We start from the raw sequence: 57,538 nt of genomic DNA on the forward strand, positions 1-57,538 counted from the left end.
GCTCTTGAACCTGTCCTGAATCATGACACTTTGGAGGTAACCTCCAAGGATAGATCATGCCCTACGCCCAGACAGATTCTTCTGAAGCTCCCGCCGTCATGGGAAATCCCGCGCCTGATGTGCGCAGCCGCCCCAAACTTGAGGGCGGTAAAGCCTTTGTGTTGTCAACGGAGTTTGACCCCGCCGGAGACCAACCGTCAGCAATCGCGGAACTAAGCGAAGGGGTTACCTCTGGAGAGCGTAATCAGGTCCTGCTGGGCGCAACGGGCACCGGTAAAACATTCACCATCGCCAAGGTCATAGAGGAAACCCAACGCCCCGCGATTGTTCTGGCACCAAACAAGACGCTGGCCGCGCAATTGTATGGTGAATTCAAGGGGTTCTTTCCCGATAACGCGGTCGAATATTTCGTCAGCTTTTATGACTATTACCAGCCCGAAGCCTATGTGGCGCGCTCCGATACCTATATCGAGAAAGAAAGCCAGATCAATGAACAGATCGACCGCATGCGCCACTCCGCGACGCGCGCGCTGCTGGAACGCGACGATGTGATCATCGTGGCTTCTGTGTCCTGCATCTATGGGATCGGATCGGTCGAAACTTATGGCGCCATGACGCAAGACCTGAAAGTCGGATCAAATTACGATCAGCGTCAGGTGATGGCGGATCTGGTGGCACAGCAATACAAACGCAACGATCAAGCATTTCAGCGCGGTTCCTTTCGCGTCCGCGGCGATTCTCTGGAAATCTTCCCCGCGCACCTGGAAGACCGCGCCTGGCGCTTGTCTTTTTTCGGCGAAGAATTGGAATCTATCACCGAATTTGACCCTCTGACCGGTGAAAAAACCGATAAATTCGAGCAAATTCGCGTTTATGCTAACAGCCACTATGTGACGCCAAAACCCACCATGCAGCAAGCCTTGATCGGGATCAAAAAAGAGTTGAAAATCCGGCTGGACCAACTGGTTAACGATGGCAAGCTTCTCGAAGCCCAAAGGTTAGAGCAGCGCACCAACTTCGATCTGGAAATGCTTGAAGCCACTGGTGTTTGCAACGGAATTGAGAATTATTCCCGGTATCTGACCGGGCGTGCCCCCGGCGAGCCACCCCCCACCCTGTTTGAGTTCATTCCTGATCATGCCATCGTTTTTGCCGATGAATCCCATGTTTCGGTTCCGCAAATTGGCGGTATGTACAAAGGTGACTATCGGCGTAAATTCACGCTGGCCGAACATGGTTTTCGCCTGCCATCCTGTATGGATAACAGGCCACTCAAGTTTGAGGAATGGGATGCGATGCGCCCGCAATCGGTGTTTGTTTCGGCCACACCGGCCAATTGGGAGATAGAGCAAACCGGCGGTGTTTTCACGGAACAGATTATCCGCCCGACCGGCCTGATCGACCCACAGGTCGAAATCCGCCCGGTTGAGATGCAGGTCGATGATCTGTTGGACGAGGTACGCAAGGTCGCCGAGGATGGGTACCGAACGCTCTGCACGACCTTGACCAAACGCATGGCTGAGGATCTGACAGAGTACATGCACGAACAGGGCATCCGCGTGCGCTACATGCACAGCGACATTGACACGATCGAACGTATCGAAATTCTGCGCGACCTGCGGTTAGGCGCTTTTGACGTTTTGATCGGAATTAACCTGTTGCGCGAAGGGCTCGACATCCCCGAATGCGGTCTGGTCGCGATTTTGGACGCTGATAAGGAAGGTTTCTTGCGCTCGGAAACCTCATTGATCCAGACCATTGGTCGCGCGGCGCGCAACGCTGACGGGCGTGTCATCATGTACGCGGATCGCATCACCGGGTCGATGGAGCGGGCCATTGGCGAGACGGATCGGCGGCGGGCCAAACAACTGGCCTACAACGAAGAGCATGGGATCACGCCAACAACGGTGAAGAAAAACGTCGAGGATATCCTGGCCGGGCTCTACAAAGGAGATACAGATCAATCCCGCGTCACGGCCAAGATCGAGAACCCGTTGGCAGGTGGCAATTTGCAAGCCGTGCTGGATGGGCTACGAACGGACATGCGCAAAGCGGCCGAGAATCTGGAATTCGAAGAAGCCGCCCGGTTGCGGGATGAAGTCAAGCGGCTTGAAGCCGTCGACCTGGCCATTGCAGACGATCCAATGGCGCGCCAATATGCGGTGGAAAAAGCCGTAGTTGATGCGCAAAAAGCATCTGGCCGTAGCACATTGGGCCGCGGTGGGATGCGCGGCGGCGTCAAGCGGAAACGAGGGCGTTGAGCGATACACTTTACATCGAATTCGATGAGTTTATCGACGTTGAGGCATCCCTCGCTAATGTAGATATCTGTTTGGACGCCCTCAGCAGCAATCCGTTGCTTTGGAATCAAATCATTGTTGGCTGCCACGCAGCACTTACTAGCGCTTGCGTGGCGATCTTGACCCGTACTGATGGTTCTGGCGCTTTGAACAAGGGTTCTGAACGGAAACTGCGAAAACATCACAATGAGCGCTCAAGGAATGCGGAGACACAAGCGCAAAGAAAGCAGCCCGAATACATTGATCCTGTCTACCCGTGCCCATTGTTCGTGCTGAACCTAAGAGAAATGCTCAAAGCACTGCCCGGCGATCTGAGTGTAACGATACCAAAAAATTTGAAGATTGTGAAGATCAAAAAACGCGGGACCTGTTTCTTTTGCTTTCCTGGAGAAACGAATTTCTCTATTTTAAATCAACGTCTTGGATTATCGAGGTTGCTTGGTTGCAGCGGATTGTTTTGCGGTCATAGGAATTGGTGAAACGAATTGTCGCGAGTTCGGCGTACCACCGACACAAAAGGTTTTCTGAAACAAACGTTTATGAACGATTGGATACCTGCGTTTCAAAATTGGAACGGATCATGGTATAAAAACACATCCATTCCCGACCTGTGTTCCGAACAATTGGGGCTACGCGCATCTGAAGGCAAAAATCACGTATAACTCTCTACTTGCTGCTTTGACGCTATCGTATAAGTTGCAAGACCTGTAATATTTATCCCGAATGAAATGGAGATCTGCATCATGTTTAATTCAACGCGCCTTGTCGCTGCGGCATTCGTCACGACAGCACTTGCGACCACAGCCTTCGCTGATACGTTTTTGAAATACGGCGAAGTCGACGGCTGGAAAGTGTTTATCGACGAGCAAAAGCAAACCTGCCTGATTGAAGCCGTCGATGACCTTGAGAACGTCGTGCAAATGGGTCTTACCGAAGACCGCAGCGTTGGATACCTTGGCGTATTCACCAAAGGCGAAACCAAAATCAAACAGGGCGAAGAAGAGGCCGTGGCCATTCTGATCGGTGAGAATATTTATCTTGGTGAGGCGACCGGCATGCGCGGCAATATCACAAAAGGGTATTCTGGCGGATACGTTCTCAGCGACAATCCACAATTCGTAAAAGACATCGAACAGCAATTCGAGATGGTTGTTTTCCCGGAGACTGACTACGCCTTTACCATTGATCTGACCGGCACGAAAAAAGCTATTGCAATGGCCCGTGATTGCAACGTTGATCAACTCAACTAAAGCGATGTCACTTTCGATGTAGTGATATAAACGGGCCCCGTATTGTGCGGGGCCCTTGGACGTGAAGCTCGGCAAACGACCGACAGATGACGCGAAGAGACCCAACCAGAACAGGTTTGGCATTTACGAAGTATTGCTCGCCAGGTGTCCGGTAACGCCGCCCAAAAACACCCCACTGTGCTGGAAATTGGGTGCGCGTACCAACTTTGTGGAAACATTGTTTCAGAGCAATTTGACCACAAAGAGGTTTGCAAAGAAATACGGCGCGCCGGAACACAAAGGCGTTTTGAGCGCCACACTCTCAAAGTGCCGCTGTGTCAGCCTAAAAGCAATGGCATCTAACCGCGTTTAGAAGTCAAATATATCTTCCAGAAAACTGCCCCGCTTTTTCTTTTTGTACCCGCCGCGATCATCATAGCCCCGCTGCTGGGGAGGTGGGGGTGGAGCTGACGCACTACTGCGATCAATAATCTTGTCCAATTCACCCCGGTCCAACCAAACACCCCGGCATTGCGGGCAATAATCAATCTCAACCCCACTGCGATCCGCAATCACCAGTGTCGATCCATCTATCGGGCATTTCATATGCGTCTCTCCTGCAACTTAACTCCTGTCCACAACATAGGCAGGGCTTGCTCGATGTCATCCGTATAACTGCGTATGCGTATTAGTGCAGCTTTGCTGCTGGCCAACGCATTCTTGGCGTCTACCTTATCCTCATGAGATTTATTGTTTTGATCCTGATGATCCCCAACAGCGCCTATGCTTGGGAGTTCACTGCGGGCCTGCCTTGTCGTCTGACGCACCAAACGTCAGAGGTCTCCTTGGAATTGACTTATGATCCGACGCAACCACTGTACTCGATCTCCCTCACCAAGACACAGGCCTGGCCCCAGGCAGGTATTTTTGAAATGCGCTTCGATGGGCCAGCCAGTCTTGCCATTTCAACGGAACGCCATGCGCTTGGGGCAAGTGGCACACGACTTACCGTGACCGATACAGGATTTGGCAATGTACTGGACGGGCTGCAGTTTAATCATACCGCTCGTGTAATTCTTGGTAATGTGACAGTTGAAATCCCATTGATTGGTGCGGCAGATCCGGTTGATGCGTTTCGCCGTTGCGAAGTTTCGGCTGGCGCTTGATCCACCCTCAGACGTAACACTATCTTAACCACCATTAACCATGATGCCGCTCGGGAGATCGGTATGATGCGTCCGAGTATATTTGCCTTTTTTGTGGTTTTCATGGGCGCGTCTGTGGCGCAGGCTGGGCCTTGGCTGCGTGAAAAGGGCACGGGCTTTTACGCCGGGTCCGGAAATGTCACGAAGGAAAAAGACACGTCTGGCAGTGTTTATGCCGAATACGGGCTGTTTGATAATCTCACCATTGGTGCCGACATTTTTTATGGCATCGACCGAACACTCCAACAATCCGGTTCAGGTATTATTTTCGCGCGTTTTCCGCTCAGCGCACCCGATGCCACCCATAAATGGGCGATGCATTTCGGGATTGGGGCACGCTCACAAAACCTGATCATCGAACCTGCCATCGAGGCTGGATTGTCCTGGGGTCGTGGCATCAAAGTCGGCGAACGCTACGGTTGGGCGGTCATCGATAGCAGCATCAATATTCCCGGATCGGAACTGGAAACGCGGATCAAACTCGATGGCACGGTTGGTCTGGGCTTTACAAATCACCTTAAGGGCATGATGCAGATTTTCATGACATTTCAGGGAGATGAGTTGTTCACGAAGGCCGCACCATCCATTTTGATCCTTCCCGGTAAAGGCAGCTACACCTTTCAGATCGGTGCTGAAATCCCAACGCGCGGCGGTGGCGATACAGCTTTCAAGATTGGGATCTGGCGCGAGTTTTGATCAAAACGCCTGTTTGTTTGGGACAGTGTTGTGCGTTCTTGCGTTCCCGCACGATTTTGGGGACTGGAGCACTTGCCTTCCAAGCATCTTGTTCTTTTAGACGCCATCCAATCGACTTATGAGCCCGTCATACTCGAATGACTGCAAGTATCATGCACTCAGGTCAGAGCTGTCCAGAATTTGCACACCGTTTATGCGCCAGCCGTCTCCTGTTTCCAGCATTCGATAATCCAAGACATGCGCACGTCCTGATTGATCCGTGATCATCACACGCTGCCAAAACACGCCACCCTGCTCCCGCATCTCCAGATACCGCACGCTCCCTGGCCGCCAGACCATTGGATAGCCCCGCGTAACCATCTGCTCAAAGTTCTTTGGTGTTTGAAACAGTCTCTGTAGGTTGGGGCTGGCAAACTCAAAGGCAGCTGCAAAGTCATCTTGTTGAAATGCCTCCAGCTGGGCCTCGATGGTGGCCTGAATATCGGCCTCCTGCGCTTGCACCGCAGCGCCAAATCCGAGCCAGATTACGAGCCCAAATACCAAATTGCGCATGGTGCGCCTCCCTGTTCCCAGTGAATCAAACTTGTTGTGTCACCGTTTTTCCGCAAGTGACAACTCGTCGTCCTTTGATAACCTAGCTTTTCTGTGGGCTGCTTCCATCACGCGCTTAAAGAATTTATGCGCACCACGAAATTGTTCGCATCTGCTGCGGAATGAAACGCACTCATCCGAAAACTCTCGCCGGTGTCTCGGGACCCAAAACAATCCAACAGCTTCGATCATGTTCAATTCGCCGGATCGAGCAAAAAAGGGACGTTTTTGTTTCTGACCAATTTAGCGATTTGGTAAACGGGTTTTGTGCTGAGATATTGCGATTTGTCGGAAGCTCTCGAAGTCGAGCAGTCAACCAAACCGACCAGTGACCAGTTTATTACCCATGCGGTCTGACAATCTTTCACCTTTAGCGGAAAGACATTCACGCCCGATCACCCGCCGCCGCCCAACGGATGCACCCCACTTTGGGCGTGCAAGACACAATGCGACCCTACCGATCCTTTCAGTTGGTCACCCTTCCCAACGCTCTTAGCTGGTTGAGGTCAACGCGCCAGCCATCGCTTTATCAATCAATGCAATGGTCTCATCAATTCCGTAGAGCGCAATAAAACCGCCAAATCGAGGTCCCTGACTGGCGCCAAGCAAGACTTCGTACAACGCCGTGAACCACCCGCGCAGTGGATCAAACCGCTCGCGCCCACAGGCATAGACGATGGACTGCAGCGCCTCATCTTCTACCGGACCTTCGTAGGCTCTAAGTTGATTACGCAAGTCTCGCAAAGCTTCCCGTTCCAGATCACTGGGGGCGCGATATACTTTCTTTGGTTTCACGAAATCATTGTAATATCGTACGGCAAAGCCGGCAGCGGCATCCAGATCCGGATTGTTCTCCGCGTCGGTTTCAGGTGCGTAGCGCTGAATGAAACCCCAGAGCTGTGATTTGTCTTCAGCCGCGGACACGCTCGCCAGATTGAGCAGCATAGAAAACGGAACCAGCATATTCGACTTGGGCACATCGCCGCCATGAATGTGCCAAACCGGATTGTTCAACCGCTGAACGATATCCTGCGATTCATAGGCGCGTAGCTGTTGATGGTATTCGTCCACGGCTTTCGGGATGACATCAAAATACATGCGCTTCGCCGTTTTCGGCTTGAGGTACATAAAATACGACAGGCTTTCCGTACTGGCATAGCTAAGCCACTGATCAATTGAGATGCCATTGCCGGAGGATTTTGAAATCTTCTGGCCGTTTTCATCCAGAAACAGCTCATAGCTGAAGTGTTCCGGTTTTCTGCCACCCAGAATTTCGCAAATACGGTCATAAATAGCGGTATTGGTTGCATGTTCCTTGCCGTACATCTCAAAATCTACGTCCAAGGCCGCCCATCGCGCACCAAAATCAGGCTTCCATTGCAGTTTGACGTTGCCGCCTGTCACGGGCAGCGTCCACTCGCGCCCATCATCATCGTCGAAAGTCACAGTGTGATTTTGCGCGTCGACCTGCTTCATCGGTACATACAAAACGCGACCAGTTTCGGGATGAATCGGCAAAAAGATGGAATAAGTCTGCTGGCGTTCTTCACGGAGCGACTTCAACATCACCTTCATCACATCGTCATAGCGTTCAACCGCCCGGCGGAGGATGTCATCGAACTGGCCGCTTTTGTAGAATTCGCGCGCGGAATAAAATTCGTAATCAAACCCAAAGGTATCCAGAAATCGTCGCAGCATTGCATTGTTATGGTGGCCAAAGCTTTCGTGTGTGCCAAACGGGTCCGGTACCGAGGTCAAAGGCTTGTGCATATGGTCTGCCAGCATGTCCTGTTGCGGAACATTGCCGGGCACTTTTCGCATTCCATCAAGGTCATCAGAAAAGCAAACCAACCGCGTCGGAATATCCGAGATCTGCTCGAAAGCCCGGCGTACCATCGTCGTGCGCAATACCTCGCCAAAAGTTCCGATATGCGGCAAACCGCTGGGTCCGTAACCCGTCTCAAACAGCACATGCCCCTTTTGGGGTGGTCCCTTTTGATAACGCTTGAGAATTCGGCGTGCTTCTTCAAAAGGCCATGCTTTGCTTGTCATTGCGGCGTCGCGTATCTCGGACATGTCTCACCTGTGCCTCGCTCATCCTGCGCCCTATGCGCCGGGATTGACAGGTCCCTATTGCGTTGCAGCATTGGCGTCAATAATCTGCTTCCATTGCCCTTAGTGAAAGAACACCCTCGTGCCTGATGATCCCGCCCACGCGTTTTCTGCACAAGACAGCCTTGTCGCCCTTATGATCGCGGTATCCGCTTCGGACGAAGACATCCGGACGGCGGAACTTGTAAAAATACAAGCTGCCGTGCAGATGTTACCCGTTTTTGCGGGGTATGATGAGGACCGTTTGGGCGTAACAAGTCAGATCGTATTTGACCTTTTCGAACAGGAAGACGGATTAGATGCGCTCTTTGGTCTGATCCGCGAATCCCTACCGGAACGGCTTTTCGAGACCGCCTACGCGCTGGCCTGCGATGTTGCAGCTGCAGATGGCACATTGGATGAAGCCGAATTGCGTCTTTTGGAAGAAATTCGCTACGAATTGGATCTTGATCGGCTACATGCGGCAGCCATCGAACGGGGTGCACGGGCACGACATCTGACCTGACGCCGGATTGTTCAGCGTTGCTTTCTGCACTGAAAGATGAACCTTTGGTGGGAAGGGAAATGGACAAAACTTCGGATGCAACGGTCCAAATTGACACAAACTGCGCCGCGCAAACCTGATGCAGCCCATCAGTACCGTGCTATTGAAAGTTCTGGCGATCTGACACGATTGCGCGCAGCAGCCGAAGAAAGCGCCGGTTTCGCCAGGTTATCGAGGCTTCAAGGTCTGGCCGATGCGATGTCGGTGTCGGTTATTCAACGCAATCCCGGCGACCTCCCCGAATTGGCCGAGTTTTTTGACAGCATCAATACAGACCTGAAGATGACGGCAGACGAAAAAGAGGAAATCCTCGAAACAGCGTTGAGCCTTGATGATGTTCGCGAAGGCAAGGACTGGTTGTCTGGATGGGTCAGCGCCATGTTGAAACTGAAAGAGAATGACCTGTTTTTTCCAGAAGAAGAAACCGATCCTGCTGAGATGGAGCTGCCGTTTGACTTGACCGCGGACAGGAAGGAAGGGCCGACCTCAATCACCGGCGGAGCCGAAGCGCCGCAACCGGTGACTATGCCCGCGATAAGTGCCGCGCAGCTTCACGTGGAAACGGATCTCTCTCAGAAAGGGCTGTCCAAAGCAACGCTTTTGCCGGAGGAATTTGCGTTGCTGGTTGAACTGCAAGACACGATTGATCGTGCCAATGATAAGCTGGCTAGTTCAAGCATCTCAAAAACACAAAAACCGAAGCAAACCAAAATTCGAAACGGGGCACAGACCAGATATCAAGATGAGATTCTTTCGATTTCCAACAGATTGGCTTCCGAAGCTGAGCACCAAAAAGAGCAACTTGCGCAGCAGCAGATGCGCCAGAATTTCGATGCCGACAAGCTGATCCTGACCACATGGGTCGGCAATAATTGCGGTGCAGGCGCCGGCGCCGTTTTGCTGGAGGTGTTGGACGCTCACACTTTGGGAAGCGGTGCCACCGCGAGCGTCACGCAGAAATTCCCGGCAAATGATATCATGGAAGCGCACAGCCAATGGTACAGACTTTACCAAGCTACAAACAAGCAGACAAAGGTTTTCGGGAAATTTGAAAACCCGGGCAATCAGGAGGCCAAAATCTACTGGAAGAGTCGAGGGAATCAATGGGAGTGCAACAGGAACTTCATTGCCATGATTGGCTCGCACAAGAGTAACGTCCATGTCACTCCCAAAGGCGGCAATTCAAAACCCATGAGCCGGTTCAACAGCGAACCAAGTCCCATCGGTTAGCGTCAATCATGCGCCGTAGGCCGTCCCCCACCGTGCTATCAATTTGCGTTGCAAACGCCGTGCGCGCGTTGCCCAGGAGCGCGCACCTTGTGGGCGTTCGCGATTGGCGCGGGTGATGGTAGCGCGGATATCCTCATTCGCGCAGAAAATCGCAAAAACCAACTCGCGCCCCCCTGGCGCAGTGATGTATCCCGCCAGACCGGAAACATAGTTAAGCGTGCCTGTCTTGGCCACGGCCTTAACCGGGTGTTTATGGGTCGTTCGACCGTTTTTATCCAGCAGGCGCACCTGTTTCAAAAGTGGGTGCAAAACGGCATCGCTGTGCACCGCGCTCAATGCGCGGACCATATCCTTTGCGTTGACGCGGCTTGCTGAACCCAGCCCGGAATGATCCACGAACGCAGGGTTGGTCATGCGCAAATTGTCCATCGCCCAGAGGTTCATTTGACGCGCCGATGCGGCCAGTGTTTGTGGCCGGTCCGCGTGATGACGCGTCGTCGCAAGTCCTACCATCTCCGCTGTTAGATTGTTGGAATACTTCAACATTCCCTTCAGAATTTCACGAAGTGGCGGGCTCTGCACTGACGCAAGCATTTGACCCTCAGGCATGTTTTCGGCCAGTTCTGGCGCTGAAAGAACAATGCCGTGCGCGCGCGCAAGGGTCGCAAACACATCTCCCGCGTAAAGACCCGGATGCCGTACCGGTAGCCACCGCGAGCCCGCGTTCCCAAGAGCGCCTTTGGCCACGCTCCAGTGATCTGCATCACCATTGTTTTCATAGGTATAGACCGGCGCTGATCGATCCACGACCTGCATCTGCGCCATTGTGACATCTGGACGGTAAGGTGCGGCGCGCGCATCCATCGTAACTGTGTATTTCCCGGCCACACGTTTCCATTCGAAATGGACCCGATTGTAATTCAGGGCAATGCCAGACACTGCCGGGCTATACCCCAAATGATCCGGCTGACCCGGATCAATCGAGTGCAAAGGTCTGAGCATGTTTTCAAAGACCAGGAACTTGCCGCGGATTTCGCGCAATCCAGACGCTTTGAGTTGTGAAGCAAGCTCAGCCAGCGCTTTGGTATCTAGGGTTGGATCACATCCACCCACCAACAGCAAATCACCCTCCAGAACGCCATCCGCTATCTCGCCATGCGCCACAACTGTAGTTTCAAATCGGTGCGTGGGTCCCAGCACATCAAGTGCATAAAGCGCTGTTATCGATTTCGCAACGCTGGCCGGGGCAGATCCGAGGGCTTCGTTGTGGGCCTCCAGAATATCTCCGGAATTGGCATCTGCCACCGCGAAGACAATGTCGCCCGTGACCCGTGAAGCGCGCAAGAGTTCGCTGAAACCGTTGGATTGAACAAGCTTCGCGCCCCGCAGTTTTGGCCGCAGTGACACAGCTGGTGCCGCTGCCATCACGGGACTGGCCGCGCTTGCCAAAATTGCCCCCAATACAGCGCGGCGAGAGAATTGCGATGAAGAACGTCGTGTCATATCAGCGAGTAAACCTCAGTGCGCTCAGCGAAACAACCGCGACCCTCGCCGCAATTCCTGAATATTTCGTGACGTGCTTGCCTCACCCTTGCCAATGCCCCGCCGCACGAATGGCAGAAGACGATTGCGCCACCATCGGCACATTGACAAAACACCATGCGGGCGCTCTGGAACGCCCCAAAAGGTTTGAGGCCGTTCCCGCAATTCGGGAGGCTGCAAACTGTCGGGCAGCTGGGCTCATTCTTGCGGAAATCCGGTCTCCCGGGCGGGCTAGTACGCCAATTGGCACAGAGCACATGATCTGGCGCCAGTCCTGCCATTGATGCAGTTGCGCTAGGTTGTCCGCCCCCATCAGCCACACAAACCTTACGCCCGGATACATAGATTGCAAGGCTTTCAGTGTCTGCGCGGTGTATCGGGTGCCAAGGCGTGCCTCAATGTCGGTGATCCGCACGCGCGGGTCCTGCATGATCGCGCTGGCACGCTTCATGCGCTGCACCAGAGGCGCCGGTCCCTGAGTTTTGATTGGATTTGCGGGACTGACAAGCCACCATAAACGGGTCAGGCCAAATCGTTTCAGCGCTTCCTTTGAAATATGCACGTGGCCAGAATGCGCGGGATCAAAGGACCCGCCCAAAAGACCAATCACCTCACCGGTGCGGGCGATAGGAAACCCTTGTTTCACTTGAAAAGTACTCCGCAACTCTGGCACCTCTTTGAACGGGTGCGCAGCAAATTTGTCAACATGGACCGATTAGAGCGGTACCACCATGTCGCCCACGTCTAGATACCCAGGTTCAAGAACGCGCGCGCACCAACCGCCGTGACCACGCATGGCGGAATAGCCGCCGTGTCCCAGAATCTCCTCCATACGGCTGCACGGCGCACAAATCCCGGTCAATTCCAGAACGACATCGCCGATCTGCACCCGTTTGCCTTTGAGAGCGGCCAGATTGATACGCTCGATCACGAGATTGCGGCGCAAATCAGCGGCCGCGACCTCGCCGCGCCCCAGCATGGCACCAATCGCTGCCAAATGTTCGCGCTGCATCATCGTCACTGCGCGTTTTTCCGAAGCGCCATGATCTCCCGCAAGGCCATTTCGCGTGACCTCGACCCGTGACACTGGCAATACAGCAGCACGGCGCTGGGATCGCACACCGATCCAACTTACGGTGCCGTTTTGTGCGTGCCTTGCAATCAATTCATGAATATTTTGCAATATCTTAGCTTTAACGATCAATTCCAGAAACATTTTCAAGTTCGGGCAAGCGCTCCAGAGGATAGTTGGGATGCAATTGCCAAAATCCGTCCTCCCCCAATTCCAAGGGGCGCAGGGTCCCGCCGGGAAAAGCCCGCGTGCGCAGCGCCAGAACGATATCCGAAAGGACCGCCTGATTATCGCGAAAGTAGGAATGCCCACGCCCCACCACGTTCTCCACCCGGATAAAATGCACCAGTTCAGCTTTCCTCAACCGCTCAAGTTCCCCGACACTCAATGTATCTGATGTCGCCGAACCAAGACGCGGAGAGTCAGTCAGATAAGACGCTAGTCGCAGCGCCCCGTCGCCGGGATTAATGTAGACATTGATCTGTTCAAATGCCTCTGAAAACCTTTCTGCCTGAAGTCTTTGTTCCACCACACCAGTGTCCAAATCAGCCGCAGCAAGGATCAATGTCCCCGTTTTCATTGCGGTTTTGGGGGGCACACCGCGCCCTCGGTGATAAATCACCAATTCGCGCAGTGACTTGCTCATGACGTCTGTGCCCCTGGAGTGTGCCACGATGTCGATATCCTCGACTTCGTCAATTTCAGCCAACAGTCGCAAGAATTCCTTTGCGTGATAGACACTGAAATCACCGGCTTCCCGATCCCGGAAATACCCCAAAACTCCGCCATTTCCCGCAGGCCATGTGAATGCAATCGGGATGCTGTCGCGCCCTGTGAAGTGCCAAAGGTTGGCCAGCGTGTCCATCGCCCTGTCGAAGTCATTGGCCACCCCATGGGTAAATATCAAAATGCGCCTGTTGCCAGTGCGCGAAATTTCATCGCGGATGGCCTGCTGGAAGGCGCGCGCGCCCCGTTCATATTCCACCAGATCGTCAGGTTCAAAAATCAGTTTACCGTCTTCGCGCCGGGTCGGTAACGGAACGTCCTCAAAGCGAACAATTTCGGCGGTGTCCTCTACATCGAGACTGGAAATTCGCCGCCCGCCGTCCCGCGAAGTACGCGCCACCAGATCCTCCCAGTCTTGCGCACCAAATCGCACGCGCGCGGCGCCTAGTGCCATAGAATTGGACCGCGAGGAGGTGTAAGTCAGCTTACCAGCCTGATCCGTCAGAGCAGCACGATCCGTCACGTAAAATATCTGCGGTGCTACGGTCTGAAGAACAGAAGGGACCTGATCGGCGGGATAATTCTGGCTGCGCAAATAGATGTTTGGAGGCGGTGCCAGCAACACATCGCGCGGAACGCAACCGGCAAGGCAACATAATGCGAGCGCCATAATTGTGATCACCCGCGCCATGCTTGCTCCATTGGTTCATCCACTGAACACCGCTAACATGACGCAAGGACATTCCAAAATCACAATCTGACCAGCTGGTGATTGTCCGCGCACTGCGGCATTTTCGCACGTCAGTCCTGAGGGAATATCCGCAGTCTCGCCAGTTGCATTAGCGCAATGCATTGCTCTCCCCCGCCCCAATGTCTAAGACACCTGCAACTCACATGAACGAGGTTTTCCATGGCTGCCTATCAATACGTTTACCATATGTCCGGTGTTTCCAAGACTTATCCCGGCGGCAAGAAGTGCTTTGAAAACATCCATCTGAATTTCCTGCCCGGCGTAAAAATCGGCGTCGTCGGCGTCAACGGTGCCGGTAAATCCACATTGATGAAAATCATGGCCGGTTTGGACACGGAATTTTCTGGCGAGGCCTGGCATGCTGAGGGTGCGACCGTCGGATATTTGCCACAGGAACCCAAGCTCGATGACTCCCTGTCGGTGCGTGAAAACGTCATGCTCGCCGTTGCTGACAAAAAGGCAATTCTCGACCGTTACAACGAATTGGCGATGAACTATTCCGATGAGACGGCCGATGAAATGGCCGCCCTGCAGGACCAGATTGATGCGGACAACCTCTGGGATCTGGATTCACAGATTGACGTGTCCATGGAGGCTCTGCGTTGCCCCCCTGATGATGCCAAAATCTCCGATTTGTCGGGTGGGGAGGCGCGCCGTGTTGCCCTGTGCAAACTGCTGCTGGAAGCGCCGGACATGTTGTTGCTCGATGAGCCGACCAACCATTTGGACGCGGAGACCATCGCTTGGCTGCAACAGCATCTGATTGATTACAAAGGAACAATCCTGATCGTCACCCATGACCGGTATTTCCTTGATGACATCACCAGCTGGATTCTGGAATTGGACCGCGGCAAGGGCGTGCCTTGGGAAGGTAACTATTCCTCATGGCTGGAGCAGAAAGCCAAACGTCTGTCGCAGGAAGCCCGCGAGGATAAATCCCGCCAGAAAACGCTCGAGCGCGAATTGGAATGGATGCGGCAGGGCGCCAAGGCGCGACAAGCCAAATCCAAAGCGCGGATCAACGCCTATAACGAGATGGCAGAGGTCTCCGAGCGCGAAAAGCTGTCGCGCGCGCAGATCGTCATCCCCAATGGCCCACGTCTGGGCAACAAGGTGATCGAGGTTGCGGGGCTTGCCAAACACATGGGCGACAAGCAATTGGTTGAGGGGCTCGATTTCTCCCTGCCGCCGGGCGGGATCGTTGGTGTGATCGGTCCCAACGGCGCGGGTAAATCGACCCTCTTCAAAATGCTTACCGGGCAATTGGATCCGGATGCAGGCACAATTGAATACGGCGACACGGTGGATTTATCCTATGTGGATCAGAGCCGCGATGATCTGGCCGCGGATGAAAACGTCTGGCAGGCGATCAGCGGTGGGGCCGAGTTGATCCAACTGGGCGACGCCGAGGTCAATTCGCGCGCTTATTGTTCGTCCTTCAACTTCAAGGGCGGCGATCAGCAGAAAAAGGTCGGGCTGCTCTCGGGCGGGGAGCGCAACCGCGTGCACATGGCGCGGCTGCTGAAAGACGGCGGCAACGTCCTGCTGCTCGATGAGCCGACCAACGATCTGGACGTGGAAACCCTGCGCGCGTTGGAAGACGCGCTGGTCGATTTCGCCGGCTGCGCCGTGGTGATTAGCCACGACCGGTTCTTTTTGGACCGGATCTGCACGCATATTCTCGCGTTCGAAGGCGAAGCCCACGTGGAATGGTTCGAAGGCGGCTTTACCGATTACGAAGAAGACAAAAAACGCCGCTTAGGCGCGGATGCCCTCGAACCCAAACGACTGAAACACAAGAAATTCGTTAGGTGAGGAATGAACGCATTCTCAGAAAACCGTATACTTTGCTTGCGTCTGGCGCGGTTCCTCTACGCAGTGAGGCCAATGACGCTAGTGGTATCCTGTCATATGACGGACAAGTCGGGCTCGGAGGGCGAAGCTACTTGCCTGTTGCGATTAGGCGAGCGACCGCCTCCGAAGTAAGCAAATTGGCGGGATCTCGTATTTCGAAACCGATTGATTATAATAACGTACTTCACCTTTCTGTTCGCTTTTCGCGTGAAAGCTTTGGGCGTTTTACGGAAGAAGCTACCAACGAATTCATCGAAGACAAATTTGCTGGCGACGGCAATGCGATGCGTCTTCGAACAAGCTCCGAAGGTTCGGCCAGGTCCGTATTGGTTTCGAGCGCAATATCAAGGGGACTAGATCGTTTTGCATGCGTCGCCGCCTTGGCAAATCTAGTCGCAAATGGTCCATATTTTTCAACTGCAGGGCTGCAGACTTGGGCAACTAGCCGTCCCTCGTTGTATCATCGATTTGTTGCTTCTCACGAACCTCCACTACTGACAGAATCCGGCTTTCAGCTGCAGAATCTTTCACTCGCTGCTACCTTCCAATTCTTTGCTGACATGTTGTTGGCACGAAAAAGCGCGAAGTACGATCAATTCACACGCGGCATGGCATATTTTATCAACGGTTTAAAATCTGAATCTTCAAATCTGTTACAAATTGTATGGTATCTTTCTGCAATTGAAGCATTGCTTGGCGCACCAAATGAAAGACTAAATCAAGATCAGTTAATTGAGCGACTAAAAATAATTCTGAAGCCTGAGCGGCCTGACGTGATGACCGGGCTATTTCGTGAGACATACAGTTTTCGAAACAAATTCTTGCATGGAAACATTAATTCTGGCGTTTGGTTTGGAGAGACTGATTACTTTTCGCATGAGGGGAAAAACGGCAGTGCAATTGAGTTTGAAGGAGATCATGCAAGTTTTGCCAAGACAGTAGCGCACGGAATCCTTCAACGATATGTCGAAGGCAACCTAAACGAATTAAGATTTCGGTTGCGCTTGGAAGCACCGCAGCAATAACACCAGACCGTGGGTCGGAGGCCGTCTTGCAATCGCTCCAATTGAGCGATTGAGGCCGTAGAAAGCGATAGCCTCGGCGGAGACGACGTCGCCTCCCATAGGGGCGGTCGGGGGCGGCGAAAACGCGTGGCGTTTCCGCGGTGCATCATTGAAACCTTAGCACTACACGCATAACCTCCGAACCATGCGCATCATCGACATCTGGGTGAACTGCCCCTCCATCGAAACGGCCGACACCATCAGCGCGGCTCTGATCGAAAGCCGCCTTGTCGCCTGCTCAAACCGCTACCCCGCGATCCAGAGCGCCTATTTCTGGAACGGCAAGGTTGAACACGAAGAGGAACATCCGCTCTTGCTAAAAACGCGGGTCGCGTTGGGCGATGCCGTGGAGGAAGCGGTGCGCGCGCTGCACCCCTATGAGGTGCCGCCGATCATTCGCGTCAATGTGGACGGAGCGAATGCCGATTACATCGCTTGGGTCTATGAGTTGACCCGCGCCTCAGAGTGACGCGCCAACCCAAAGCCCGATGCCAAAGACAGTATGTGCCGCCAGTCCCAGCGCCCGGGCGCGCCAAGGGTTCGGCGTGCTGGAAGCGGCCACACCAAGGCCCATGCCCGGTTGCATCAGGAACCAGCCAAAACCGATGGTCGCCAGTGCAAAGATCAGCGCAGGCAGAAACGTCGGTGCAGCCAGCCAAGCAGGCCCCATGATCACAGCCAGCGCCACACCATAGGCGATCCCCACAGCGTAATGGAACGCCCAACCGATCGCGCGTTCTTGCGCAACCGGGGCTGCCGCCGCGATATCATCGTGAAACATGCGGCCCCGTGGCATATGCGCCACCCAACGCCCGGGCAGGTCCCAACTGGGGGGCGGCAAACCCAGCGTCCGATTGATCAGCACAACCCAACAATCCATCGCCAGCGTCGCGATCAACCCCATCAGGGCACCCGTCATCAACACATCATTCACCCGAATGTTCCCCCTGTGCATTTACCCGAGTAACCGTGCCATGTTGCCCCTGCTTTTGCCAGCACTGAGCGGCACAGAAAGACGATGGTGTTGACCCAAATCAAAGCCCTCATCCCCTGCCCCATGTCACAGTGAACTCTACATCACCAGAGGAGCACAATATGTCCCACACGCCGCACGAACTAGCCGATGATTTCCCCCAACACACCGCCCGTATTCACGAGTTACGCGAGAGTGACGCACATTTTCGCAAGTTGTCCGACGCCTATCACGAAGCCAATCGCGCGGTACACCGGGCTGAAACAAACATCGAGCCAACTGATTCCCTGAATGAAGCCGAATTGCGCAAGCGTCGGATGAGGATCAAAGACGAGATTTCGGCGATTTTGAACAAGGCCTAGGTTTTGTCCTTTTCAACAAAGTGATCGGATGGTCATAACAGCTAAACGTTGGCTGCCTTGAAAACAAACAATACCGCTCGAATAGCGCGTATCACGTGCGTGTTTTCGGGCTTATAGTCAGCCGAGGAGGTGTTCCATGCGTCTGGTCTTGATCCCATGGTTGCTCTTGTTGTCGGCCTGTGCAGCCCCGTACCGGGACACCAATCTGCCCATCACATCACAGGTGGATTTTGACGCAGAACGGTATCTGGGGCGTTGGTATGAAATCGCGCGCTTTCCAGTGTCTTTCCAACAAGGATGCACCGCAACAACCGCTGATTATGGTGCAATAGACGATGACACCATCAGCGTCACAAACACCTGTCGACAGAACACTCCGAAGGGTGCCCTACGTAGCATCACCGGCACGGCTGAAATTGCGGGGCCGGGACAACTCAAGGTACGTTTTGACAATATACCCTTCATAGCCGCGCCTTATTGGGTGCTCTGGGTCGATGAAGGGTATGAAACAGCGGTTGTCGGTGTACCCAACGGACGTGCCGGCTGGATATTGGCGCGCACCCGCGCAATTGATGATCAAAGGCGCGAGCGCGCCGAAGAGGTTCTGAGCAGTAATGGTTACAACACAAACCTGTTGATCGATGTGCAACAGACCCCGCAGTAAAGCGCAAAAAAACGGGCCGGTACAAGACCGGCCCGAAGGAAAACGACAAGGCAGGGGGAGAAAACTGCGTTGTCGGACTTAAAGGGCAGCCCAGTCTGTGAAACGCCATGTAGAAGGGCATTTCGGACCTGGACGAGGGTTGACTGGGCTGCGCCCGATTGCACGCCAGGAAGAGGTGCGCGGAACCGGGGAGGTTTCCGGGATAATGTCCCGGGGGTCGTCATCAAAATCAGGGTACAAAGTCACAATCGTTACTCCACTTCCGAGGAGGACAATCATCCCCGGCTCACAAGACCAATCAACACCATTGAGGCCCTTGGGTATGTGAAGAGGATCACACTCGTTAAATATTTTTTAACTTTCTCATAAGGCCTCGAGAAATCCTCCGCTCCTGCGGCCATGCCGTTGGCGCAAAACTTACCGAGCCACAATCAACTCGAAGCAAGCTGCGTGTGTGCCTCCCGGTTTGAAATCGCTGCACAAAGCTTCGCCACGCGTTTGTAGTCGGACAGACCAGTCCTTGAATGGGCTTCTCGAGCCCGATAACCGAATGAGAACCCAGTCCGTTGAAAAATTAGACCGCAACGCCTCACCCGCTTTGATAGGGTCGCGCCGCCCCAAGCGATCGGTGGAGAACAACCTGTTTCATGGTAAGAAGGGATGCGAAACTGTGCTGCGACCCTGTCAGAAACGCCTCAACCTTGGGCGCTTGGAGTGATACGATCAACCGATTAGACCTCCAAAAAAAGCCTTACCGAGGGTCGCAACACTTCCGTGCGAACGCCATAAACCGCAAACGCGATCCCTTGCGCAAAAAAATCTCCGCAATCTTGTTTCAATGATTCTTGCTTGCGAAAAGTCATCGCCCCGCCAACCTATGCGAGTATTTCTCGGAGCGGTTCCCAGGATGCGAAGTGCAAATCATGGCGGCGAACATCGGCTGATTTTAGGTGTCAACGCTACCATAGGTTAAAGCTTTTCCTTGTCAAAACAGCGGAGATCTGTCATTAACCGCCTCGCTAACGTTTTTCTTTTTCGACCTGCTGTCTCTTATGGACGGTCAGTCTTCGATCCAGACCGACCACGCCAGGCTATCGCAACGACGCGGATAGCATCTAAATAGGAGACCACGGAAATGGCCACAGGCACCGTGAAATGGTTCAACACTACAAAAGGCTTCGGCTTTATCGCACCCGATGGCGGCAGCAAAGACGTATTCGTACATATCTCTGCCGTTGAACGCGCAGGCCTCACAGGTCTGGCCGACAACCAAAAAGTGACTTTCGACATCGAAGCTGGCCGTGATGGCCGCGAAAGCGCGACAAACATCGCATTGGCATAAGCCGATTGGTAAGATGAATTAGAAAAACCGGCTCCATTGGGCCGGTTTTTTTTGATTGTCATGTTCTGCAGCTTATGAAGAATTCAGAGCAGAACACTCCAGATCAGCAAACTCGGCGCAAGCATTGCAAACAGAATGCAAAACAATTTGGCAACGTGGCTGACTTTGCCAAAAACACCTTGACCAAGTGCCCCCTCTCCGTATCCCAGAAAACTGGCCATGACGGCGTATCCACGCGCTTCCTGTCTGACCTCATCCGCACGAATAGAGGACAGCGCCTTTTCATTCACCAGTCTTTGGCGTTCTTTTTCACTCAACTGGCTGTCCAGGTTTTCCATATTGCTCATTGTCTCGTCTACTCCCATCACCAAATTCAGAAGATGGGGCGTTAAAAACCAAAGTCTAGATGTTGCCAAACAAAAAAGGCCGGTGCCGCCCACCGGCCTGATTATGTAATATTATGGGTTACCGCTCAGTTAAGCGCCTTGTCGGTAATGACATGTGTCCACGCGCCTTCTGGTGTTGCAGTGATCACCGGATCCGATCCACCGGATAAAAGCGACGCAACCGTGCGCTCATAATCAGCCGGATCAAGTGCACCGTTGCTCCCAGCAGTCAGTTTTGCGATCTCACCCATCATGCGCTGCTGGTGCTCTTCGGTTTGAGCGCCGCTGGCATCATTGTCGAGAACAATGTCTGCCGCCTCATCCGGATTCGCCTCAGCGTATTTCCAACCCTTCATCGATGCGCGTACAAAACGGACCATTCTGTCCTCAAACGCGGGATCCGCCAGATTTTCTTCCAGAACGTAAAGACCGTCCTCCAAGGTAGCCACGCCCTGGTCTTCGTATTTGAACACGGTCAGGTCCTCCGGTGTCAGACCAGCATCGATCACCTGCCAGTATTCATTGTAGGTCATGGTCGACACGCAAGCGGCCTGCCCCTGGAGCAACGGATCCACATTGAACCCTTGCTTCAAGACCGTCACCCCGGCATCGCTGCCGTCCGTCGGGATTTCCAGTTTGCTCATCCAGCTGAGAAACGGGAATTCATTACCAAAAAACCAAACGCCCAGTGTTTTGCCCGCAAAATCATCCGTGCTGGTGACACCTGCGTCCTTGCGACAGGTCAGCATCATGCCTGACGACTTGAACGGCTGCGCGATGTTCACCATCCCCAGACCTTTTTCGCGCGCCGCAAGGGCTGCCGGCATCCACTCCACGGTCACGTCCGCGCCACCGCCCGCAAGAACCTGCGTCGGTGCAATGTCAGGACCACCCGGTTTGATGGTCACATTCAGGTCTTCTTCCTCGTAAAACCCTTTGTCCAAGGCCACATAATACCCGGCGAACTGGGCTTGTGTGACCCACTTTAACTGTAGCGTTACATCATCCGCTGCCTGTGCTGCTGCCCCCCAGAGCCCCAGTGCCGCGCCCGCGGCCAGTGTTGTCAATTTACTCATCATACTCTCCTTTGGTGATGTCTTCTTTTTGTTTGTTAGTTGCGTTGAGATGGGTGCCAGAAGGTTACCGCGCGTTCGATCAGGGCCACAACGCCGTAAAATGCCGACCCCGCGATCGCAGCAACGACAATCTCCGCCCAAACCAGATCAAGCGCAAGCTGTCCCACAGACGTGGAAATCCGAAATCCCATCCCACGGATCGGCGAGCCAAAAAATTCGGCAACAATGGCCCCAATCAATGCGAGCGTACTGGCAATTTTCAGCCCGTTGAAAATGAATGGCATCGCCGCAGGCAAGCGCAGTTTGAGCAGCGTCGTCCAATAGCCAGCCGCGTACGTGCGCATCAAGTCGCGCTGCATCGCGGAACTGTCCGCCAACCCCTGCACCGTATTTACCAGCATCGGAAAGAACACCATCACCACAACAACGGCGGCTTTGGAGTGCCAGTCAAATCCGAACCACATCACCAGAATGGGTGCCATTCCGATCACCGGCAGGGCAGCAACGAAATTGCCAACAGGCAGCAACCCACGGCGCAGGAAATCAAACCTGTCGACCAGGATCGCCACCAGAAAAGCCGACCCACAGCCGATGACATAGCCGCTGAGCGCGCCCTTGATCACGGTCTGTACAAAATCTTCCCACAAGATCGCCGTGGAGGCGGCAAACCGGACTGCGATCATCGAGGGAGCAGGCAGCAAAATAGCGCTAATCTCAAACCCGCGTACAATCCCTTCCCAGACCGCGATCAGCGTCAGACCGAAAATAACTGGCACGGCCAATGCAGTTACGCGCGTACGCGGCAGCGCGGCCAGCCGCGTGTTGGCCCACCATCCAAGCGCCCAAATTCCAAAGGCAAAAAACAGCCACATCATGCCATGCCCATCCGTTTCAGCGTCACCCGCTGGATCAACCCGATGATCGCCACAAGGCTCGCCGCCAAAGCCGCCGCCATGATCAGCGCCGACCAAATCTGAATGGTTTGACCATAATAACTGCCCGCCAGCAGCCGCGCGCCAAGACCCGCAATCGCCCCGGTTGGCAATTCACCTACAATAGCCCCAACCAGTGACGCCGCCATGCCGATTTTCAGCGAGGTAAAGAGATAAGGCATCGAGGACGGCAGACGCAAGCGCCAGAAAGTCTGGGTGGGCGACGCGTTCCATGTGCGCATCTGATCCAGCTGCATGGCATCGGGGCTCCGCAATCCTTTGACCATACCGACGACGACCGGGAAGAACGATAAATACATGGAAATCATCGCCTTGGGCAACAACCCGGAAATACCGACGGCATTCAGCACGACAATGATCATTGGCGCGATGGCAAGGATGGGAATGGTCTGGCTGGCGATCACCCAGGGCATCACCGACATATCCATCGTCCGGTTGTAAACGATCCCCACCGCCAGCGCGATGCCGAGCCCGGTCCCAAGTGCAAAGCCCAAAAGCGTCGCACTCAGAGTGATCCAACTGTGGTAAATCAGCGAGCGTTTTGAGGTGATCTTTTTCTCAACCGTGGTGTCCCAGATTTCACTGGCGACCTGATGCGGCGCGGGCAGTTTGGGTTTCTTCTGGCTCCACGTGTCGGCGATCAATGTCTGCGTCGTGAGCACCTCACCTGTGCGCGTCGCCTTATCATAGGCCCAAGGCGCATTCAGCCAGATCGCCGCGCCATACCACAGCGCAAAGATAGCGCAAACAACAGTCATCACAGGCAAAACGTTTCGGGTCATAGGTGAGCTCTGTTTTCATTGTTCGCCAAATATGCATATTCAAACATGTAAACCGGGTGAAAATTTTTGCATATTTTAAGAACAATGAAAGAAACAGGTGATGTGATCATAGCACGGTACAGGCAGGCATGCCGATGACCGTGAACGATGAAAGGGGACCTCGCCTCCCCAAACAAATGGCGGATCGGACCCGGGCTGTACCCGAATGAGGGTGTAGTCTGGGCCGATTTTAAACGCTCATTCATCCAAATGCCCCGCGCGCAACCCTTCGCGTACACGATGTGCCACTTCGAGGAATTCAGGCGTGTCGCGAATATCCAGCGGGCGTTCTTTGGGGAGGGGGCTGTCGATGACATCCGTGATCCGTCCGGGGCGGGGCGACATCACCACGACCTTGGTGCTCAGATACACTGCCTCGGGGATCGAATGGGTGACAAAGGCAATTGTCTTCTCCGTACGTTCCCAAAGCTTGAGCAATTGTTCATTCAGGTGATCTCGTACGATTTCGTCAAGCGCCCCGAAAGGTTCATCCATCAGCAGGATATCTGCATCAAAAGCCAGAGCGCGAGCAATCGAGGCACGCTGCTGCATGCCGCCTGACAATTGCCAGGGAAATTTGCGCTCAAACCCGGCCAGTTCGACCAGTTCCAGCACTCTGCTTACCCGCGCATCCATATCCGATTTCGAATAGCCCATGATCTCTAGCGGCAAGCGAATGTTGCCGCCAATCGAACGCCATGGGTAAAGGCCTGCCGCCTGAAACACATAGCCATAGGCGCGCGCTTTGCGGGCCTCTTCCGCGCTGACGCCATTCACGGTAATCGCGCCGCCCGTTGGGTGTTCCAAATCCGCCATACAGCGCAAAAACGTGGTCTTGCCACAGCCAGAAGGCCCGATGAAACTGACAAACTCGCCCTTTTCGATGTCTAATGAAACGTCCTTGAGCGCATCTACAGGACCATCATTCGTCACAAATGTGAGCGATAGGTTTTGGGCAGAAATCACAGTCATTTGCGCCAATCTGCCCGGAAGAGTGCTGACAGGCCTGGCTCTGACGCCGCACGCCCGATAATTGGAAACCGCGACAAATGCGGCAAGCCGACCAAAACGCCGCCGTTGAATTCTGCCCTCGATCCGGTGACCCTGCCCCACGCAACGGGAATTCTTGTTTCAGCGCTGGCAGACAAAACCTTTCGGAGCTGAACATTGACCTCGCGGCCCATACTGACAATCAGCTTTGGTTGTGCCAGCATGAGAATGCGTGTCCAAAGCTCCCTTCCAAATGCCAATGCGCTCTTCTGATCCGGAAGATCAGCCCAGGAAGGTGAACGAAACGGCACCAAGTTGCCGGCCAAAACCTGTTCTGCCTGAACATTCAGACGCTGGAACAAACCACGCACCTGTCGTTGCAGTGCATTTTGACCGGGCGACGCATTTGCCCAGCTCTCGGTCTCATATGCACTCCCGTGTGGCGTAGCAAAACGCGGATGCCCCAACGGATCGGTGCGCCCGCCCGGATTGAGACCGATGAAGGCTACCTTTGATCCTCGCAATGTTTCGCTCGGGCTGCATAACAGACGCCACCCAATGGTGTTGGAACTCTTCGAATATGCGGTTTCGATCTCCGCCTCCGTCACCAAAGTGTGCTCATCCATCAAATCCCCGCCGGAATATTCAGCGGATCGCGTTTGATCATCTTGGGCGCGGTCAACGCCTTCCATTTGCTCAGGGCCTCAGAGGCAGATGAAAACGCAGGGCGGGGGATGAACCGGCCACGGCCCGGGTTGGGCTGTGAGTTCTGGCCCCAGGCCCAGATGATTTCGCCCCGGTTCAGCGTATAACGGCTTTGCGCTTTGACTTCGAACCCCTCAAAGACGTTGTAATCCAAAACGGAATGATGGTTTGAAGGTGAAATCGTCTTGGTGATCTTGGGGTCCCACACAACGATATCGGCATCCGCGCCCTCTACAATCGCGCCTTTGCGCGGGTAGATGTTCAGGATCTTCGCCACATTGGTCGAGGTTGCGGCGACAAACTCGTTGGGCGTCAGGCGGCCTGTCTCAACCCCTTCGGTCCAGAGCACGGCGAGGCGTTCTTCCAGCCCGTTTGACCCATTGGGGATGATCCGGAAATCATCACGGCCTGCGCGTTTTTGCTCCGTGTTAAACGCTGCATGATCCGTGGCCACTACCTGCAAGGACCCGGCCTGCAGCCCGGCCCAGAGGCTGTCCTGATGGTCCTTGGAACGAAACGGCGGCGACATCACCCGGCGGGCCGCGTGGTCCCAATCCTTGTTGAAATACTCAGACTCGTCCAGCGTCAGGAACTGGATCAACGGCTCCCCATAAACCCGCATGCCCTTTTGACGTGCGCGCCGGATCGCTTCATGCGCCTGTTCACAGGACACATGCACCACATACAAAGGCACCCCCGCCGCATCGGCAATGGTAATCGCGCGATTGGCGGCTTCGCCTTCAAATTCAGGCGGGCGCGAATAGGCGTGACCCTCTGGCCCGGTGATCCCCTGATCGAAATATTTCTGCTGCATCTCGGCGACCAGATCGCCGTTTTCAGCGTGCACCATCGGCAAAGCACCCAGTTCGGCGCAGCGCTTGAAAGAGGCGAACATTTCGTCATCCTCTATCATCAAAGCGCCCTTGTAGGCCATGAAGTGTTTGAAGCTGTTCACGCCCATGTCGACGGCGTCTTTCATCTCGTTGAAAACGGTCTCGTCCCAACCGGTGATCGCCATGTGGTAGCCGACATCCGAACAGATCTGCGGTGCGGATTTGCGGTGCCATTCGTTGATCGCATTCTTGATGCTGCCGTCTTCGCCCGGCAGGCAGAAATCCACGACCATCGTGGTGCCGCCGGCTGCCGCCGCCCAAGTGCCGGACTCGAACGTTTCCGCCGCTGTTGTCCCCATGAAGGGCATTTCCAGATGGGTATGCGGGTCAATCCCGCCGGGGATCACATAGGCCCCTTCAGCGTCGATATATTCATCGCCTTTGAGGTCTTCACCGATTTGGCTGATCGTCTCGCCTTCGATCAGCACATCCGCTTTCCATGTCCGGTCCGCCGTACAGACCATGCCGCCCTTGATTACTTTGGTCATGACTTTTGCACTCCTCTAAGGTTGTCCTGATCGCATATGGCGCACGACGCGTGTTGCCATTTCTGCTTCTGCTGCAGGGGCTGATCTGAAGAACTCCGACTGAGCCTCGGCGCTCTTTCCGGCCACGAATACTTTTGCCGCGCGGTCCGATTCGCTTTGACAGGCCCGCGCGACAGCGCGACCAATCTTCCCAGCTTTCGAAACTCCGTCGTCCAATCTGGTCGTCTGTGTCCGCATACAGGCCACCTGGGCTTTGATGGCGTCGGTCTTGGCTTGCTCAGAAGACGTTCCAAGGTCCGGTTCCGGTGCATCAACCGCTGCACATCCAGCCAACATCAAAACGAAAGCGGCCGGAAGCCACAAAGCCACGAGTCGGCAAGGGCGCATGACCGTCATGCTATCCCATGATCTCCGCCGTCTCAACCACCGCGTGCAGCAGCACATCGGTGCCCGCCATGGCCCAATCCTTGGAAATCTCTTCGGCCTCATTGTGCGAAAGCCCATCGACGCAGGGGCACATGACCATGGCCGTCGGGGCCACGCGGTTGATCCAGCAGGCATCATGCCCTGCCCCTGAAATCAGGTTCATGTGGCTGTAACCCAACCGCTCCGCCGCTGCACGCACGGCACTGACGCAGCCCTCATCAAAGGTGACCGGATCAAACCCGCCGACTTTTTCAAATTCGATCTCCAGACCCATATCATCGGCAATCTTTTGCGCCTCAACGCGCAAGCGTGCCTCCATGTCCTCAATCACACTCAGGTCTGGCGAGCGAAAATCGACCGTGAACACCACGCGTCCGGGGATCACATTGCGCGAATTCGGATAGACGTCGATATGTCCCGCTGCACCGACTGCATGGGGTTTATGCGACCATGCGATCTCATCGACTTTTTCGAGCACACGCGCCATGCCAAGCCCTGCGTTTTTGCGCATCGGCATCGGCGTAGAGCCTGTGTGGCTGTCTTTACCGGTGATCGTCACTTGCGTCCAGGACAGCCCCTGGCCGTGGGTGACGACACCAATATCCTTGTCCTCGGCTTCCAAAATGGGGCCCTGTTCGATGTGCAACTCGAAGAATGCATGCATCTTGCGTGCGCCCACTTCTTCTTCTCCGCGCCAACCGATGCGTTTCAGCTCATCCCCAAATGATTTACCCTCGGCATCGACGCGCCCGTACGCCCAATCCTGCGTATGAATACCGGCAAAAACACCAGAGGACAGCATCGCAGGCGCATATCGCGTGCCTTCCTCATTGGTGAAATTCGTCACCACAATCGGGTGTTTTGTGCGCACGCCCAGATCGTTGAGCGTTCGGATGATCTCCAAGCCGCTCAAGACCCCCAAAACGCCATCATATTTACCACCCGTCGGCTGGGTATCCAAATGCGAACCCACATAGACCGGCAGCGCGTCAGGGTCGGTTCCTTCGCGGCGTGCAAACATATTGCCCATCTGATCGAGGCCCATGGTGCAGCCCGATGCCTCACACCAGCTTTGGAACAGCGCGCGGCCTTCACCGTCCTCATCCGTCAGCGTCTGGCGGTTGTTGCCACCTGCCACGCCGGGACCGATCTTGGCCATCTCCATGAGACTGTCCCAAAGTCGGTCTGGATTGATCTTCAGGTTCTGTCCGGGCGCGGGCATGGCTGGGGTCCTTCCTGGCGGTGCGTTATCTTGACCATTAGTAATTTTTACCATTTGGTAAAGCTACGATTGCCATTAGCCTGATGCAAGTCAAGGCTTCCTTTTGCGCCCTTCCCATGGGAGGTTGCATGCACGACATCAGATGCCCGTAATTCGAGCAAACGGATTGGACAGAGCCACCAATGCCTGACGGCGCAGTAAAGAAACCCAGTCGCATCCAACAGCGCAACCGCAGCCGTATCCTCGATGCTGCACTGGAGGTCTTTTCACAGCATGGGTATCGGGGCACCACACTGGATCAGATCGCCGATGCAGCCGGCCTGAGCAAACCCAACATCCTCTATTATTTTGAGGGCAAGGAAGAAATCCACGTCACGCTGCTTAATCAACTGATGGAATCCTGGCTCGATCCCCTGGTAGCATTGAAATCGGATGGCGATCCGCTCAACGAAATTCTGGGATATGTGCAGCGCAAGCTGGATATGGCGCGGGATCTGCCGCGCGAAAGCAGGCTGTTTGCCGGAGAAATCCTGCAAGGTGCCCCGCGGATGGCGCCCCATCTCGAAGCCGGTCTTCAGCCGCTGTTTGAAGAGAAATGTGCGGTGATTCAGAGCTGGATGGATGAAGGGCACATGAATGCGGTTGACCCGCGCCATTTGATTTTCTCGATCTGGGCCACGACCCAGCATTATGCGGATTTCGCATCGCAGGTTCAGCTCCTGCTCAAGGATGACCCGGCCGGGCATGCACAGGCGGGGGCTTTCCTTAAAACCCTTTTCACCCGCCTTCTGACCCCTCGATGACCCCGAGCCACAAAGCGTTAACCAACTTCCCGAATCAAATCGTATATTAACCCCTCGTTAATGTTCACTTTGCATTAATGGTTACGGGTGGCGGCTTCAGTAAGATCTTTTGGATTGGAGCTAACCATGAGTGCAATATCTTTTAACGCGCCTTACGCGCCCCAACCAGTGGCGACGGCGCAAGCTGATCCACAGGTTGCCGGCAGTCAGGCCAGTCAGCCAATTGCGCAATCTGCATCGGGAAATGCGTCAAACATGACGTCAGACCATTCCGGTCAGGGTGCGGGTAATGGAACGGGTACCGGTGGCGGTCATTTGGCAGCCTTGCTCAAGCAGGGACGCGCGGCAATGCTGCCAGTGGAGGCAGCCCCAAAATCTGTGATCGAGGCTCAGGCAAAGGAGGGGCCAAGTGCGGAATTTCTCCAGCGGCAGGCACAATTGCGTGCGGAATCAAGCGCTCTTCAGGAGGCACGCGCTGCTGACAAGGCTGCCGATCGCGCTGCTGCTGCCGCTGAAGCCGCGCGCAAAGCTGCAGAACCACAATTTAATCTGCCAAATCCGTTGCCGACCGCGCCGATCCTGGAGGCCAATAACGCGTGATTTTATTCGGCGGCCGCGGCGCCGGGATTGTTGGGATGGGTCGTCCAGTTTGCGTAATCTGGCTCCACCACTTTACCGGTGCGCGGGTCCACAAGTCCCGGCGCTATCGCTTCCATAGTGATGCACGCCTCGACCGGGCAAACATTGACGCAAAGATTACAGGCCACGCATTCCTCGTCGATCACGGTGAAGGTGCGGTCCTCTGACATGGCAATTGCCTGATGCGAGGTATCTTCGCAGGCAGCGAAACAACGCCCGCAAGAGATGCACAGGTCCTGATCAATCTTGGCCTTGGCCACATAGTTCAGGTTCAGATACTGCCAATCGGTCACGTTTGGCACCGCACGTCGCACGATCTGATCCACAGAGGTCAGATCTTTGCTGTCCATGTAATCGCTAAGGCCCGAAATCATTTCCTGCACGATCTTGAACCCGTATGTCATTGCGGCAGTGCAGACCTGCACGTTGCCTGCCCCCAGCGCCATGAACTCCGCCGCATCACGCCATGTGGTTACACCACCAATGCCGGAAATTGGGAGTTTGGCCAATGCCGGATCACGCGCGATCTCGGCGACCATGTTCAACGCAATGGGCTTGACCGCAGGCCCACAATAGCCGCCATGCGCGCCCTTTCCATCAATCGTCGGTTCCGGCGCAAAGAGGTCCAGATCCACCGATGTGATGGAATTGATCGTATTGATCAGCGACACCGCATCCGCGCCCCCCTTGAGCGCGGCCTCGGCGGGTTTGCGCACATCCGTGATGTTGGGCGTGAGTTTCACGATCACGGGCATGCGGGTGTTGGCCTTGACCCAGCGCGTGACCATTTCAATATACTCCGGCACCTGCCCCACGGCAGACCCCATACCCCGCTCTGACATCCCATGCGGGCAGCCAAAGTTCAGCTCAACCCCATCTGCGCCCGTGTCTTCAACCAACGGCAGGATGTATTTCCACGGCTCTTCCTCACAAGGCACCATCAAGGAAACAACCATCGCGCGGTCCGGGTAGTCACGCTTGACTGCTTTGATCTCATCCAGATTGGTTTGCAGCGGACGATCGGTAATCAGTTCTATGTTGTTGAGGCCCAACAACCGACGATCCGCGCCGTAAATCGCGCCGTACCGAGGTCCGTTCACATTCACCACATGCGGATCCAGACCGAGGGTCTTCCAAACCACACCCCCCCAACCGGCATCAAAGGCGCGGCGGACGTTGTATTCCTTATCCGTCGGCGGGGCCGAGGCCAGCCAGAACGGGTTCGGGCTTTTGATGCCCACGAATTCACTTCTAAGATCAGCCATTTTTCAAATCCTCCGTAGGGTGGGCTTTCAGGCCACCGCGCCCATCAGCGCGTCATGAATATCCATCGCAGCATCGCGTCCTTCGGCCACCGCCGTAACTGTCAGATCATCACCGCCGGACGCACAATCACCACCGGCCCACACGCCCTCCATCGACGTCCGTCCAGCTCCTGTGACGGCGATCTTACCGCCATCCAATGCTGGCAATCCGTCCCCTTCCAATGTCTGACCAATCGCGCGATAAACCTGATCCGCCGACAAACGCAGTACTTGTCCCGTGGGGCTCATATCGGCATTCACATAATCAAACTCGATTTCGCGCACCGCCCCATTGCCAATGACCGCCCGTGGTGTTGCATGGGTCACAATTCGCACGCCTTTGCTGGCCGCCAAATCCTGTTCGTACACACTGGCGTTCATCCGCTCACGCCCACGCCGATAAACTAGCGTCACATTCAGCGCCCCCAGCAGCCTCGCCTGAACAGCCGCATCAATCGCTGTCATACCCCCGCCAATGACCACGACATCACGGCCCACAGGCACCTGCGCCACATCTGACGCCTGCCTCAGATCGGCAATAAAATCGACCGCGTCCAATACGCCCTCTTTCTCCGACCCCTCTGCCTGCAAGGCATTCACGCCGCCCAGACCCATGCCGAGAAACACCGCATCAAAACCCGCACGTAAGCCCTCGAGCGTCTCTTCTCGGCCCAGCGCTTTGCCGGTTTCGATCTGGATGCCTCCGATCTGCAACAACCAATCAACCTCGGACTGCGCATAGCCATCAACCGTTTTATAGGTCGCAATGCCGTATTCATTGAGCCCGCCCGGTTTCGGACGCGCATCAAAAACAACCACATCATGCCCCAACATCGCCAGACGGTGCGCACAAGACAGCCCTGCAGGCCCTGCGCCGACAACGGCCACGCTCTTTCCAGTGACAGCCGCGCGGGTAAATGGATGGATGCCCTGTTCCTGCAAATGATCCGTCGCATAGCGCTGCAATTGCCCGATCAAGACAGGCTTGCCTTCCGCCGCCTCCCGCACGCACGCCTCCTCGCACAACTGTTCCGTGGGACAGACCCGCGCGCACATCCCACCCATAATGTTCTGACTCAGAATTGTTTTGGCCGCCGCATCCGGTGTGCCGGTCGCAATCTGACGGATGAAAAGGGGAATATCGATATCCGTCGGGCAGGCTGTGATACAGGGCGCATCATGGCAGAAATAGCATCTGTCCGCCGCCACCAACGCCTCATGCGGCTCCAGACGGGGATGCAAATCTGAAAACTGCTCCGAATACGACCCCTGGCCCAACCGGCCTGGCACAATCCCGGGTGTAAATGTGTCGCTGGACATGGCTTTTCCCAATCTGGCTACTTCACTCGTGAAACGCTCTCACGGTTTTATTTTTTTATCAACTGGTAAAATTTAATTTGCAACATACCGATGCCGGAATTGCTTAAATTCCATGCGATACACGGCTGGCGGGAAATTGCCGATGCAAACCTGTGCAATAATGTCATCAGAATTTAACTTGATTTTGCCCAGCCCTGCTTCAATATCCAAAACGCACCGCGACGAACTATCGACCACTGCTCCTACTGCTGGCCAGTCAATCGATCTGCAATCAAGCGCGCCAGGCTGCCGCATTCTGCGGGCAGCACAAGACAGGAGAGCACGGGAATGGCCACAGGCACCGTGAAATGGTTTAACACCACCAAAGGGTATGGATTTATCGCCCCTGATGGCGGTGGCAAAGACATTTTTGTACATATTTCTGCCGTAGAACGCGCGGGCCTCACCGGTCTGGCAGACAATCAGAAAGTGACCTTCGACATCGAAGCCGGGCGCGACGGGCGCGAGAGCGCGGGCAATATCGCACTAGCGTAACCCGCAAACATGATTACTGAAAACGGGCGCCTTGTGCCCGTTTCAAGGCGAAATAGCCTGTTCCATTTGCGTGATAGCCTACGAGATCGCAACGCCGGGCGTGGCCTGATGCTGGCGGTCAACGCGAAGAATCTGGACCCGGACAAGACCGCCGCAGGAATCTGAAATCCGGATGCTATTCCTGTGCGCGTTCAATCAAGTCCAGCACATCCGGACCCAGTGCAGCAACGATTTTGATCACACCTGACGCGTTGGGATGGATACCGTCGGGTTGCATGTAGGCGCGCGCTTCTGCGGGATCGTTTTGAGCGCTAATGCCTGCAAAGAAACTGGGCGCAAGCAGCACATCATATATACCCGCCAGTTCCGGATATATTGCATCAAACGCCGCTTTATAGTCCGGTCCATAATTTCCCGGCGCCTGCATGCCAACGAGCAACACCTCGACCTCTGCCTCCGACGCAGCCTGCAGGATCCCATCAAGGTTTGATCGGCTGACACTTGGGTCGATCCCGCGCAACAAATCATTCCCCCCCAAGGCAACAATCATCGCATCCACCTCCGGCGTCAGCGTCCAGGCGGCACGTGATAACCCCCCTGCTGTGGTATCTCCAGACACACCGGCGTTGATCAATCGCGCCTCTGCACCTTGTGCCTCAAGCCAAGCCTGCAGTTGCGGCACGAACCCATCTTCCGTTACCAACCCATAACCCTGTGTCAAACTGTCCCCGAGGGCCGCAATCACGACCTCTTGAGCGCTCAAGACCCCCGGCCAAAGAAAAGCAATTCCCATCAAAACCTTGCGCATAGTGATCCAGCCTCCATATGCCACACGTAACCCGTTAAAGGCACCACACCCATGACCGATCCTGTTTTCTCTCTTAATGATGCGGCTTTATCGCTGGATGGCAATGCCGGGCGTGTCGATATCCTGCATGGTATTTCGATGCAGGTTCATCAGGGCGAGAGTTTGGGCCTGATCGGGCCCTCTGGCTCCGGCAAATCATCGCTCTTGATGCTCATGGGTGGCCTTGAGCGTGCAACGGGCGGCACGGTGATGGCTCTGGGCCATGATCTGACCAACATGTCAGAGGACGCTTTGGCCCGGTTCCGCCGCGATCACATGGGCGTGGTTTTCCAATCGTTTCACCTGATCCCGACCATGACTGCGTTGGAAAACGTTGCAACCCCTCTTGAACTGGCCGGAGAGAAACAGGCCTTTGCCAAGGCTGAGGCCGAACTGGCCGAGGTTGGACTGGCCCACCGTGCCGATCATTACCCGTCGCAAATGTCTGGAGGAGAACAACAACGCGTCGCGCTTGCACGCGCCTCCGCGCCGCGCCCTGATATCCTGCTGGCGGATGAACCGACCGGGAACCTTGATGGGGCCAATGGGGATGCCATTATTGATTTGTTGTTCGGCCTGCGTGATCGCCACGGCGCGACGCTGGTTCTGGTCACCCACAGCCAAAGCCTTGCGGCGCGCTGTGACCGCGTCATCCGCCTGCGTGACGGGCGCATCGCCCCAATGGAGCAAGCCGCCGAATGAGCCTTGGTATCGCGGTGAAATTTGCCCGGCGGGAGTTACGCGGTGGCCTGCGCGGCTTTCGCATTTTCCTTGCTTGTCTTGCGCTTGGCGTGGCGGCAATTGCTATTGTCGGTTCAGTACGCGCCAGCATCGAAGCAGGTCTGGCCCGCGAAGGCGCAGCCTTATTGGGCGGCGATGCAGAGCTGGATTTCACCTACCGTTTCGCCACCGAAGAAGAACGAGCATGGATGGAGGACACCGCCCTCGCGGTCTCCGAAATTGCGGATTTCCGGTCCATGGCGGTGGTTGGTGAGGGCGAGACATCCGAACGCGCTCTGACCCAGATCAAGGCTGTCGATGACGCCTATCCGCTGGTCGGCACGGTCTTGCTCGAGCCTGAAATGCCGCTGGATCAGGCATTGGCGGATCAAGATGGTTTGCCCGGATCGGTCATGGAACGCGTGCTGGTGGATCGCCTCGGTCTGAGCATTGGCGATACCTTCCGGCTGGGCACACAGGCTTTCCACCTCTCCGCCGTTCTCACTCGTGAACCGGACAGTGCGGCGGGTGGGTTTGCCCTTGGCCCCCGCACCATCGTGCGCACACCCAGCCTTGAAAACTCTTCTCTGCTGGCATCAGGATCTATCTTTGAGTCAGAATATCGGCTGAAACTGCCTGAAAATACGGACCTCGACGCGCTGGCAGCCGAAGTCCGCGCCCGATTTGAAGGCACGGGTGCGCGCTGGCGGGATTCGCGCAACGGCGCGCCCGGTGTGTCCCGATTTGTTGAACGCCTCGGGTCCTTTCTGGTGCTGGTTGGGCTGTCCGGTCTGGCCGTGGGAGGGGTAGGCGTGTCCTCTGCTGTCCGGTCCTATATGGCCAGCAAAACCAATGTGATCGCAACACTCAGGACCCTCGGAGCCGAACGCAGCACAATTTTTCAGACTTATTTCCTGCAAATCGGGGTCCTGTCGCTTCTCGGCGTTGGTCTCGGCGTCCTGTTGGGAGGCACCATCCCTATTGTTTTCGGGCCATTGCTTGAATCGCGGCTACCGATCCCGGCCCAATTCGCAATCTACCCTGCCCCGCTGATCGAGGCCGTTATCTATGGGCTGCTGACCGCTTTCTTGTTCACACTCTGGCCATTGGCGCGGGCTGGTGACATCCGTGCCGCCACCCTTTTTCGTGATGCGCTCACCGCAGGACGGCGGCTGCCTGCCACGCGATATCTTTTGGTGACCGCCGCCGCATTGGCGCTCTTGCTCGCCGTGGCGGGCTGGTTCTCTGGCTCATGGTGGCTCACACTCTGGACCGCAGGCGGCATCACAGGAGCCTTGTTGCTGCTCTCTGGTGCAGCTTTCCTCATCCGTATCCTCTCACGACGAGGCGGCAGACTGGCCCGTGGTGCACCGCGCCTTCGCTGGGCGCTTGCCGCCATTGCCGACCCGCGCGAGGGCGCCGCCTCTGTTGTCCTGTCACTGGGTCTGGGCCTTTCCGTTCTTGCGGCCGTTGGCCAGATTGACGGAAACCTGCGCAATGCAATTTCAGGGAACCTGCCCGACATCGCTCCCTCCTATTTCTTCGTCGACATCCAGAAAGATCAGATCGACGGTTATACCGAGCGCTTGCGCAGTGATCAGGCAGTCACCGACATCCAATCCGCGCCAATGCTGCGCGGTGTGGTGACACAGATCAACGGCAAACCTGCGCGTGAAGTTGCAGGCGATCACTGGGTGGTTCGCGGGGATCGCGGTGTCACCTATGCAGCCGCCCTACCGGAAAATACCCGTCTGACAGAAGGCACATGGTGGGAAGAAGACTACACTGGTCCGCCGCTGATCAGCTTCGCCGCAGAAGAGGGCGAGGAAATGGGTCTGTCGCTGGGCGACACGATCACACTCAACGTCCTGGGACGCGACATTACGGGCACAATCGCCAGTTTCCGTGAGGTGGATTTTTCAACTGCAGGTATCGGATTCATACTGACGATGAACCCTTCGGCGCTCTCGGGCGCGCCGCATAGCTTCATCTCGACCGTCTATGCATCCCCTGATTCCGAAGCCCGGATTCTGCGCGATCTCAGCACCCGTTACCCCAACATCACCGCAATCCGCGTGCGAGATGCCATCGACCGTGTCGCCGATGTGCTCAGTGGGCTGGCGGCGGCCACGTCCTATGGCGCCGGCGCGACCCTGCTGACTGGCTTGCTGGTCCTGTTTGGCGCGGCTTCTGCCGGGACCACCGCGCGCAGCTACGAGGCTGCTGTACTCAAAACCCTGGGCGTCACCCGGCGCAGCATCTTTTTAAGCTTCGCCCTGCGCTCCGCCCTTCTTGGCTTACTGGCCGGATCGGTCGCGCTGGCGGCCGGAATTGGCGGAGGCTGGGCTGTCAGCACATTCATCATGGAAACCGACTTCACCGTGATCTGGCCCTATGCCTTCGCCATTATCGGCGGCGGCATTCTCGCAACTCTTCTGGCCAGCCTCGCTTTTGCATGGGGGCCGGTAAACACCACGCCAGCGCGGGTTTTAAGGGCCCGTGAATAGGACTTAGTGCCTCCGGCGGGAGTATTTGAGACCAAAAGAAACGGGGTGACCCTTCGACCACCCCGCAAAGAAATCAGTTTCCTGCTTCTTCTGGCACGGTCATCGGCGCTCCCGCCTGTACCGCGGAAGCATGATATCTCAGTCGAGGTTAACAAGAGCTTGCTTCTTTTGGCCAAAAATACTCTCAAAAGGAAGATTGCGGGCTTGGTGGTACAGGAAAATTCCGACGTCACTCAGCAGCTTCGGCATAATCCTCCATTGGCGGACAGGTGCAGATCAGATGCCGATCACCATAGACGTTATCGACCCGGTTCACCGGCGGCCAATATTTGTCCACACGAAAGGCACCAGGTGGGAAACACCCCTGCTCGCGGGAATAGGGCCGCTCCCAGTCACCAACCAGATCCTCAACCGTGTGCGGCGCATTCTTGAGCGGGTTGTTCTCTGGATCAACCTGCCCCGCCTCGATCGCCGCAATCTCTGCGCGGATGGCCAGCATCGCGTCGCAGAACCGGTCCAACTCAGCTTTGGTTTCGCTTTCCGTTGGTTCCACCATCAAGGTTCCGGCCACAGGCCAGCTCATGGTTGGCGCATGAAAACCGCAATCAATCAAACGCTTGGCGATATCCTCGACACTCACATGCGCACTGGCCTCAAAGGGTCGCACATCCAGAATGCACTCATGCGCAATCCGCCCCGTTGGCCCTTTATAAAGCACGTCAAACGCGCCCTCCAACCGCTTTGCGATGTAGTTGGCGTTCAAAATCGCCACCCGCGTCGCCTGTGTGAGGCCATCCCCACCCATCATCAAGCAATAGGCCCAGGAGATCGGAAGCAAGGAGGGCGAGCCAAAGGGCGCAGCTGACACAGCGCCTTCGCCGTCGGTGGGCGACCCCGGCAGATGCGGCACCAGATGCGCTTTGACGCCAATCGGGCCCATACCGGGACCACCCCCGCCATGCGGGATACAAAACGTCTTGTGCAGGTTGAGATGGCTCACATCCCCGCCCAGATCGCCCGGGCGGCTCAACCCCACCATCGCGTTCATATTGGCCCCATCGATATAGACCTGACCACCGTACTCATGCGTGATCCGCGTCACCTCGGTCACGGTCTCCTCAAACACCCCATGGGTCGAGGGATAGGTGATCATGCAGGCCGCCAGATTGTCGCCCGCCGCTTCGGCTTTGGTGCGGAAATCCTCCAGATCGATATCACCGTTTTCCGCCGATTTGATCACCACGACCTTCCAGCCGACCATCTGTGCCGAGGCCGGATTGGTGCCATGCGCGCTCATCGGAATAAGGCAGATGTTGCGCGCATCCTCACCCCGACTGCGATGATAACGCGCGATGCTCAACAGGCCCGCATATTCGCCCTGCGCGCCCGAATTGGGCTGCATCGAAATGGCGTCATACCCGGTAATATCACAGAGTTTCACGCTCAGATCCTCAATCATATGGGTGTATCCCTGCGCCTGATCGGCGGGCACATAGGGATGGATCAGCGAGAATTCGCGCCAGCTCACCGGCATCATTTCAGCGGCGGAATTCAGTTTCATCGTACAGGAGCCAAGCGGGATCATCGCCCGGTCCAGCGCCAGATCGCGATCCGCAAGACGCCGCATGTAGCGCATCATTTCGGTCTCGGCCCGGTTCATGTGAAAAATCGGATGGGTCAGATAATCAGAGCTGCGCAGCATTTCCTCCGGAAACCGGTAATCCGGCTTGAAATCCTTGTCCTCCCGCACAATCCCGAACGCGCGCCAGACCGCCTCCAAAGTCGCCGGTTTGCAACGCTCATCCAGCGTGATCCCGACACGGGTTTCCCCCACAGCGCGCAGGTTGATACCCTCATCCACCGCTGATTTCATCACCGCCGCCTGCAAGGGGCCCACATCTACCGTGATCGTGTCAAAACAGGCTTTTGGATCCACCTTGAACCCTGCCGCTTCCAAACCCTTGGCCAAACGCACGGTCTTGCGGTGAATGCGCTGTGCAATGGCGCGCAACCCTTCGGGCCCGTGAAACACCGCATACATCGAGGCCATCACGGCCAACAACGCTTGTGCTGTGCACACATTCGATGTCGCCTTTTCGCGGCGGATGTGCTGCTCGCGGGTCTGCAACGACAAGCGATACGCCCGGTTGCCATGGCTGTCCACAGACACGCCCACAATCCGCCCCGGCATCGCGCGCTTATAGGCATCGCGGCACGCCATATAGGCCGCATGTGGTCCACCATATCCTTCGGGCACACCAAAACGTTGTGTTGAGCCCACAGCGATATCGGCCCCCATCGCGCCCGGTTCCTTGAGCAGGGTCAGCGCCAGAGGGTCCGCCGAGACGATACCAATGGCCTTATGTTCATGCAGCGCAGCCATATGGTCAGTGAAATCATTCACGTGCCCATAGGTGCCGGGGTATTGGAAAATCGCGCCAAACACCGCACTTGCATCCATCTTGGCCGGGTTGCCGACAATCACTTCGATCCCTAGCGGCGCGGCCCGCGTCTTCATCACCGCGATGTTCTGTGGATGGCAATCACGGTCCACAAAGAACGCGTGGGCTTTGGATTTTGAAACACGCTGCGCCATGGTCATCGCCTCTGCGCAAGCTGTCGCCTCATCCAACAGCGAGGCATTGGCAATTTCAAGGCCCGTCAAATCCGACACCATGGTCTGGAAGTTCAACAACGCTTCCAGACGCCCTTGCGAAATTTCCGGTTGATAGGGCGTATAGGCCGTGTACCACGCCGGGTTTTCCAAGATATTGCGCTGGATCGCGGGCGGTGTGACCGTCCCGTGATACCCCTGCCCGATAAGCGAGGTCAGCACCTTGTTTTGCGCCCCCACCTTGCGCAGATGCTCCAGCACCTCGCGCTCTGACATCGCCCGGCCAAAGTCCAAGCGCTCTTTCTGGCGGATCGCCGCAGGCAGCGTGTCATCAATCAGCGCCTCCAGCGTCTCGGCGCCAACAACGCCCAACATCGCAGTCATCTCGCGGGGCGAAGGTCCAATGTGCCGTCTGTTGGCGAAATCATAGGGCAGATAATCGGTGGGTTTATAGACCATTGTATGCTTCCTTAAGAGGGGCTTCAGAGATCAGGCGATGAATTTCTGATAGCCAGCTTCATCCATGAATTCGTCCATCTGGCTGGCGTCAGAGACCTGCAATTTGAAAAACCACGCCTCGCCCTGGGGATCCTCATTCACCATGCCCGGATTATCCGCGAGCGTGGAATTCACCTCGACGATTTCCCCATCCACCGGAGCCAGAATATCGCTGGCGGCCTTGACGGACTCGATCACAACGACCTCATCGTCCTTGCTGACCGTGGTGCCTTCTTCAGGCAGTTCCACAAACACCACATCGCCCAGCTGTTCAGCGGCGTGGATGGTGATGCCTACGACCATGACGCCGTCTTCTTCACGCAGCCATTCGTGCTCTTCGGTGAATTTCATGTGTTTTTCTCCTATGTGTTATCGTTTGAAATTGGCGGGGGTGAAGGGCAGTTTGACCACGTGCAAAGGCAGCCTTTTGCCGCGCACTTCGCCGAATAATGCGGTGCCGGGCGTGGCGTTCGGGGCATCAACATATCCCATCGCCACCGGCCCCTCGACAGATGGGCCAAAGCCCCCGGATGTCACGGTCCCAATCTGCGCGCCGCCCTCGGCTTGGTCATAAATCGCGACGCCGCTGCGCATCGGCGCACGGCCGTCGGGTTTCAGGCCAACGCGCCGTTTGGCGGGAGCCGTCGCAAAAGCATCCAAAATCGGACCCGCGCCGGGAAAGCCGCCTTCACGCGCGCCGCCTGCGCGGCGCAGCTTTTGAATGGCCCAGCTCAGACCCGCAGAAACCGGGTCAGTGCCTGCATCTATGTCATTGCCATAAAGGCAAAGCCCCGCCTCCAGCCGCAGTGAATCCCGCGCGCCCAAACCAATCGGGGCGACGCCTTCCAGCGCCAGCAAGGTTTGCGCCAATCCCTCAGCGTCTGAGGCGGCCACCGAAATCTCGTATCCGTCCTCGCCGGTATAGCCCGAACGCGATGCCCAGACGGCAGCACCACCCAGGCTTAGATCGGTCACATCCATGAACCGCATGTCAGCCGCGCGCGCGTCCAAAGAAGCCAACGCCGCTTCTGCGCCCGGCCCTTGCAGGGCGATCAGCGCGCGATCCGTCAGTTCGGTCAAGGTAATCTCCTGTGGCAGAGCGGCGCGCATCCGCGCCACATCCGCCGTTTTGCAGGCCGCATTCACCACCACAAACAAATCATCGCCGCGCCGCGCGAACATCAGATCATCCTCGATCCCGCCCGCGTCATTTGTGAACAACCCGTAGCGTTGGCGTCCATCGCCCAGCCCCAGCACGTCCATCGGCACCAGAGCCTCAAACGCCAGCGCCACAGCCTCCCAGGATGGACCCGACAGGATCACCTGACCCATATGACTGACATCAAACAGCCCTGCATACGTACGCGTATGGTTATGCTCCTGCATCACGCCCATCGGGTATTGCACGGGCATGTCGTAGCCCGCAAACGGCACCATCTTTGCGCCCAATGCCACGTGCAATGCATGCAGCGGTGTTTTCAACAAGCTCATCCGGCCTCTCCCCTTGCGCCGGTTGCGTGTGATCAAACCACCGGCATCCCAGACGCGCACTTGCACGCCCTGATGCCCCCTCTGTCTTTTCGCCTGAGATCGTTATCCCTTCGGCGGATGCGCGATGGCACCTCTCTCCAGAGTTTTGCAATCCCGCACGGTCCGGTGGCCTGAGAGTTTCCGGGGCGGTTGCTCCTTCGGCACCAGCTGTGCGGCTGGTTCTCCCGGGCGAGATTGGCGTGACGGTATGCCAGCGTATGCGGATGGGTCAAGGTCCCTTGTGCCTCAATCTGCATAATGTTTGACTGCGCCTAAACTTCATGCGGAGCGATGATGAGCGACCCTTATTTCTTTGGCTATGGCAGCCTTGTGAACACCAAAAGCCACAGCTATCCGGACGCCCGGCCCGCCACATTGAACGGCTGGCGCAGGGCCTGGGTCACTACACCGCGATTCGGTGTGGTACTTTTGACGGGGGTGCCCGCGCCTGGTCACAGCATTCAGGGGCTGATCGCTGCGGTCCCAGATGCGGATTGGGAGGCGCTGGATGCACGCGAGGGCGGCTATGCCCGTCTGCCTGCGCGTCACGCGGTGGATCACGACCACCCGCATGATCCCGACATCGCGGTCTATGCGGTGGCCCCGGAAAACCACCTGCAGCGGGAAGACCATATGATCCTGCTCAGCTATCTTGATGTGGTGGTGCAAGGATTTGACGAGGTCTTTGGCACAGCCGGCGTGCAGGCGTTTTTCGACACCACGGATGGATGGGACACGCCTATTCTGAATGATCGCGCAGAACCGCTTTATCCGCGGCATCAGGTCCTGAGCACGGCTCAAACCGCGCTTGTGGACGATCATCTGACGCGTTTATCTGTGCCGGTGAAGCAACGCCATGAGGCGCCCCTGCCGCGCGAATTCTAAAGGCGGCGCGTCCTGCACCGGGGTCTTTGCCATCACCCGGCGCGCCAGCCCCCAGGCCAATGCGCCAAAGATCACGCCCGCTGCGGCCTGCCCGATCAACACGCCTTGCGCGCCCAAAACACCCGCGCCCAGCAACACCAGAGGCACCATCCCGATGGTATTGCGCCCCCAGTTGAGGAAGGTGGAATAAAACGGATGCCCCATATTATTGAAAGCCGCATTGGCGATGAACAAAATGCCGTTGAAAAAGAACAAAAGCGACAGCGGCCCGCAAAACAGAAACACCAATTCGCGTGTGATCCCGGTGGCCGAAAACAGATCGGCGATGGGCGCGCGCAGGGCAAAGAGCAGCGCGGATACCAACACAATCACGATGCCATTAAACAGCACCGCCGCGCGGAACCCGGCCTGCACCCGCGCGCCGTCCCCAGCCCCGAAATTCTGGCCCAAAATAGGCCCGACTGCGCCGGAGAGCGCGAAAATCACCCCAAAGGCAACCATAGACAGCCGCCCCACGATCGCCATGCCGGCCACGGCGGCCTCACCGAAATCGGCCATGGCGCGGGTCACAATGGCCTGCCCCACCGGGGTCGCCAATTGGGTCAGGATGGCGGGCAAGGCAATTGTCGCGATGGGTAAAATATCACGCAGCATCCCGGCGGCGCGCGGGCGTCCAACGCCGCCATAATGCTGGATCAACGGCACAAGCGCCGCATAGGCGATCACCAGCCGCGCCGCCACAGAGGCCAGCGCCGCGCCGGTCAGATCCAGCCCCAGACCAAAGATCAAAATCGGGTCCAGCACCGCATTGACGCCACCGCCATAGATGGTCGCCATCATGGCGCGTTTGGCGTCCCCATGGGCGCGCAGGATCGCACCGCCCATCATGCCGATCATCAGGAATGGCAGGCTGGGCACAATGATCTTCAAATAGGACACAGCGAGATCCGCAATCGCGTCTTGCGCACCCAATAGGGACACTAAAACCTCTAGGTTCAACCAGACGGCCACGGCAAAAACAGCACCAAAAACAAACCCATAGATCAGCGAATGGGTTTTGCGTTCTTCGGCCAATGACGCATCACCCGCACCCAAGGCCCGCGCCACCAAGGCGCCCGCGGCAATCGACATACCGATGCCAAAAGAGGTGGTGAAAAACAGGATGGTTGCGGCATAGCCGACGGCGGCGGCCAATTCGGCCTCGCCCAGCATGGCGATGAAAATCATGTCGACAAAATCGACAAGGAAGATCGCCATCAGGCCCACAGAAGAGGTCAGTGACATCACCGATACGTGGCGGAACAGGTTCCCGCTCAGGAATTTTGCCTGAGCGTCAGCCATGACCCAACCTGAAGGCTGCGCGCATCATCCGCGCGCCTTGACCACCTGCAACAGCGGCATCAGCGCGGACATATCCGGCCCGTGCGCCTGCCCGGTCAGCGCCTTGCGCAGCGGCATGAACAATCCGCGCCCTTTGCGCCCCGTCGCTTCTTTGACGGCGGCGGTCCAGGTGCCCCATGTCTGATCGTCAAACGGGCCTTCGGGCAGCAGCAACATGGCCTGGGCGACAAATTCCGTGTCTTCGGCGTCAATCACCGGGTCGGCTCCGTCCCGCATCATATCCCACCAGGGCGCGATATCCTTGAGCGTGGTGATGTTTTCGCGGGTGACGTCCCAGAACTGCGCGGCCTTATCCTGCGGCACGCCGACCGCTTCCAGCGTGTCCGCCACAGTCTCAAGCGGCAAGCTCGCCAGATGCCGCGCGGTCAGCGGCATCAGATCCTCAACGTCAAATTTCGTTGGCGCAGAACCAAATCGTTCGATGTCGAACCCTTCGATCAATTCCGCCATATCGCCGCGCAGTTCCACCGGATCAGACGAGCCCAGCCGTGCCATCATGCTCAACAGCGCCATCGGCTCAATGCCCCGCTCACGCAGATCGCGCAACGCCAGCGTGCCAAGCCGTTTGGACAGCGCCTCGCCCTTGGGACCGGTCAGCAATGAGTGATGTGCAAAGGCTGGAACGGTGCCGCCAAGCGCTTGAATAATCTGGATTTGTGTCGCGGTATTGGTCACATGATCGGACCCGCGCACCACATTCGTGACACCCATTTCAGTGTCATCCACGACGCTGGCCAGCGTGTATAACACCTGTCCGTCCCCGCGAATGAGCACCGGATCCGACACGGAGGCGGCATCAATCGAGATATCCCCGAGGATCCCGTCTTGCCACTCAATCCGCTGTTGATCGAGTTTGAAGCGCCACACGCCGTCGCCGCGCTCGGCGCGCAAGGCGGTTTTTTCAGCCTCCGACAGCGCCAGTGCCGCGCGGTCATAGACCGGGGGTTTGCCCATGTTCAGCTGTTTTTTGCGTTTGAGGTCAAGCTCGGTGGGGCTTTCAAAGGCCTCATAAAACCGACCCATGTCGCGCAGCGCATCCGCCGCCGCGTGATAGCGATCAAGCCGTTCGGATTGCCGCTCGACGCGGTCCCAGTGCAGGCCCAACCACTCCAGGTCCTGCTTGATCCCATCGACATATTCTTCTTTGGAACGCTCTGGATCGGTATCATCGATCCGCAAGATGAACGTCCCGCCCGCCTTGCGCGCAATGAGGTAATTCATCAGCGCTGTGCGCAGGTTGCCGATGTGGATATAGCCGGTGGGCGAGGGGGCGAAACGCGTGGTGGTCATGTGTGTCTCCTGTTGGGGCGCGTCGTGTCACAGGGCAGCGCAATTGTCCAGCAAAGCGATCACGTGGGGTGGATCGGCCAGCGCGTCGCGAGATCGTCCAGACCGGCGCAGATCAGGGTTTTCAGAACGCCCAGATCGACGTCTTGCAGCTTATTGATATAAAGACAGGATTTCCCGATCTTGTGCTTGCCCAGAGCTGTCAGGATATCGCTGAAATTGGCGTATCCGGGCATGATATAGACCGACAGCTTGGCTTTGCGCGGCGCAAACCCCGTTGCCAGATACGTGCCCGAGCGACCGGACTTATAGGTGTAGTCATAGCTGCCATAGCCCAGAATATTGCCGCGCCAGAGCTTTGGGTGCCAGCCCGTCAGATCCTGAAACAGCGCGTTCAGGACCTTTGCTTCCTCGGCGCGACGCGCAGGGGAAATGCTGTTCAGGAAATCCATAACCACCGGTTCATCACTCATCCTCACCGCTCCTCGCAGAAATATGATGACATTGTATCAGAATAAAATGGGCAGCGCGCACCATCATGCTATTTGACCTCATGTCCAACACAAAAGGAAAATGATCATGTCAGATCAGATCAACATCTCCCGACGCGCAGCCCTTGCCGGTGCCGCCGCCCTGCCCCTAGTCGCTGCCAGTTCTGGCGTTGCCCGCGCGGGTGCCGAGATGAAAGGCGTGGCGATGAGCCCGTTCAACCGCGTCAAGGTCGGGGGTTTTGAAGTCACCACATTGCTGGCCGGGACCCGCGCCGTTGAAGGGCCGCATAATATTTTCGGCCTGAACGTGGATGCGGACACTTTTGCCGCCGTTTCCGCCGAGGCGAACCTGCCCACGGATGTCTCCCAGTTCTTCTTCACGCCCACCGTGGTGAATACCGGTTCCGAACTGGTGTTGTTTGACACTGGTCTGTCCGCCGCAGGTACCACCTCAGCGCTTGAGGCCGCCGGCTATACTGCGGACCAGATCGACGCGGTGGTGATCACGCACATGCACGGCGATCACATTGGCGGCATGACAACCGAAGACGGTTCGCTGACCTATGCCAATGCGCGTCTTGTGACGGGTCGTGCGGAATTTGACGCTTGGTCCAAAGCGGACAATGACAATTTCAAAGCTAAGATCGCGCCCTTTGCGGACCAATTCGCCTTCCTTGAGGATGGCGCAGATGTGGCATCAGGGCTGACAGCCATGGCGGCCTTTGGTCATACCCCGGGTCACATGACGTATATGGTTGAGGATGGCGGCACGCAGCTGGTGATCGGTGCTGATTTCGCCAATCACTATGTGTGGTCACTGGCCCATCCGGATTGGGAAGTGAAGTTCGACATGGACAAGCCCGCCGCCGCGATCACGCGCCGCCGGATTCTGGACATGATGGCAACCGACAAGATGGCCTTTATCGGGTATCACATGCCGTGGCCCGGTGTCGGCTATGTTGAAAAGCGTGGCGACGGGTTTGCCTATGCGCCCCATAGCTATCAGCTGATGCTGTAACGATTTGCGGGGCGGTGGCCTGAAAGCCCACCCTACGGGCGTTTCCTCAGAGCCGCCCCGCATCTTTGAACCGTTCCCAGGCAAAGCGCACGTATTCAGTGCGGAAGGAATGGCCACCTTCAAACAGGCAGAAATCCAGAATATCAGCCTGCCCATTGCGCCGCTCCTGACAACTTAGCGTATCATGCGTAGTGGCAGTGGTCGGCCCGAACTCCCCGTATTGCACATACATATCAAGCGCTTCTGCGACCTCGCCCTGTTTGGTGGGGCCGATCGGGCGGCCAGTGAGGGGAACAGTGCTATCGTCATCGCCGTGGATGTGGATGATGTTGGCGACCGGCCCTGCGCAGGTTTCAGGCGGTTTCAGCCAGAAGGTTCCCGAGATCGGTGCAAAAGCCGCAAAGCTGTCGCTGCGCGCACAAGCAAGATTCCACACCATCATGCCGCCCGCGCTGAACCCTGTGGCCATTACGCGGCTGGTATCAATGTCGAAACGCGCGGCCGCATCCTCAAGCACCGCGTCGAAATAGGCGAATTCCTCCGCCCCATCACTGTCCATGTGGCGCGGCGCATTGGGGATCACCCAGTCATCCTCCTCAGATTTGACCGCGATCAGTGCAGCCCCCAGATCCGACACCATGCGACGCAGCGAGCCATTGCGCATCACGCCCTGTGCCGAGCCGCGATAGCCATGCGCAAAGACGATGGCCGGCACCGGCATCGCACCGTCATGACTCTCGGGCATTGCGATCCGGTAATGCCGCTCGCCCAGCACGCAATCTGTGTCCGGGCCACAGGCAAGGGCGGGCGTCGCGGCCACCCCCGTGATCAAAGCAACCACCGCTGATACTCGCATGAATTTTCCCTTCGATGTTTTGGCGGACTTTGGCCTGTGTTGACCATGGGGACAAATCACATCCGCGTTTTCGAGGATACACATCCATCTAGCCGAGCCATTCATTGATCTGTCGCGCCAGCGTATCCGGGGAGGCCTCTGTCATCTGCGTCTTCAGGCTGCGCGTCAGGGACAAGATGCGTTCGGCCTCGCGTTGGGTGCGCGCGGCAGCGGACAGCGTGGTTTCATCCACGGGTTCCTGTTTCAGGTGCAGAATCACAAGCTCGGCCCCATCGCTATATCCGACGGTGGCACCCGCGATCGCGTGCCATGGCACCGGTGCGGCCCCTCGGTGGCTCAAACCCTTTACATCAAGGCGAAATTCGACGCGCGGGCGCAGGGCGCGAAACAGCATTGCGCCTGAGAAAACCGCAAAAACAAACAGGCCGATGACATAGTAGATCAGATTGTCAGGGGATCGCCCGGCCTGCACCTCAACGCTCGTCACGACAATCGCCACGGCGGTGAAAAACCCAAAGCCAACGCCCCACAGCGCATAGGACCCGCGCGAAGACCGATAGATTACGGGCGCCGCCATGCGCTCAGACTGGGGCGATGGTTCCAAACCCAATTATCCGGACGGATCGCGCCAGCCGTTCACAATCGGATAGCGGCGGTCCAGCCAGAACGCGCCTTTGGTCAGGCGCGCGCCGGGGGCAGATTGGAAGCGTTTGTATTCCGAAAAATAGATCAGGTGCTCGACCTTCTTGGCCACGTCGCGCGCGAACCCGGCGGCAACGCAATCCTCAATGGATCCGGCGCGGTCCACCAGAATCTCCAGCATCGCGTCCAGATCGGGATAATCCGGCAGGCTGTCGCTGTCTTTCTGATCCTCGCGCAGCTCCGCCGAGGGCGGTTTGTCGATTACGCGCGGCACGATGACCTCGCCTTTTGGCCCCATCATCCAGTCGCGGTGATTGGCGTTGCGCCACCGGCACGTCTCGAACACGCGGGTCTTATAAAGGTCCTTGATCGGGTTATACCCGCCCGCCATATCGCCGTAGATCGTGGCATAGCCCACCGCGACCTCGGATTTATTGCCCGTGGTCAGCAGCATTTCGCCGAACTTATTGGACAGCGCCATGAGCAACAGCCCACGCAGGCGCGATTGGATGTTTTCCTCCGCCAGACCCGGCGCCAGCCCTTCAAACAGGGGGGCCAGTGTGTTGGTGATCGCCGCGCGTCCCTCCGAGATGGGTACGTAATCATACCGGCAGCCCAGTGCCTTGGCGACGGCCTCAGCATCCTCCAGCGACTCAGCCGAGGTATACTCAGAGGGCAGCATGACGCAGCGCACGTTCTCCGCGCCCAGCGCATCCACCGCAATGGCTGCAACAATGGCGCTGTCCACGCCGCCCGACAGGCCCAGCAGCACTTTGCCAAAACCGGTCTTGCGGCAATAATCGCGCACACTTTGCACCATGACGCGGTAATCCTGCTCCCACACGTCGGGATGCGGGGCTTTCTCACCGGGCACAACGCGCCAACCCTCGGCCGTGCGTTCCAGATCAACATGGGCGATGGCCTCTTCGAAACACGGCATCTGCACCGCCAATTCGCCCCCGGGGTTCAGCGCAAAAGACGCACCATCAAACACCTGATCATCCTGTCCACCGACCATGTTGAGATAGATCAACGGCAATTCCGTCTCGACGACCCGCGCGACCATATGGTTCAGGCGGGTTTCGAACTTGCCACGATAATAGGGCGATCCATTGGGCACCAACAGGAACTCCGCCCCTGTCTCAGCCAATGTTTCGGCCACATCTTCGTGCCAGGCGTCCTCGCAAATCGGGCTGCCAACACGTGAATTGCCCACGGAATACGGGCCGCCCAAAGGTCCGGAATCAAAAATCCGCACCTCGTCGAAAACCGTTTCATTGGGCAGGTGATGTTTCAGGTTGTGGCTGGCGATCTTGCCGCCCTTGAGGATCAGATAAGCGTTGTAAAGCTTGGTGCCTTCAACCCAGGGCGTGCCCACGGCGAGCGCTGGTCCATCCGCGCAGGCAACCGCCAGTTCTTCGACCACGCGGGCTGCATCCAGATGAAACGCCTGACGCATCACCAGATCCTGTGCGTTATAGCCGGCGATGAACATCTCCGGAAGCGCGACAAGATCAGCGCCCGCGTCGCGCCCGGCCTCCCACGCCTTGCGTGCCAGCGCTGCGTTGCCCGTCAGGTCCCCCACGGTGGGGTTGATTTGCGCCAATGTGACCCGAAAACGATCCGACATATGCCCAGCCCTTTTACATGTTAATCCGTCATGTAGCAGATTGGGCGGGGGTGAAAAGGGCGTCCGCTCCTCGAAGGCCCCGCAGGGCATCACCGCACTGACGCCCCACGGGAACATAACACCGGACGCGCACAAAACGCGCATCCTGCCGCAGCGTCGCAAAAGAGCGTTGCTCCTGACGCGCCCATTGCATAAGTTCTGCCAAAGGCTACGGCGCGCTGCCGCAGGTCTTGCTCTTTAGCCACGTCCAGAGGTCATCATGTCCATTCGTCGCCTGATCTTTTGCCTCGCTTTACTCCCAACGCCTCTGTTGGCGCAGGGCGGCGAGGTACTGACCAAACAATATGATGATGGCGGCGTCTATGAGGGCACGTTCCGCGGCGGGGTCCAGCATGGCACCGGCACCTACAAGTTGCCCAATGGCTATGAATATACCGGTGAATGGGTCGACGGCGAAATCAAAGGCGACGGCATCGCGCGCTTTCCCAATGGATCGGTCTATGAGGGCCAGTTCTCCAAGGGCAAGCCGGATGGTTTTGGCAAGATCACCTTTGCCGATGGCGGCACCTATGAAGGCGAATGGAAAAGCGGCGCGATCATGGGCACGGGCATCGCACTTTATGCCAATGGGGTGCGCTATGAAGGCCAGTTCCGCAACGCCAATCACCACGGCAAGGGCACCATGCAAAGCCCGGGCGGCTATGAATACAAAGGCGACTGGGTCGATGGCGTCAAAGAGGGCGCCGGGGTCATCACCTACCCGGACGGCGCGGTCTATGAGGGCGCAATCCGGGGCGGCAAACGCTCAGGCGAAGGCGTTTTGACTATGCCCGATGGCCTCGTTTATGTGGGTCTGTGGAAAGACGGTCAGATCGACGGCACCGGCAAACTCACCCAGTCCAATGGCGATGTCTATGAGGGCGAACTTGCCAGCGGACGCCGGGCAGGCATGGGCAAGGTGATCTATGCCAATGGCGACATCTATGAGGGTCAGTTCGTTAATGACCTGCGCGAAGGTCAGGGCACTTTCACGGCACAGGACGGCTATACCTATGTCGGCTCGTGGGTGGCTGGCGAAATCGCGGGTCAGGGCCGCGTGACCTATCCGGATGGCTCGATCTATGTCGGGGCCTTCGCGGCCGGTCTGGCGGATGGCGAAGGGCTGATCACCTATCCGGATGGCTCCACCTATGAAGGCGGCTGGAAGGCCGGTGTGATCGACGGCACGGGTAAGGCAACCTACACCAATGGTGTGGTCTATCAGGGCGGGTTCAAGAATGCGCGCAACCACGGTGCGGGCGTCATGACCTATGCCGATGGGTATAAATACGATGGCAATTGGGTGGACGGCCAGCGACAAGGGCAAGGCACCGCGACCTATCCCGATGGCACCGTCTATGTGGGATCATTTGAGGCGGGCCAGCGTCATGGGACCGGTAAAATCACCATGCCCAGCGGCTTCATATATGAAGGGGACTGGCAAAACGGCGAGATCGAAGGACAGGGTCTGGCCACCTATGCCAATGGCGACGTCTATGAAGGCACCTTCAAGGCGGGCAAACGCCAGGGCACCGGCACCATGCGCTATGCCACCGGCGAAGAAGCCACTGGGGACTGGCAAAACGGCGCCCTGACCGACGGCGGCTGAGGCGCTTGCCGTGAATTCCAATTGAAGCTTCGTGACGATACGACCTAAGGACTGTAGTGCGGACCTTTTTAGCTTTCGCTGCAGTTGCGCCAACGGCCGCTTCGGCGCATTTGGAAATGCGTGGAGTCATAGTATCGCAGTTCCTGGGGTTAAACAGGTGGCTATTCGAGTACACATTCCTTCCCGGCGTACTTGCTTGACCAATTCCCACGATGTCATGTAGCTATTTTATAAGGTTCGAACTGTCTTTGGGACTGAACAAAATTTGCCCATCCGTCCGGATTGTTTCCTTTTTTTGTTGAATGACTGTGGAGTTATGACAATGCGCGGCTTTTCTTTCGTGAAACCTTCCTGCGCGGCACTTGTAAGTGGGCTTATGGCGACCGGATCGCTTGTTATGGCTGAAGAGACGCATTCATTTTCGGAAATTTTAAACCACCCAGCAGCACTATTTGTATTTGGAAAAAAAGACGCTCGGGAAGCGTTTGTAGATCACTTGGTGGAAAATGATGCAGATAACCTAATTGCCCCCCAAGGTTTTGTAACAGATCTGCACAAGGCAGATGTATTTGTCTATCTGTTGGAAGGTTGGGGCGATGTAGGTTTTGCGCCGTGGCAAAAAGAACTGGAACCAATTTATCGAGACGTCAAGAACACTGAAGATGCCGCGCAAAAAGCGACTTACACGACGACTGCGAACGGCAATGATGTGAGATTTGTCTTTTATAATAGGTCTGCTGTCCCTAGTGCGCCAATCAAATGTCTTGCGCTGGATTTTTTAGATACCTTGGGATCAATTGCCCCCGATAGAATTTTGGATCGCGATGACTGCGGCTATCCAGAGTGATCAGGCGATACGAATTTTTACACTTCATTTGAGCGGGTTAAGAAATGGGAAACAACAAGACCTTTGCAAATGTTGCGAAGAGCAAAGACGGAAAAACAGCCCAATTGAAGTCAGTTTTCCTCGCCCGTACCATAGACCCCGTTACAAACGGATTTTCGAAAGCGGTCCGCTTTTTGACTGGCCGCCTCTTGGTCAAAACTATCGAAAAGGCTTGCGCAGCAAGCCTGTAACAAAACCTAATATGAATTTATCATGTTTTGGACCTCACCTTGAAGTGCGGACATTCATACGAAACGCAGCATTGGTAAAATGAGCTCTTTGGAGACCTGCGCCGCAGTTTGGGTGAACAGCAACCGTGTGATTTTCGCGCAATTGCTTCAGCTCTTCGCGTGAACGTCGCTATCACCTGACCTACTCACACAATGGTGCGCCGCGCGGCGATGCTGTCAGATGAGTTTGCAATGCCCTTGGTCAACACAAACACGACCGGCGCAATGAGAGCGCTCACTCAAAAGCGTGTCGTCCCTGCCACCGCCGCCCCTTAGGCATTCAAACAGCGATTGCACGAGCATGATAAGAAAACCCCCACCAACACATGGGTTGGCGGGGGTTTCGATCGATCTTGGGTTTTCAAGTCAGGCTCAGGCGGCGCGCTCGCGCCGCCGCAAAGCGCCCAATCCAGCAAGCCCCACCCCAAGCAGCAACGCCGACGCAGGCAGCGGCACGGGTGAAGGTGAAATGATGTCTACGCTCACGTTATCGATGCGGACCCGGCCGAAAAAGTCTCGCGTACCACCGCCCGGCTCCTCATTTGTCCCTCTCAATGAAATGAACTGCGTTTCGAAAATGGACCGGCTCAGATCGTTCGGTCTGTCCACTCCCACGGCGTCTGCATCAGAGAAGATAACATTAACTGAGATATTCTGGTCGAAGGTACGGAACCCGAAAGCATCACTCGCCAAAGAGCTGAAAATCTGTACCGAACGACTGCTTGAAGCCCGAGTTAACAACAGACTGCCTTCATTTTTTGGATCCCCAGATTTCAAAATCATTCCGTCGTACTTGGTTTCCACATCGCCGATATAAAAAGGGAAATATGGATTTCCCGGTTCAGGCGGACGTGTTTCAGGCATCGAAAAGGTTAGTTCAAAACTTTTGCCCAAAGCCGGTCCCCAAGGTCCGGGATTGAACGGATCGAGAAATTCCACCTCTCTTAGAAACGTCCCCTTCACGGTGATCTGGTACAAATCCACCACTGCCGCCGAAGCCGCACTTGCCCCCATTACGACCGACACAGCCGCCGCAGACAGGACGCCGCGCAGATCAAAAATTCCCATACTTATTACTCTCTCTTTAAGGTTCTTTGTTGGTTAATATCTGATGCGCTTCGGCGTCAACGGCACAACCGACAGATGCCGGATACAAACTGTTGCCAAATCGGCAACGCTCCAAAAACCCCTAAAGAAATTTTTCGAAAACAGACACATAACAAATGGTTATAAAATATGGAACCATATGCAGCGCCGCACAAACAACCCGTTGGAAAACGCAATACGCCCAAAAATGCGGTGCCCATGAAACAGCGCATCACGTCATGTGCGCGGTGACCTAAGGTCACCGGAACCGCAACACGGCTCGAGGTTCACAACCCAAAACTCACTCCAGCAGTGTGTCGTCCCGGCCAAACCTGCCCTTGACCCGTTCGCGCAGCGATTGCAGCAGCACGTAAGGCACCGGTTCGATGATCTCGCCGATCACGGTGGCCTTTTGGCGCGCCGCCCCCGCACCGGAGGCGGCAATCAACGGCACGGGGCGACGCACTATCGGCAGATCTTGTGCAAATCGGCGAGGGTTTTGACGTCGGGCTACAATCGGGCCGCCTGCCAAAAGCGTGCCAGATTGCGACCGCTCGCGCGCTGCAACCGCGGCGATGACGGCGGCCGCTCGAGAGAGCCACCAAGAGACTTCCCCAGCATCTGCCCCGGAATGATATCGGGCCAACCCATCGCCGCTGGAGTCCGCCACAAACCCGGCCCCCGCCAGACTATCACCGTCAACGACAGGATCACTCGCCCAGACGTTTACGCATTGATTCAATCATCCAGAAAGCCCGGCAGCTACACCGGCTGTTGCCGACGCTTTGATAAACCGACCCATGCCAAACCCGCGCATAAAATGCCCGGAGACAAGGCGTGCATCATTGCCAACGTCGCAGGGTGTGTTTCAATCAGGGCTCAGGCGTGTACCAGATCGGCGAGGTATAGGCGCGTTCCTGATGGGTCAGTTGCGCCTCTGCCGGCAGGTCGATACCGAACCGCAGCTTGTCATAGAGCACCCAGCGCGGCGTCGGGATTTCAAGCACCCGCGCGTAGTAGAACGCACGTTCGGCGGCGTCGAAATCAGGATCGGTCCAAACCGTTGTCAGTTCGGATGCGCCGATCGTATTGGTCCAACTGGCGGTTTCCGGATCAACCGTATTGCCCACCGCCGGCACTGCACCGTTTGCATCGGCTTCGCGGTCATCGGACCATGCCACATCATAAACCTTTTCCTGCAGGTCACCTTCAGTGTCGAGCCACCCTTTGACCACCTGAATGCGGTCGAGATTCGCCCCGATCGGGTCCCTGAGCGCGTAGATCATGAAGGAGGGTGCCGCATCGCCGTCTCGCGGGCGCAGGTCGCCGCCCATCGGCACGCCTTTGGCATATCCGGCCTCAGCTGGCATCCGGGTGCGCAGATCATCCTCCGAGAACTCCCAGCCGCCAAAGAAACGCACCCCCATGCGCGGCCCGGTGGTGGCATAGGTTTCCCGCCGCTTGAAGGCGTCGAAAATTGCGGCGCGCGAGTTTTCCGTTGCCCAGACGGCAGTATAGCCCGAGGCCACGATCATATGGCCGGGAATCTCGCCAAGCTCACTCTTGACGAAAGGATGTTCGATCCTTGTCGGGGATGGTTCAACACTCACCGATTTGCTGAAGAAGTTTTCTTCTTCGGCAGTCGTCAGCGACGTGTGGCTGTCCGTCGCGCCCCCCATGCCGAACTTGTACGGGTTCACGCCGAATTTTTCCTCCAGCATCAGGCCCAGCTTCAGCGCCTCACGTGCGTATTCTCCCGCCAGCATCTCCTCGGTCTTGAGCTCCGAAATATCAAGGTTGCCCACGTCCCAGTTTTCATAATCCGCAAAGGCGTCATCCGGGCTCAGCGCAGGATGTGCCTCACCGTCGCCCTTGATCTGGGTGACCTCGTAATGCGGCTCCCATTTGGCCCGGCGCTCGACATATTCCTGATCAACCTTGCCACCGTGGTATGTGTCATCTGTGGGAAACATCCATCCATTGGACAGGTTGCCGTTATGGGCAAACGCCACGGCCCGCCCGCCGGTTTTTTCCTCGTATAATTCCAACCAGTCATACAGAGAGTTGGGGTCGGTGCTGCCGTAGGGCGGTTGCGTTACCGGGGGCACAATCTGTTTGGCGCGCACACCGCCGTCGCGCAGCATCACATTGCGGTGCAGGTTAAATCCCTTGGGCACGGACGTCCATTCAAAGCCGATGAAGGCCGTGAAGACACCGGGATCGTTATGCTGCTCGGCGGCGTCAACGATGTGTTCCCAGGTGAATGCATAGGCATCCGCACCCGGACTGTAGGATTCAAGCAAAAGCTCGGGCAGCGTCATCTGCGAAAAGTTGGAGATCAGATCAAAGGCGGATTTGCCAGCCGCTTCTCCGCCCTTGGAATAGCCTTCATACCATTCACGGCCTTTGGGGTCGGCCAGAACACCCGGCTTGCCCGCTTGCAGATCAGGCGCAAACCCCATGAGATCCGTGTGATCTGTCAGCACCATCCAATCAAGCGGCCGCGCAAGGCGCACAGGCTGCCCTGTCGATGAAATCACCTGCTCGCCTTTTGCAAAGCGCCATGCCGTGTCGGGCAAAAGCGTGTTGCCAAAAGCGCCCGCGTCCAGTGAAAGACCGGTGTGAAGATGCGAGTCACCCCACAAGGGCCGTTCTGGAATGGTTCGGTTGGCGTAGGGCGAAAAGGGGGCGGTCTTGAATGTGCCTTCGGCGGCTTCCTCGCTGGGAACGCCATCGGTGGCATAAGCCGATCCGGCGATCAAAACGGCGCTCGCGGTGGAAACCAGGTAGTGTTTCATGTCAGTTCCTTTGGGTCTGAGCATGTTTTGCTATCCGAGAACATACTCACGCTTGACGTAAAACCAGTTTTCAGTCGCCGGCATGCTGTCAAAATACCCGGTGCGGAAAAACTGGTTTCAAATCGTGTTAATGGCTTAGCCTAGCCCGCACAGACACTCAGAGCAAAGCGAAAACTATACGGCGGAATGTTCGACATGCACCGCCAGCTTTGGGCGGCTTGTATTGGAAAGCTCCGTTCCTGAGCGGGATCAGCAACGTTCTTCGCCGTAGAGCGCGGCCGGATTTTGATGGTCAGGGGTTTGGTTAAATTGGCTGCGCGCCGTTCATCCGCAAACTCTTGGCGCTTCATGAAAGGTCTCAACTTACGTCCTGCGACATTGGACAATCTGCCGAAAAATCCCGAAATCCGAAGGTACAGGTTTTTCGACAAAAATCGACGCATGGCTGACGTTCGCGCACATCAGCCATGCCGTTTTCCACGGATCTGGGTCGGCAATTTGCGTTCAGCGAAAAGAAACGTCCTTCTGTCATGTCCTCAAATCGCAACAGGTACAGCCCGGTCCAGGTCATCTGATGCCCGTCGCGCGGTTGGACTGATCCCCGCCAGTGGTGGGCTACCCTTGCCCATACCGCCCTTGACCCGTTCAGGCAGCGATTGCAGCAGAAGATTATGCGCTGGCGCAATAATCGCATGGAACCACTTGTCCGGCAGGCAACCGGCGCATGTTTCGCCTCAGCCCAGCCGAGCATGCAGGTTCAAGGGTATCGCTTGGCTAGGTCAGGTTCGACGCGCTGCCCACCACCAGCCGGTTCAGCAGCCTGGACAGGCTCTCCAGTTCCTCCGCGCTCCAGCGGTCCTGGAAAAGAGTTCCAGCCTGCTTTTGAAAAGTCGCGCGGGTTTCCTGAAGCTTTGTCTGTCCGGCCTTCGAGATCACAACGAAAGCGAACCGGGCGTCGCGACCATCCACCTCGCGGCGCACGAGGCCGGTTTTTTCCATGGGCGCCACCATCCGTGTGACGGTGGAGGCGCTGACATGCATGCGTCTGGCCAGTTCAACGCGGGCCAACCGGGCGTTTTCTGCATGATCAAGATGCATCAGCAGCAGAAATTCATTCACCGACAAGCCGTGCACGGCGGCAAATTCC

The 57,538-nt window shown here is 56.5% G+C and carries 54 protein-coding genes and 1 riboswitch (1 of these 55 only partly in view); of the genes, 22 read left to right on the forward strand and 32 right to left on the reverse strand.

Features of this window, described 5'->3' with window-relative positions:
- Window positions 1-56: 56 nt before the first annotated feature.
- From uvrB to R8G34_09150, 3 genes are all read left to right on the forward strand, one after another.
- Entirely contained in the window at window positions 57-2,261 is a 2,205-nt protein-coding gene (gene uvrB / locus R8G34_09140) for an excinuclease ABC subunit UvrB (GenBank protein MDW3223030.1), read from the forward strand.
- On the forward strand, window positions 2,258-2,779 hold the full coding sequence (locus tag R8G34_09145) for a hypothetical protein (protein MDW3223031.1): 522 nt from the start codon (window positions 2,258-2,260) through the stop codon (window positions 2,777-2,779). Before uvrB ends, R8G34_09145 begins: the two co-directional genes overlap by 4 nt.
- Before the next feature lie 264 nt (window positions 2,780-3,043).
- Window positions 3,044-3,550, forward strand: a complete 507-nt coding sequence (locus tag R8G34_09150) for a hypothetical protein (protein MDW3223032.1) — start codon at window positions 3,044-3,046, stop codon at window positions 3,548-3,550.
- 348 nt (window positions 3,551-3,898) lie between these two features.
- On the opposite strand, the gene R8G34_09155 is transcribed toward R8G34_09150, so the two are convergent.
- Window positions 3,899-4,135, reverse strand: a complete 237-nt coding sequence (locus R8G34_09155; protein ID MDW3223033.1) for a zf-TFIIB domain-containing protein — start codon at window positions 4,133-4,135, stop codon at window positions 3,899-3,901.
- A gap of 134 nt (window positions 4,136-4,269) precedes the next feature.
- Between R8G34_09155 and R8G34_09160 the strand changes: the two genes are divergently transcribed.
- The gene (locus R8G34_09160; protein ID MDW3223034.1) at window positions 4,270-4,695 is read left to right on the forward strand and encodes a hypothetical protein; all 426 of its coding nucleotides are present in this window, start codon (window positions 4,270-4,272) and stop codon (window positions 4,693-4,695) included.
- Between the two features lie 63 nt (window positions 4,696-4,758).
- Window positions 4,759-5,430, forward strand: a complete 672-nt coding sequence (locus R8G34_09165; protein ID MDW3223035.1) for a hypothetical protein — start codon at window positions 4,759-4,761, stop codon at window positions 5,428-5,430.
- A gap of 150 nt (window positions 5,431-5,580) precedes the next feature.
- Here R8G34_09165 and R8G34_09170 read toward each other — a convergent pair whose 3' ends face one another.
- Both R8G34_09170 and R8G34_09175 read right to left on the reverse strand, forming a co-directional pair.
- Window positions 5,581-5,982: a DUF4864 domain-containing protein gene (locus R8G34_09170; GenBank protein MDW3223036.1), complete on the reverse strand. Its 402-nt coding sequence runs from the start codon at window positions 5,980-5,982 to the stop codon at window positions 5,581-5,583.
- A gap of 531 nt (window positions 5,983-6,513) precedes the next feature.
- Window positions 6,514-8,097 (reverse strand): lysine--tRNA ligase, encoded by a 1,584-nt coding sequence (locus tag R8G34_09175; GenBank protein ID MDW3223037.1) that lies wholly within the window; start codon window positions 8,095-8,097, stop codon window positions 6,514-6,516.
- Window positions 8,098-8,215: 118 nt separating this feature from the next.
- Between R8G34_09175 and R8G34_09180 the strand changes: the two genes are divergently transcribed.
- The gene (locus R8G34_09180) at window positions 8,216-8,638 is read left to right on the forward strand and encodes a tellurite resistance TerB family protein (protein MDW3223038.1); all 423 of its coding nucleotides are present in this window, start codon (window positions 8,216-8,218) and stop codon (window positions 8,636-8,638) included.
- Between the two features lie 168 nt (window positions 8,639-8,806).
- Window positions 8,807-9,907, forward strand: coding sequence for a hypothetical protein (locus tag R8G34_09185; GenBank protein MDW3223039.1), 1,101 nt, complete (start codon window positions 8,807-8,809; stop codon window positions 9,905-9,907).
- Between the two features lie 6 nt (window positions 9,908-9,913).
- On the opposite strand, the gene dacB is transcribed toward R8G34_09185, so the two are convergent.
- The 4 genes from dacB to R8G34_09205 form a co-directional block, all read right to left on the reverse strand.
- Window positions 9,914-11,332: a D-alanyl-D-alanine carboxypeptidase/D-alanyl-D-alanine-endopeptidase gene (gene dacB / locus R8G34_09190; GenBank protein ID MDW3223040.1), complete on the reverse strand. Its 1,419-nt coding sequence runs from the start codon at window positions 11,330-11,332 to the stop codon at window positions 9,914-9,916.
- 160 nt (window positions 11,333-11,492) lie between these two features.
- The gene (locus R8G34_09195) at window positions 11,493-12,095 is read right to left on the reverse strand and encodes a nicotinate-nucleotide adenylyltransferase (protein ID MDW3223041.1); all 603 of its coding nucleotides are present in this window, start codon (window positions 12,093-12,095) and stop codon (window positions 11,493-11,495) included.
- A 69-nt stretch (window positions 12,096-12,164) separates the two neighbouring features.
- Window positions 12,165-12,665: an MOSC domain-containing protein gene (locus R8G34_09200; GenBank protein MDW3223042.1), complete on the reverse strand. Its 501-nt coding sequence runs from the start codon at window positions 12,663-12,665 to the stop codon at window positions 12,165-12,167.
- Window positions 12,643-13,938 (reverse strand): alpha/beta hydrolase, encoded by a 1,296-nt coding sequence (locus tag R8G34_09205; GenBank protein MDW3223043.1) that lies wholly within the window; start codon window positions 13,936-13,938, stop codon window positions 12,643-12,645. The genes R8G34_09200 and R8G34_09205 overlap by 23 nt, the downstream gene beginning before the upstream one ends.
- A 219-nt stretch (window positions 13,939-14,157) precedes the next feature.
- On the opposite strand from R8G34_09205, the gene ettA reads away from it, so the two are divergent.
- The 3 genes from ettA (at window position 14,158) to cutA (ending at window position 17,385) form a co-directional block, all read left to right on the forward strand.
- On the forward strand, window positions 14,158-15,813 hold the full coding sequence (gene ettA, locus R8G34_09210) for an energy-dependent translational throttle protein EttA (GenBank protein ID MDW3223044.1): 1,656 nt from the start codon (window positions 14,158-14,160) through the stop codon (window positions 15,811-15,813).
- Window positions 15,814-15,944: 131 nt separating this feature from the next.
- Window positions 15,945-16,877, forward strand: coding sequence for a hypothetical protein (locus tag R8G34_09215; GenBank protein MDW3223045.1), 933 nt, complete (start codon window positions 15,945-15,947; stop codon window positions 16,875-16,877).
- 184 nt (window positions 16,878-17,061) lie between these two features.
- A complete protein-coding gene (gene cutA, locus R8G34_09220) occupies window positions 17,062-17,385 on the forward strand; it encodes a divalent-cation tolerance protein CutA (GenBank protein MDW3223046.1) in 324 nt (107 codons plus the stop codon).
- On the opposite strand, the gene R8G34_09225 is transcribed toward cutA, so the two are convergent.
- Window positions 17,377-17,850: a DUF2938 domain-containing protein gene (locus R8G34_09225; protein MDW3223047.1), complete on the reverse strand. Its 474-nt coding sequence runs from the start codon at window positions 17,848-17,850 to the stop codon at window positions 17,377-17,379. The two genes, cutA and R8G34_09225, sit on opposite strands and share 9 nt — an antisense overlap.
- 161 nt (window positions 17,851-18,011) lie before the next feature.
- Here R8G34_09225 and R8G34_09230 point away from each other — a divergent pair, with 161 nt between their 5' ends.
- The 3 genes from R8G34_09230 (at window position 18,012) to R8G34_09240 (ending at window position 20,257) form a co-directional block, all read left to right on the forward strand.
- A complete protein-coding gene (locus tag R8G34_09230) occupies window positions 18,012-18,251 on the forward strand; it encodes a DUF465 domain-containing protein (protein MDW3223048.1) in 240 nt (79 codons plus the stop codon).
- Window positions 18,252-18,387: 136 nt separating this feature from the next.
- Entirely contained in the window at window positions 18,388-18,915 is a 528-nt protein-coding gene (locus tag R8G34_09235; GenBank protein MDW3223049.1) for a lipocalin family protein, read from the forward strand.
- A gap of 1,135 nt (window positions 18,916-20,050) precedes the next feature.
- Window positions 20,051-20,257 (forward strand): cold-shock protein, encoded by a 207-nt coding sequence (locus R8G34_09240; protein MDW3223050.1) that lies wholly within the window; start codon window positions 20,051-20,053, stop codon window positions 20,255-20,257.
- Window positions 20,258-20,340: 83 nt separating this feature from the next.
- On the opposite strand, the gene R8G34_09245 is transcribed toward R8G34_09240, so the two are convergent.
- The 8 genes from R8G34_09245 to R8G34_09280 form a co-directional block, all read right to left on the reverse strand.
- The gene (locus tag R8G34_09245) at window positions 20,341-20,604 is read right to left on the reverse strand and encodes a hypothetical protein (protein MDW3223051.1); all 264 of its coding nucleotides are present in this window, start codon (window positions 20,602-20,604) and stop codon (window positions 20,341-20,343) included.
- Window positions 20,605-20,729: 125 nt separating this feature from the next.
- The gene (locus R8G34_09250) at window positions 20,730-21,719 is read right to left on the reverse strand and encodes an ABC transporter substrate-binding protein (protein ID MDW3223052.1); all 990 of its coding nucleotides are present in this window, start codon (window positions 21,717-21,719) and stop codon (window positions 20,730-20,732) included.
- Between the two features lie 35 nt (window positions 21,720-21,754).
- On the reverse strand, window positions 21,755-22,594 hold the full coding sequence (locus R8G34_09255) for an ABC transporter permease (protein ID MDW3223053.1): 840 nt from the start codon (window positions 22,592-22,594) through the stop codon (window positions 21,755-21,757).
- Complete coding sequence (locus R8G34_09260) at window positions 22,591-23,454, reverse strand: ABC transporter permease (protein MDW3223054.1); 864 nt, start codon at window positions 23,452-23,454, stop codon at window positions 22,591-22,593. Before R8G34_09260 ends, R8G34_09255 begins: the two co-directional genes overlap by 4 nt.
- Before the next feature lie 237 nt (window positions 23,455-23,691).
- Window positions 23,692-24,465 (reverse strand): ABC transporter ATP-binding protein, encoded by a 774-nt coding sequence (locus tag R8G34_09265; GenBank protein MDW3223055.1) that lies wholly within the window; start codon window positions 24,463-24,465, stop codon window positions 23,692-23,694.
- Window positions 24,462-25,109: a hypothetical protein gene (locus R8G34_09270; protein MDW3223056.1), complete on the reverse strand. Its 648-nt coding sequence runs from the start codon at window positions 25,107-25,109 to the stop codon at window positions 24,462-24,464. The genes R8G34_09265 and R8G34_09270 overlap by 4 nt, the downstream gene beginning before the upstream one ends.
- Complete coding sequence (gene hydA, locus R8G34_09275) at window positions 25,109-26,569, reverse strand: dihydropyrimidinase (GenBank protein ID MDW3223057.1); 1,461 nt, start codon at window positions 26,567-26,569, stop codon at window positions 25,109-25,111. The genes R8G34_09270 and hydA overlap by 1 nt, the downstream gene beginning before the upstream one ends.
- A 397-nt stretch (window positions 26,570-26,966) precedes the next feature.
- Entirely contained in the window at window positions 26,967-28,217 is a 1,251-nt protein-coding gene (locus R8G34_09280; GenBank protein ID MDW3223058.1) for a Zn-dependent hydrolase, read from the reverse strand.
- Between the two features lie 182 nt (window positions 28,218-28,399).
- Between R8G34_09280 and R8G34_09285 the strand changes: the two genes are divergently transcribed.
- On the forward strand, window positions 28,400-29,020 hold the full coding sequence (locus R8G34_09285) for a TetR family transcriptional regulator C-terminal domain-containing protein (protein MDW3223059.1): 621 nt from the start codon (window positions 28,400-28,402) through the stop codon (window positions 29,018-29,020).
- 126 nt (window positions 29,021-29,146) lie between these two features.
- The gene (locus tag R8G34_09290) at window positions 29,147-29,620 is read left to right on the forward strand and encodes a hypothetical protein (GenBank protein ID MDW3223060.1); all 474 of its coding nucleotides are present in this window, start codon (window positions 29,147-29,149) and stop codon (window positions 29,618-29,620) included.
- Between the two features lie 2 nt (window positions 29,621-29,622).
- Here R8G34_09290 and preA read toward each other — a convergent pair whose 3' ends face one another.
- Window positions 29,623-30,924: an NAD-dependent dihydropyrimidine dehydrogenase subunit PreA gene (gene preA / locus R8G34_09295; GenBank protein ID MDW3223061.1), complete on the reverse strand. Its 1,302-nt coding sequence runs from the start codon at window positions 30,922-30,924 to the stop codon at window positions 29,623-29,625.
- 27 nt (window positions 30,925-30,951) lie between these two features.
- Complete coding sequence (locus tag R8G34_09300; GenBank protein MDW3223062.1) at window positions 30,952-32,283, reverse strand: NAD(P)-dependent oxidoreductase; 1,332 nt, start codon at window positions 32,281-32,283, stop codon at window positions 30,952-30,954.
- A gap of 327 nt (window positions 32,284-32,610) precedes the next feature.
- Here R8G34_09300 and R8G34_09305 point away from each other — a divergent pair, with 327 nt between their 5' ends.
- Window positions 32,611-32,817 carry a cold-shock protein gene (locus R8G34_09305; protein ID MDW3223063.1) on the forward strand — a complete coding sequence of 69 codons (207 nt, stop codon included), beginning with the start codon at window positions 32,611-32,613 and terminating at the stop codon, window positions 32,815-32,817.
- A 175-nt stretch (window positions 32,818-32,992) separates the two neighbouring features.
- Here R8G34_09305 and R8G34_09310 read toward each other — a convergent pair whose 3' ends face one another.
- Window positions 32,993-33,625, reverse strand: coding sequence for an arylesterase (locus tag R8G34_09310; protein MDW3223064.1), 633 nt, complete (start codon window positions 33,623-33,625; stop codon window positions 32,993-32,995).
- 51 nt (window positions 33,626-33,676) lie between these two features.
- On the opposite strand from R8G34_09310, the gene R8G34_09315 reads away from it, so the two are divergent.
- Complete coding sequence (locus R8G34_09315; GenBank protein MDW3223065.1) at window positions 33,677-34,366, forward strand: ABC transporter ATP-binding protein; 690 nt, start codon at window positions 33,677-33,679, stop codon at window positions 34,364-34,366.
- Entirely contained in the window at window positions 34,363-36,891 is a 2,529-nt protein-coding gene (locus R8G34_09320; protein MDW3223066.1) for an FtsX-like permease family protein, read from the forward strand. The genes R8G34_09315 and R8G34_09320 overlap by 4 nt, the downstream gene beginning before the upstream one ends.
- 229 nt (window positions 36,892-37,120) lie before the next feature.
- Here R8G34_09320 and gcvP read toward each other — a convergent pair whose 3' ends face one another.
- From gcvP to gcvT, 3 genes are read right to left on the reverse strand one after another with little or no spacing between them, the layout of a single operon-like run.
- Window positions 37,121-39,964 (reverse strand): aminomethyl-transferring glycine dehydrogenase, encoded by a 2,844-nt coding sequence (gene gcvP, locus R8G34_09325; GenBank protein MDW3223067.1) that lies wholly within the window; start codon window positions 39,962-39,964, stop codon window positions 37,121-37,123.
- Between the two features lie 30 nt (window positions 39,965-39,994).
- Complete coding sequence (gene gcvH, locus R8G34_09330; protein ID MDW3223068.1) at window positions 39,995-40,354, reverse strand: glycine cleavage system protein GcvH; 360 nt, start codon at window positions 40,352-40,354, stop codon at window positions 39,995-39,997.
- An 18-nt stretch (window positions 40,355-40,372) separates the two neighbouring features.
- The gene (gcvT, locus tag R8G34_09335) at window positions 40,373-41,494 is read right to left on the reverse strand and encodes a glycine cleavage system aminomethyltransferase GcvT (protein ID MDW3223069.1); all 1,122 of its coding nucleotides are present in this window, start codon (window positions 41,492-41,494) and stop codon (window positions 40,373-40,375) included.
- 148 nt (window positions 41,495-41,642) lie between these two features.
- Window positions 41,643-41,731: riboswitch (glycine riboswitch) on the reverse strand.
- A gap of 96 nt (window positions 41,732-41,827) precedes the next feature.
- On the opposite strand from gcvT, the gene R8G34_09340 reads away from it, so the two are divergent.
- Window positions 41,828-42,418, forward strand: coding sequence for a gamma-glutamylcyclotransferase family protein (locus R8G34_09340; GenBank protein ID MDW3223070.1), 591 nt, complete (start codon window positions 41,828-41,830; stop codon window positions 42,416-42,418).
- Here R8G34_09340 and R8G34_09345 read toward each other — a convergent pair.
- From R8G34_09345 to R8G34_09355, 3 genes are read right to left on the reverse strand one after another with little or no spacing between them, the layout of a single operon-like run.
- A complete protein-coding gene (locus tag R8G34_09345; protein ID MDW3223071.1) occupies window positions 42,365-43,759 on the reverse strand; it encodes an MATE family efflux transporter in 1,395 nt (464 codons plus the stop codon). The genes R8G34_09340 and R8G34_09345 overlap by 54 nt on opposite strands.
- Window positions 43,760-43,783: 24 nt before the next feature.
- The gene (gene gltX, locus R8G34_09350; protein MDW3223072.1) at window positions 43,784-45,109 is read right to left on the reverse strand and encodes a glutamate--tRNA ligase; all 1,326 of its coding nucleotides are present in this window, start codon (window positions 45,107-45,109) and stop codon (window positions 43,784-43,786) included.
- Window positions 45,110-45,168: 59 nt separating this feature from the next.
- Window positions 45,169-45,579 carry a DUF1801 domain-containing protein gene (locus R8G34_09355; protein ID MDW3223073.1) on the reverse strand — a complete coding sequence of 137 codons (411 nt, stop codon included), beginning with the start codon at window positions 45,577-45,579 and terminating at the stop codon, window positions 45,169-45,171.
- Window positions 45,580-45,685: 106 nt separating this feature from the next.
- Between R8G34_09355 and R8G34_09360 the strand changes: the two genes are divergently transcribed.
- The gene (locus R8G34_09360) at window positions 45,686-46,615 is read left to right on the forward strand and encodes an MBL fold metallo-hydrolase (GenBank protein ID MDW3223074.1); all 930 of its coding nucleotides are present in this window, start codon (window positions 45,686-45,688) and stop codon (window positions 46,613-46,615) included.
- A gap of 46 nt (window positions 46,616-46,661) precedes the next feature.
- On the opposite strand, the gene R8G34_09365 is transcribed toward R8G34_09360, so the two are convergent.
- From R8G34_09365 to R8G34_09375, 3 genes are all read right to left on the reverse strand, one after another.
- Entirely contained in the window at window positions 46,662-47,471 is an 810-nt protein-coding gene (locus tag R8G34_09365; GenBank protein MDW3223075.1) for a prolyl oligopeptidase family serine peptidase, read from the reverse strand.
- Window positions 47,472-47,559: 88 nt separating this feature from the next.
- Window positions 47,560-48,048, reverse strand: a complete 489-nt coding sequence (locus R8G34_09370) for a hypothetical protein (GenBank protein ID MDW3223076.1) — start codon at window positions 48,046-48,048, stop codon at window positions 47,560-47,562.
- Between the two features lie 33 nt (window positions 48,049-48,081).
- Window positions 48,082-49,743, reverse strand: a complete 1,662-nt coding sequence (locus tag R8G34_09375; GenBank protein MDW3223077.1) for an NAD+ synthase — start codon at window positions 49,741-49,743, stop codon at window positions 48,082-48,084.
- 259 nt (window positions 49,744-50,002) lie between these two features.
- Here R8G34_09375 and R8G34_09380 point away from each other — a divergent pair, with 259 nt between their 5' ends.
- Window positions 50,003-51,391: a 2-isopropylmalate synthase gene (locus tag R8G34_09380; protein ID MDW3223078.1), complete on the forward strand. Its 1,389-nt coding sequence runs from the start codon at window positions 50,003-50,005 to the stop codon at window positions 51,389-51,391.
- 397 nt (window positions 51,392-51,788) lie between these two features.
- Complete coding sequence (locus R8G34_09385; GenBank protein MDW3223079.1) at window positions 51,789-52,238, forward strand: hypothetical protein; 450 nt, start codon at window positions 51,789-51,791, stop codon at window positions 52,236-52,238.
- Window positions 52,239-52,879: 641 nt separating this feature from the next.
- Here the strand turns inward: R8G34_09385 and R8G34_09390 are convergent.
- The 4 genes from R8G34_09390 to R8G34_09405 all read right to left on the reverse strand — a co-directional run.
- The gene (locus tag R8G34_09390) at window positions 52,880-53,575 is read right to left on the reverse strand and encodes a VPLPA-CTERM sorting domain-containing protein (GenBank protein ID MDW3223080.1); all 696 of its coding nucleotides are present in this window, start codon (window positions 53,573-53,575) and stop codon (window positions 52,880-52,882) included.
- Between the two features lie 319 nt (window positions 53,576-53,894).
- The gene (locus tag R8G34_09395) at window positions 53,895-54,335 is read right to left on the reverse strand and encodes a hypothetical protein (protein ID MDW3223081.1); all 441 of its coding nucleotides are present in this window, start codon (window positions 54,333-54,335) and stop codon (window positions 53,895-53,897) included.
- A 130-nt stretch (window positions 54,336-54,465) separates the two neighbouring features.
- On the reverse strand, window positions 54,466-56,391 hold the full coding sequence (locus tag R8G34_09400; protein ID MDW3223082.1) for a DUF3604 domain-containing protein: 1,926 nt from the start codon (window positions 56,389-56,391) through the stop codon (window positions 54,466-54,468).
- Between the two features lie 774 nt (window positions 56,392-57,165).
- On the reverse strand, window positions 57,166-57,538 hold the 3' portion of the coding sequence (locus R8G34_09405) for a MarR family transcriptional regulator (protein ID MDW3223083.1). 74 nt of this gene lie beyond the right edge of the window; 373 of the gene's 447 nt are visible here — the last part of the coding sequence; its start codon lies beyond the right edge, outside the window — the gene reads right to left on this strand; it ends in the stop codon at window positions 57,166-57,168.

The organism is Paracoccaceae bacterium (assembly GCA_033344815.1).
Taxonomy (GTDB): Bacteria; Pseudomonadota; Alphaproteobacteria; order Rhodobacterales; family Rhodobacteraceae; genus Roseobacter.

Excerpts from the sequence above, each read along its gene's own strand:
- R8G34_09250 (MDW3223052.1), bottom strand. The coding sequence starts at position 21,719 with ATGAGTAAATTGACAACACTGGCCGCGGGCGCGGCACTGGGGCTCTGG.
- R8G34_09300 (MDW3223062.1), bottom strand. The coding sequence starts at position 32,283 with ATGTCCAGCGACACATTTACACCCGGGATTGTGCCAGGCCGGTTGGGC.
- ettA (MDW3223044.1), top strand. The coding sequence starts at position 14,158 with ATGGCTGCCTATCAATACGTTTACCATATGTCCGGTGTTTCCAAGACT.
- R8G34_09160 (MDW3223034.1), top strand. The coding sequence starts at position 4,270 with ATGAGATTTATTGTTTTGATCCTGATGATCCCCAACAGCGCCTATGCT.
- R8G34_09235 (MDW3223049.1), top strand. The coding sequence starts at position 18,388 with ATGCGTCTGGTCTTGATCCCATGGTTGCTCTTGTTGTCGGCCTGTGCA.
- R8G34_09170 (MDW3223036.1), bottom strand. The coding sequence starts at position 5,982 with ATGCGCAATTTGGTATTTGGGCTCGTAATCTGGCTCGGATTTGGCGCT.
- R8G34_09315 (MDW3223065.1), top strand. The coding sequence starts at position 33,677 with ATGACCGATCCTGTTTTCTCTCTTAATGATGCGGCTTTATCGCTGGAT.
- R8G34_09150 (MDW3223032.1), top strand. The coding sequence starts at position 3,044 with ATGTTTAATTCAACGCGCCTTGTCGCTGCGGCATTCGTCACGACAGCA.
- R8G34_09280 (MDW3223058.1), bottom strand. The coding sequence starts at position 28,217 with ATGCCCGCGCCCGGACAGAACCTGAAGATCAATCCAGACCGACTTTGG.
- R8G34_09385 (MDW3223079.1), top strand. The coding sequence starts at position 51,789 with ATGGCTGAAGAGACGCATTCATTTTCGGAAATTTTAAACCACCCAGCA.
- uvrB (MDW3223030.1), top strand. The coding sequence starts at position 57 with ATGCCCTACGCCCAGACAGATTCTTCTGAAGCTCCCGCCGTCATGGGA.
- R8G34_09155 (MDW3223033.1), bottom strand. The coding sequence starts at position 4,135 with ATGAAATGCCCGATAGATGGATCGACACTGGTGATTGCGGATCGCAGT.
- gltX (MDW3223072.1), bottom strand. The coding sequence starts at position 45,109 with ATGACCACCACGCGTTTCGCCCCCTCGCCCACCGGCTATATCCACATC.
- hydA (MDW3223057.1), bottom strand. The coding sequence starts at position 26,569 with ATGACCAAAGTAATCAAGGGCGGCATGGTCTGTACGGCGGACCGGACA.
- R8G34_09390 (MDW3223080.1), bottom strand. The coding sequence starts at position 53,575 with ATGGGAATTTTTGATCTGCGCGGCGTCCTGTCTGCGGCGGCTGTGTCG.
- R8G34_09240 (MDW3223050.1), top strand. The coding sequence starts at position 20,051 with ATGGCCACAGGCACCGTGAAATGGTTCAACACTACAAAAGGCTTCGGC.
- gcvT (MDW3223069.1), bottom strand. The coding sequence starts at position 41,494 with ATGAGCTTGTTGAAAACACCGCTGCATGCATTGCACGTGGCATTGGGC.
- R8G34_09270 (MDW3223056.1), bottom strand. The coding sequence starts at position 25,109 with ATGGATGAGCACACTTTGGTGACGGAGGCGGAGATCGAAACCGCATAT.
- R8G34_09230 (MDW3223048.1), top strand. The coding sequence starts at position 18,012 with ATGTCCCACACGCCGCACGAACTAGCCGATGATTTCCCCCAACACACC.
- gcvP (MDW3223067.1), bottom strand. The coding sequence starts at position 39,964 with ATGGTCTATAAACCCACCGATTATCTGCCCTATGATTTCGCCAACAGA.
- R8G34_09245 (MDW3223051.1), bottom strand. The coding sequence starts at position 20,604 with ATGAGCAATATGGAAAACCTGGACAGCCAGTTGAGTGAAAAAGAACGC.
- R8G34_09205 (MDW3223043.1), bottom strand. The coding sequence starts at position 13,938 with ATGGCGCGGGTGATCACAATTATGGCGCTCGCATTATGTTGCCTTGCC.
- gcvH (MDW3223068.1), bottom strand. The coding sequence starts at position 40,354 with ATGAAATTCACCGAAGAGCACGAATGGCTGCGTGAAGAAGACGGCGTC.
- R8G34_09400 (MDW3223082.1), bottom strand. The coding sequence starts at position 56,391 with ATGAAACACTACCTGGTTTCCACCGCGAGCGCCGTTTTGATCGCCGGA.
- R8G34_09165 (MDW3223035.1), top strand. The coding sequence starts at position 4,759 with ATGATGCGTCCGAGTATATTTGCCTTTTTTGTGGTTTTCATGGGCGCG.
- R8G34_09175 (MDW3223037.1), bottom strand. The coding sequence starts at position 8,097 with ATGTCCGAGATACGCGACGCCGCAATGACAAGCAAAGCATGGCCTTTT.
- R8G34_09310 (MDW3223064.1), bottom strand. The coding sequence starts at position 33,625 with ATGCGCAAGGTTTTGATGGGAATTGCTTTTCTTTGGCCGGGGGTCTTG.
- R8G34_09380 (MDW3223078.1), top strand. The coding sequence starts at position 50,003 with ATGTCCATTCGTCGCCTGATCTTTTGCCTCGCTTTACTCCCAACGCCT.
- R8G34_09375 (MDW3223077.1), bottom strand. The coding sequence starts at position 49,743 with ATGTCGGATCGTTTTCGGGTCACATTGGCGCAAATCAACCCCACCGTG.
- dacB (MDW3223040.1), bottom strand. The coding sequence starts at position 11,332 with ATGGCAGCGGCACCAGCTGTGTCACTGCGGCCAAAACTGCGGGGCGCG.
- R8G34_09255 (MDW3223053.1), bottom strand. The coding sequence starts at position 22,594 with ATGATGTGGCTGTTTTTTGCCTTTGGAATTTGGGCGCTTGGATGGTGG.
- R8G34_09345 (MDW3223071.1), bottom strand. The coding sequence starts at position 43,759 with ATGGCTGACGCTCAGGCAAAATTCCTGAGCGGGAACCTGTTCCGCCAC.
- cutA (MDW3223046.1), top strand. The coding sequence starts at position 17,062 with ATGCGCATCATCGACATCTGGGTGAACTGCCCCTCCATCGAAACGGCC.
- R8G34_09200 (MDW3223042.1), bottom strand. The coding sequence starts at position 12,665 with ATGTTTCTGGAATTGATCGTTAAAGCTAAGATATTGCAAAATATTCAT.
- R8G34_09360 (MDW3223074.1), top strand. The coding sequence starts at position 45,686 with ATGTCAGATCAGATCAACATCTCCCGACGCGCAGCCCTTGCCGGTGCC.
- preA (MDW3223061.1), bottom strand. The coding sequence starts at position 30,924 with ATGGCTGATCTTAGAAGTGAATTCGTGGGCATCAAAAGCCCGAACCCG.
- R8G34_09260 (MDW3223054.1), bottom strand. The coding sequence starts at position 23,454 with ATGACCCGAAACGTTTTGCCTGTGATGACTGTTGTTTGCGCTATCTTT.
- R8G34_09285 (MDW3223059.1), top strand. The coding sequence starts at position 28,400 with ATGCCTGACGGCGCAGTAAAGAAACCCAGTCGCATCCAACAGCGCAAC.
- R8G34_09355 (MDW3223073.1), bottom strand. The coding sequence starts at position 45,579 with ATGAGTGATGAACCGGTGGTTATGGATTTCCTGAACAGCATTTCCCCT.
- R8G34_09340 (MDW3223070.1), top strand. The coding sequence starts at position 41,828 with ATGAGCGACCCTTATTTCTTTGGCTATGGCAGCCTTGTGAACACCAAA.
- R8G34_09290 (MDW3223060.1), top strand. The coding sequence starts at position 29,147 with ATGAGTGCAATATCTTTTAACGCGCCTTACGCGCCCCAACCAGTGGCG.
- R8G34_09305 (MDW3223063.1), top strand. The coding sequence starts at position 32,611 with ATGGCCACAGGCACCGTGAAATGGTTTAACACCACCAAAGGGTATGGA.
- R8G34_09265 (MDW3223055.1), bottom strand. The coding sequence starts at position 24,465 with ATGACTGTGATTTCTGCCCAAAACCTATCGCTCACATTTGTGACGAAT.
- R8G34_09320 (MDW3223066.1), top strand. The coding sequence starts at position 34,363 with ATGAGCCTTGGTATCGCGGTGAAATTTGCCCGGCGGGAGTTACGCGGT.
- R8G34_09365 (MDW3223075.1), bottom strand. The coding sequence starts at position 47,471 with ATGCGAGTATCAGCGGTGGTTGCTTTGATCACGGGGGTGGCCGCGACG.
- R8G34_09370 (MDW3223076.1), bottom strand. The coding sequence starts at position 48,048 with ATGGCGGCGCCCGTAATCTATCGGTCTTCGCGCGGGTCCTATGCGCTG.